This is a genomic window from Corynebacterium sp. HMSC034B08 (genome assembly GCF_001835805.1).
Taxonomy (GTDB): domain Bacteria; phylum Actinomycetota; class Actinomycetes; order Mycobacteriales; family Mycobacteriaceae; genus Corynebacterium; species Corynebacterium coyleae.
Map to the genome: position 1 here is coordinate 85,131 of NZ_KV825964.1, position 54,197 is coordinate 139,327.

Consider the following 54,197-nt stretch of genomic DNA (forward strand, 5'->3'; position numbering starts at 1 on the left):
AAAACCTGACGCGGTTGGTGCGTCCGGGTCGAAGCACGTCACTGCGTAAGTCTTCGTCCCCTCAGGCGCACCTTCCCACGCAAGCTGCGGGCTGGTGGCGTTATCGCCGGCAAGTGTGTCGTTGAGACGCTCGCCGTCAACAATGTCATCCGAGGTCACCGTGAACGAAGGCACGTCCGCCAGGGGCGCATACGGGTCGGGGCCGGGGAAACGGTCTGAAACATAGGAAGCAGTCATAGACCCATTCCTACCTGAAAATCAGTGACCCTCGCCACTCCACGCCTCAAAGAGTTGTGCATATCTCCCACCGGCAGCAAGCAGCTCGGCATGGGTGCCGTCTTCGATAATGCGTCCTGCTTCCATCACCAGGATGCGATCAGCGGTTGCAGCTTGATCGAGGCGATGCGCGACAACCAACGCCGTCGTGCCTTCAGTAATCCTTGCAGCAGCATCTTCGAGCGTGTTTGTGGCATCACTGCCCGCCTCTGCTGTCGCTTCGTCCAGGATGAGGATCTTCGGACCTGCCAACGCCACACGCGCGAGCGCGACCTGTTGCTCCACCTCGGGTGGGAGGTCATCTGCGCCTGCTCCCACAGCGGTGTCGAGCCCATTGGGGAAGAGTCGGGCAAACTGCGTGCTGTTCGGATCCAACCCGACACTGGCGAGCGCCTTGAGCAAAACAGTGTCGTCACTTCCCGGAGCAGCCATAGACAGGTCTTCGCGCAGCGTGCCCGCGAAGATATGCACGTCCTGGGTGAGCAGGGTGACGTTCTTCGCAGTCCAGACGTCGCTGACTTGGGAGGTATCTACCCCACCAACTCGGATGCTCCCCGAAGTCGGCTCCACTAAGCCTGCGATAAGCGCTGCCAGCGTGGATTTGCCCGCGCCAGACGTGCCGACGAGCGCCGTCATCGTGCCCGCTGCGAGCGTCACCGAGAGGTCCTCAAGAACGTTAGCTCCGCCGGGGTAGGCAAAGGACACGTGGTTGATCTCAACGTCTTCAGGCACATCGAGGTCATCAGGTACCACGGTGGCCGCTCGGCCGTCCGCCAGTTTGGCCAAACTCACCGCGCGCCCAACAGACGTGGCGGCGCTTTGGAGCTCTCCGATGAAAAACAGCGCATTAAACACGACAACCTCAGCACGGATCACCATGAACACAGCAGCGCTGGCCTCCCCAGGTGTCACAGCGCCTGTAGACACCAACCAGGCACCCACACCAAGAGTGAGCAGCACCCATGCTGCGAAGGCGAACTGTCCGATGCCCATGAGACGAATGAACCAGGGCACACGATCCATCGTCGCCTCCACCGCACCCCAGGAGGTGCGACGCATGCGCCCAAGCGCCCAACGTTCTAGTCCGAACGCGCGAAGCGTCGGCAGGCCACGCACCGTATCAAGCAGCACTGCGTTTCTACGAGCCTCCGCCACACTCACTGCGTTCGACGCAGCAGGGATTGCACGCACAACGGCACGCGCGAACGGGTACGTGCAGATACCGACTATGACGAGGATGAGGGCAAAGCGGACGTCGATAAGCAAAAGCCCGAGAAAGGTAATCGGAAACACGAAGGCTGTGGTGAGGACCCTGGATCCGATCGCGGTGATCGTCTGCACCACATCATCGATGTCCTTCGTCATGCGCGTAATCACGTTGCCGGTGCCCAACTCCATCACCCGCGGCACAGGCGCGCGCAAGATAGCGTCGAGGCAACGACGGCGCAGATCGATGGACGCACGGGCGACCTTCTGGCCCACCACATAGTTGCCCAGACCACGGAGGGACAGCTCGATCAGCATGCACAACATTGCCAATGCGATGGCCCAAATAAAAGCACTGCTGCCAGAGCCGAGCCCGGGTATCGAGCCACCGATCAACGGGTCAACGCTGCGCCCAAACAGGTTCGACTGTGTCGTGTTCACAGCAACGATCACAGCCTGGATACTCAACAGCATTACCCACCACCGACGATCCAGTGCGTTCGGCAGTTCCGCAAGGTACGCGAAGGTCTCCTTCACCCCAGCGGGGGCAACGGCATCGACGCGCTCGTATTCACGCTTCATTTACTGCACCTCCAATGCGTTACCTGCAGAGCGCCACGCGGCATTTCCAGTGATCACTATGGTTGTTTTGTCCGCGCGTAGCGTCTTAACCGCCGCAACGACGTCAGCTTGGGTGACAGAGTCCAGCCCTGTTGTTGGATCGTCCAAAATGAGCACGTTCGGATCCGCTGCGAGTGCGCGTGCAAGTGCCACACGTTGCCGCTGCCCGCCCGACAAATTCAGCCCCGCCTCCCCCAGCGGCGCATCAGGCAATTCACCGTTCTCTCGGACACCTCCGAGGCGACGCAGAATGTCCTGACAATGCGCCGCAGCGAGCGCCTGCTTGACGACGACTGCCGGCAAATCACCGCGCGGATTCACGTTATCCGCGATCGTGCCCTCAAATACGTTGACGGTGTGCGGTGGGAACAGCACCCCCTCACGCTCCGCCCATGCCTCAACGACCGCAAACGATCGCTCATCCGGAGCGAGGATCCACAGCCCTGGACCGGGGATCGCGTTGGAGGTTGGCTGCGGCTCAGACACCTTTTCGGCTGCATGGTGCAACTCCACGATGCGCTTGCCACTGGCAACCGCCCTGCCCCACCCACTAGCTAGGTCACCGAAGGCAAATCCCGCCATATTCAGCGCAGGCGGCACTAGCATGTCATCTGCCCAGGCGTGATCTCTCCGCGAAGCGTCAACCAGGCAGCAAGTGCCACGATCGCCAGATTGCACAGCCAAGCCACCACAAGACGAACAAAGCCCAGCCCGACTTCAACCTTCAGGTGCTTCAAGATCAATGTCCTGGCGTTGGCCGTCTCAACTGCAAAACGTTGTGCAACAGATGCACCCGCGCCAAGGCCCTTCACAGCACGAATGCCTTGAGAGACATCCGTGGCCAAGCCCGCGACATCCGCTTCCGCAGCGCGACGCTTCAACGAGATCCGCGTCACTGGTCCTGCGGTCCACGCCGCAAAAAGCCCAATGATCATCGCGCTAACCGGAATGGCAAGTGCCACCCACGGGGACACAGACCACATCGCCACCACTGCACCCGCGGCATAACCGATCGCCATAAGCGGAAACGACAGCAGTTCGCGGTACCGTCCGACCGTGCTTGCGTCTGCATCGATCGTGTTAAGCACCGTACCCGGGCTCATCGCGCCTGCACCATCGCGCAGCACTCCGGAGGATAAGTGCAACCGGGCGTTGTGGGTAACCCGGCCAACCGACGCTGCCGCAAGGCCGTCGCCGGTTGCCTCACCGATGAACGACAAAACAAAAATGCCCACCAGTACCGCAAACAGCCACCACGCGTTAAACGTTTCTTCGCCAAGGAGACCGTCCACGATCATGCCGACCACCACCGGCACGAACGCCGCGATACCGGAGCCAAAAAGGTAGCTCAGAATATGCAGCGCGAGCACACCCGGATACGCGGAAACCATGTCCCGAACGACCCGGTTACCTTCCTCCCATCGCGCCGGGTGGAGCCGGGCGGGGTCATGAGCAGGCGGAACTTGTGGGACGAACCAGCGGTACGTCAGCATTCTGCGCGGTGGAGCTATCACCCCGCAAAATTTAGCAGAATCTGCGCGTTATGCTGGCGATTTGGTACCTGCAAGAACCGACCCTATAGTAGTGCAGGTGCCCAGCCGAGAGGCTGAACAAACACCCTAGCCCGGGTGGCGGAATGGCAGACGCGCTAGCTTGAGGTGCTAGTGTCCTATTAACGGACGTGGGGGTTCAAGTCCCCCTCCGGGCACAGATAAGTCCCGCTCAGCAGTCAATAGAACTGCGGAGCGGGACATTTATATTTACAGACATGCTCGAGGAGTGCGTATGCCCAAGATATCGGGTTCCGCCCGCAACAAGCTCGTACTCGCAGCGCTTATCGTCGTGTTCATAGCGGGCTGGGTGTTTCTCGACGTCCCACCACTCTCCACACTTCGCACCTGGGCTGACACACTCGGCCCCTGGTTCCCAGTAGCGTTCTGGCTGCTCTATATCTTGATTACCCAATTCCCTATCCCGCGCACCGTGATGACCGTCTCTGCCGGCATTCTTTTCGGTTCGGTACAAGGGATCTTGATCGCGATTACCGCGACGACAGTCAGCGCAGTTATCTCACTGTTGATCGTGCGCACTCTGCTGCGGGATTGGGTAGAACCGCGGCTGACACATCCTGCTGTTGAGCAGATCAACCGGCGCCTCGAAGAACGCGGCTGGCTCGCGATTTTCAGCCTGCGCCTCATTGCAGCCGTTCCATTTTCCGTCCTCAACTACGCAGCAGCGCTCACGCGCGTTCCGGTGTTGCCGTTTGCCATCGCAACGTTTGCGGGTTCACTTCCAGGAACCGTGTTGGTCACTATCTTTGGCGACACCCTCACGGGTGAGGCAAACCCTGTGGTGATCGCAGTGATGGCTGTATTGGCAGTGATTGGCCTTAGCGGGTTGATTCTCGACGCACGACTTCCGGCGCGTAAGTAAAGGCTCACGGGTAGACCCGCGTAGTATTGGCAGCCATGATTGCCGTGCATGCGAAATACAGGGGCCGCGAAAAAGGGCGTGCTGCCGTCGTCGAGCGTTCCGCGGAGGCGCTTGGCACTCTCCCAGGCATCAGCCCGTTTGAAGTGCTCGGTGTTGAAGATATCCGCACCCTGGTGGATGACGCTGAGGCTTCGTTAAACCTGATCATGGCGCTGCTCTCCGACGGCAACTGGGCCATCGGCCTAGGGGTCGCTGCAAGCAACAGCGATGCATTGAAAGCTGCCTCAAAGGCGGTTGGGGTGAAAGCGGGCCAGGTGCGTGTGGTCGTCGACAAGCAAGGCGCAACTACTGAGGCTGCGGATATCGCTGCCGCATTCGCACTGCTGGCCCACGTGCTGCACAAGCGGACATTCGAGGGACGAGAAGCGACCTCGCTCGTGCGCCGCGGGCTGAATCAGAATGAAGCAGCAGCCGAGCTCGGCATATCCAAGCAGGCAATCAGCCAGAGGCTCCAGGCAGCGGGATGGCCAGCCGAACAAGCCGGCTGGCAACTGGCCCTCAACCTGATTACTCGGGCTGCTGATCTGGCTGATTAAGCGGGTTCGACACCTGGTCATTGAACCCGAAATCGGTCGGCTTGTTCGCAGGGGCACTGATCTCTCGCAACCCCGAGTCGCTGGAAGCCGTGCCAGCGGTAGGTTGGGTCGGATCTGGATCGTCTACGTGTTTGTTCGCCACCGCGCGGGCCTCTGCAAGCGCCTTGGCTAGCTCCGGGTCGGTCGAGGTGTCGAACCAACGCTCCGGATTGCCCTCATCGGCCATCTCAAGATCGCGCTCGTCAACCTGCGCCGCCTCGTAGCGGAACACTCCGTCGTCGTCCTTGTTGGCAAACGCCTTGGCAAACTGCTGCAACGAATCGCCGAACTGGGACGGAATCATCCACATCGTGGCCGCCTCGTTGTTGGCAATCTTCGGCAACTGGTCCAGGTACTGGTATGCCAGGAGTTCCGGCGTCACTCCAGAGGACTTAATCGCGGCGTTCACCTTTTGGATCGCACGCGCCTCACCCTGCGCAGCGAGGTACTTCGCGGCACGCTCACCTTCGGCGCGCAGCATCATTGCTTGACGCTCAGCCTCAGCGGCGAGAATCGCTGCGTGCTTCTCACCCTCGGCAGAAAGAATGCGAGCCTGCTTTTCACCCTCAGCGGTTTTGATGTCGGACTCGCGCTTACCTTCAGCGGTGAGGATCATCGCGCGCTTTTCGCGGTCCGCCTTCATCTGCATCTCCATGGACTGCTGAATCGACGGTGGCGGATCAATCGCCTTGAGCTCCACGCGGCTAATGCGCAGGCCCCACTTTGCGGTCGCAGCATCTAGCTCACCGCGCAGGCGGCGGTTAATGGTTTCGCGAGAGGTCAGCGTCTCCTCAAGCGTCATGCCACCAACGACGTCACGCAGCGTTGCCGTCGAAATCTGCTCCACACCGACGAGGTAGTTGTCCACGCCGTAGATGGCCTTCGCAGGCTCGTTGATCTGGAACGTCACCACCGTGTCAATCGCCACGGTCAGGTTGTCCTGGGTAATTACTGCCTGGGGCGGGAACGACACCACGCGCTCACGCGTGTCTACGCGCGCACGGATGCGGTCGATATACGGCACCAGGAACGTCAACCCACCGGACGCAGTGCGCGTGTAGCGTCCCAGACGCTCAATAACCGCAGCTTCTCCCTGCGGAATCAGTTTGATCGACGCTGTAAGCAGCGCGATAAACAGAATAAGTATGACGGCGAAGGTAACTAACCCACCCATTTAGGACTCCTTCCAAACGACGGCTACGGGTCCGTCGATATCGTAAACGGTCACGTGGGAACCTGCAGGAATAGTTTTTGCCGGATCCAGGGCGCGTGCCGACCACAGGCTGCCGTCGAAACGCACTTGCCCACCCCCGGGGCCGATGTCCTCGACAACCTCTGCACGACTTCCGACGAGCGCGCGTGGCGTCTCATCGAGCACCAGCGGCTTATCCATCCGCTTGCGCAGACGTGGCCTTAGGAAGAACCAGAACAGCAACGAGGAAGCGATAAACACCGCGACTTCAGCTGCAAGTGGAACGTCGAATAAGGCGACCCCCGATGTTGTCAACGCACCCGCAGCGAGCATGAGCAGCGTCAATTCGCCCACGCCAAGCTCGAGTAGCGCGAAACCTGCCGCGACAATAAACCAAATCAATGCTCCCACGGCGCAAATCTTACATGTGTGTGAGATCTTCCTTCGTGAGCTCGGGATTAGTGACGAAGTCCACCAGTCTCTCAACTGCACCGATAAGTGTTGAATCCAAGTCGCGGAAAGTGCGCACGGACGATGAAACGCGGCGCCAGCCTTCCTTTGGATCAGACCAACCCAAGCGACGGCACACGCCCGTCTTCCAGTCTTCGCCGTACGGAACCTCCGGCCAGGCGGCGATGCCGACGCTCTTCGGTTTCACCGCAGCCCAGATATCGATGTAGGGGTGCCCCGTCACCAACACATGAGGTCCTACATTTTCGACGAGCCGAGCCTCCTTAGTCCCCCTAATGAGGTGATCGGCGAGCACACCGACGCGACGGTCCGGTCCAGGCTGGAACTCGTCGAGACGCATCTGCAGGTTGTCTAGACCTTCCAGATACTCGACGACAACCCCCTCAACACGCAGGTCGTGACCCCACACCTGCTCAACGATTGCAGCATCGTGGATGCCCTCCACCCAGATGCGTGACGGCATTGCAACCTTCGCCTGCACGTTAGCAACCTTGCGTGAGCCCGAGTTGGAGCGCTTTGGTTCGTCGTTACGCGGTGCAACATATCGGGTGAGGGTGACACGCTGCCCTTCAACCATGAATGCCCCCGGCAGCATTTTGAACAGCCGCTGGGTTCCATAGCGGTCCTCCAGGCGGACGAAGTCGCCGTCGTAGGTTCGCTCGAATCCAACCACTGCGCCGACAAAGTCGTTGCCGACGATCTCCACGATGATGCCTGGCTCTGCAGGCATCTCTGGATACGTTGGCCTCCTCTTGCGCGCGTGGCCCTGAAAAATATCTCCGCTATACCGGCTATCTCCCATAGTGGCTCCGTATTCTATCCCCCTAGCTAGACTCAACTGGATGCACACGCGCGCTCAGGTCTACTCGCCTCTCCAAAACACTGCAGTCTGGCTTGCCGCCTGGCTGTACAACGTCGAATCCACGGACGACACCCTCGACGCGTTAACAGACCTTGGCGGCACCCACACCTATTGCGACGCGCCGATGGTGCAATTGCTTAGCGACGTCCGCGCCGTCGCCGACCTTGAGTCTCCGGATCCAGTTGTCCGCTTGATTCTGTGGGGGCCAGGACAGGCACCGCGCCTCCGAGCTGGATCCCCCGCAATGGACGCCCTCTCCCAGGCCGGTGCGTTGGTTGTCCGGGGAGATGGGATCAGCCACATCCTTGTCCCCGACTACTCGGGGGCGGAAGTGCGCTGGCGTTGGTTTGAAGAAACTGAGCGGCTGCCGGAACCGGATTGGCTAACTCCAGGTGAGGCAGATCAACTGCTGTCGCGCGCAACCGATGAAGCCGCCGTTTTGATTGAGGCGGCTGGTGGCACCACGAAGGAATTGCCAAATCCCCGGCTTACCGTCGGCACGCTCGCTGATTTCTACGACACCCCTGGGCTGCCGGCTGGGGTGACTGCGCGAGCGGCAAAGCTTTTTGCCAGGGCTGACCGTGTTGCCGCGACGATCGAGACGGTAACGGAGCGCCTCGACGACCACTCCTTCGACCCCCACCTGTTTGCACTGTGGCGGCACGTCCGCACCGCCCGCATGGCGGGGGTCGCAGACGCAGTGATCGATTACCGGCGCGAATATCTAGCGAATTAGTTTGCGCTACCCGGTCGGCCCGGGTGCTTCAACGGCTCGCAGCAATGCGGCTTGCACGGCGCGCCGTTGACGGTACAACCCTGAACAGTAACGTTAGACAAGGTTTCAGGCTTGTCACCATCGGCGATAGCTTGCGCGATATCGACGACCATGCCAGCGAAATCGGGCTCGAGCCCCACCGTCGCAACGCGATCTAGCGTGATGTTGCGTGCCTCGCAGGCCTGTCGCAGCTCGGTGTCGAGGTCCCAGATCACCTCCATGTGGTCGGTGATGAAGCCGAGTGGCACACAGATCAAGTGCGTAAAGGTGCTGTCTTGATCATGGAGCTCCTCGGTGCGATCTACGATGTCCGGCTCCAACCACGGCGTTGCCGGATTGCCGGAGCGAGACTGCCAGACAACCTCGTACTCTTCGACGCCAGCTTCCGCGGCGACCAGCCGGGCCGCCTCATGCACCTGCCGTGAGTACAGGTTGGCATCCTCCGGGCCACCTGAGACATTATCCGCAGCATTCGGAACACTGTGAGCAGTGAACAGTACTTTTGCACCAGCCGGCGCTGCATCGACGGCGCTACGCAACACGTTCGCCATAAGCCGCACGAACGTCGGGTGGGCGTAGAACTGCCAAAGCTTGGTGTACTCAAGCTGCGGTGTCACTTCGCGGATCCTCTGGATGTCTTCGTCGTACTGTCGGCAGGCCGAGTACCCACCCCATGCCGAGGTCGCGAACACCAGCACGCGCTTATGCCCGTCAGCCTCCAGCTGCTTCGCAGTATCTTCCGCAAAGGGGTGCCAGTTCCGGTTGCCGAAGTACACCGGAAGTTCAATCCCCCGAGCCTCCAACTGCTTTTCGATGTTGCTAATCAGCACTCGGTTCTGTTCATTGATCGGGCTAACACCACCGAAGTGGAAGTAGTGTTCCCCTACCTTGGCGAGCCGCTCACGCGGAATCCCGCGGCCACGGGTGACATTCTCTAGAAAAGGAATAACCTCGTCCTTTCCTTCGGGTCCACCGAAGGAAAGGACGAGGAGTGCGTCGTAGTCGTTGAGAGCCATAGCCTTGAGCCTAGACTGTGGCCCCGAAAAATTAGAGCAGGCGGACCGCGTTCGGCGCCATGCCGGACCAACGGACCGGAGAAATCTGCACGTTCATGCCAGACTGCGGTGCCTCGATCATGGTGCCGTCGCCGAGGTAGATGGCAACGTGCTGGTTGCCGCCCGGACCCCAGAACAGCAAGTCGCCGCGCTGCGCTTCGCTCGCCGGCACATGCGTGCCGCGCTGGTACTGGTAGCCCGTGTAGTGGGGCAATGCAATGCCAGCGCCGGCGAATGCGTAAAGCACGAGGCCAGAGCAGTCGAAGCCAGCTTGACCGCCGCCTTCCAAGCCCGTGGTTGGACCGTTTGCATCGCCACCGCCCCAGACATACGGCGTGCCGATCATCGACTGAGCGCGTGCGATAACCGTCTCAACCTGAGAGGCGTCGGATACGGCCGCAGAGGCAGCACGAGCCTTCTCAGTAAGATCTGCCGCAGTCTGCACCTGCGGCAATACGTCAGCCACAGTGCCTGAGGTGCTATCGACATTGCCCAAGGCACCAGTGAGCCCTTCTGCGAACGCAGTCACAAGTTGGCCTGCGTCACCGCTATTCACTGCATCAGAGAAGGAGCCGTGGTTCGCAGCAACGCCGCCAACCAGGGCCACGCCGACGGCGATGGCACCAGCCTTCGCGATAGCGTCGTCGTCAAGCTGTGGCAAGCCTGCTGCCGAAGAAAGCGCAGCAACCTGGGACACGTCGTCGGACGTCGTATCTGAAGAAGAAGTCTGGGCAACAACACGCACGGCATCCACGATGGCCTCACGGCTCGGCTCGCCGGCTTCAGGGGAGGTACCAGAGATGCGCTCCCGAACACGGTCCACGACCTCTTCTGGGACCTCATAGGTGGCATCGCCGCGCGAAATGGTCAGGGTTGAAGCGTACGGGCTGGCCACAGGGCCCTCCGTTGTCTCATCGGATGCTTCCTGCTGCTCAGGCGCGCGCTGCTCCTGGAGATCAGATTGCGCTGCTTCGAGCTCGCGTTGCGCGGCGTCGCGCTCAGCCGTGCTTGCCTCGAGCGCTGCGCGGTTGTCGTCGAGAAGCTGACGCGCTTGCGCCTCCGCAGCCTCGGCTTCTTGAGCAGCCGAGTCGGCAAGCTCACGCGTCTGACGCAGCGTCGACTCTTCGTTCGCCGCCTCTGCACGGGCCTGCTCCGCTTCCTGCAGCTTCGCACGCTTTTCTTCAGAACGCTGGCGCAGGAACAGCGAGCGATCCAGCACGTCGCGCTGCGTGTCCTTATCGCTAATCGACGTGAGCACATCGCTTGTCGACGCCCCGCGATACTGGGAACGGCTTAACTCATCAAGCTCGGTGCGCAGCTTTTCGACGCGAGCCTGAGCCTCGTCCAGGCGACGCTTAGCTTCCTCTTCGCCGAGGCGGGCCTGCTGGGCCTTTGCATGAGCGTCGTGCAAATCGACGAGCGACTGGTTAACCGCCTCTTGCAGTTCGCCGAGGTTCAAGTTTCGGGCGTCCACGTCCGCTTGAGCGCGGGTGACTGCGGAAACGAGTTCGCTGACGGTAGACGTCGAGCTCTGACCAGAGGCAGCCGGGCTGACGAGGCCCACCGCCAACGACACGGTAACGACACACGCGGCAGTACCGAACACATTACGTGCACGTCCAAACCGGGTGCCCCTTAGTGGATTTGCCACGAAGGTGCTCCTTCACGCCACACGCGCATACCGTGGCAGGCCCGCAGGTGATCAAGAAACCTGCAGGCGCGCCAAGGCACACATAAACCCTGACTAGGGGTAGGAACGTGCGGCCTCGATGTTGACTACTAACGCGGCAGCGCGAAGAAGTAGCCACCACAAGAATCCGTGGCGCTTCAACAATGTTTCAGGATCTCGGCGTGCTTCCCCACAAGCCCGATCCATCAGTCGAACGCTTGACTAGAGCGCTCAATGAAGCTTCACGCGAAACGTGTGACAACTATCGACCCGCGAGCCGATAGGAGCACCATACGTCAAGCCAACCGACTTGTATCCCTTTCGTTACATAAAGTTGATCAAGTCAAGTCTTGTCACATGATTCACACGCGCCTCACCTGCATGTATTGACACGCTTATTTGATGTGTGAGTTTGCTCACATCCAAGGTTACCGAACCGTTACTTATACGTTTTGACGTGGGAAAATGGCGAAAAAAGAGCTGTGGAGCAGGTACCCTTTAGCAACCCGAGATACTCCTGACATGAACTCCGTCAAGTCTTGCAACTTGTCTAGCGTGACGGCTTTGGGCGCCGCGCAGCGATCGCGAGGAGGGCAAACGCGACTAGCACCACCCCAACAACTACCGGCCACATTGGAGAGAAGGAACTCGCCTCCCCTGTAAACGCTTTCAGCCCTTCGACATAATCCGCATGCGACATCATCGCGAGCTCCCCTGTCTCTATTTGCGCACGACTCAACTCTTCGCTTACCCCCACTGCGGTGTGGGGTGTGCGGATCAGCACCGTTGAATATTCCGTAGCGTTTGCAATGTCCTGGGCAAGATCTCGGAGCTGGGCAACCTTTTCTGGAGTGCGCTCTAAAACGACTACTGCGGCAGGGTCAATCGAATCCGAATACGGCGAGCTCAGCACGCCTTCAATGCCATTTCGCAGGTCATCGTTTACCGGATTCTCCGTACCAAAAGCCACGGCAGAGGTTTCAAGCTGGCCGATTAGCTCGTCCAATGTCGTCTCCGGCTCCACGATTACTCCTTCATGCCAAACTGCTGGGCCGATTCTAATCTGAGTGATTTTGCTGTAGTCGATAAGCAAAATATGAAAACATAACGAACGTACTGTTATCATCAGTACGGATCTATGGCGGGTCGCTTAGTATGGGACTTGACCATAGGGTCATCATCCCTGTTTTGATTACGACGAGGAATGGAGCTCACCGTGGCAGAAAGCAAGAATTCCTTCGGTGCCAAGAAGACGCTCGAGGTTGGCGGTAAGTCTTACGACTACTTCGCTCTCGATGCTGTTGAAGGCATGGAGAAACTCCCCTACTCCCTTAAGGTGTTGGGCGAGAACCTCCTGCGCACCGAGGACGGCAAGAACGTCACCGAAGACCACATCAAGGCCATTGCAAACTGGGACCCGTCGGCAGAGCCGAGCGTTGAGATCCAGTTCACCCCAGCACGTGTGCTGATGCAGGACTTCACGGGCGTGCCGTGTGTCGTCGACCTTGCCACCATGCGTGAGGCCGTATCGTCGCTCGGCGGCAACCCGGATCAGGTCAACCCCCTGAACCCGGCAGAGATGGTTATTGACCACTCTGTGATCATCGAGGCCTTTGGTTCCACCGACGCCATCGAGAAGAACGTAGAGATTGAGTACCAGCGCAACGAGGAGCGCTACCAGTTCCTGCGCTGGGGTGCAGAGAACTTCTCTAACTTCCGCGTTGTCCCACCGGGAACCGGCATCGTCCACCAGGTCAACATCGAGTACCTCTCCCGCGTTGTCTTTGACAACGACGGCGTTGCATACCCGGACACCTGCATTGGTACCGACTCCCACACCACCATGGAAAACGGCCTGGGCATCCTTGGCTGGGGCGTCGGCGGTATCGAGGCTGAGGCAGCGATGCTTGGCCAGCCGGTCTCCATGCTCATCCCGCGCGTTGTCGGCTTCAAGCTCACCGGCGAGATTCCGACCGGCGTGACCGCAACCGACGTGGTGCTGACCATCACCGAGATGCTGCGTGAGCACGGCGTGGTCCAGAAGTTCGTCGAGTTCTACGGCAACGGTGTCAAGCAGATCCCGCTGGCAAACCGCGCCACCATCGGCAACATGTCCCCAGAGTTCGGCTCCACCTGTGCGATCTTCCCGATCGACGAGGAGACCATCAACTACCTGCACCTGACCGGTCGTAACCAGGAGGACATCGACCGCGTCGAGGCATACGCCAAGGCACAGGGCATGTGGCTTGAGCAGGACGCTGCGGAAGCTGAGTACTCCGAGTACCTCGAGCTCGACCTCTCCACCGTCAAGCCGTCTATCGCTGGCCCGAAGCGCCCGCAGGACCGGATCCTGCTCGCGGAGTCCAAGGAGACCTTCCGCAAGCAGCTGCCGGACTACAACACCGCTGGCGAGGGCACGTCCGAGCCGGTTCGTGCAGCAAAGGTCGACAGCGTCTCCTACAACGAGTCTTGGCCGGCAAACGGCGAGTCCGCTGCTGTGGGTGCTGAGGGCCGCGCTTCCAAGCCGGTCATCGTCGAGTCCCCGCAGGGTGGCGAGTACACCCTCGACCACGGCTTCGTCGCAATTGCTGCAGTCACCTCCTGCACCAACACCTCCAACCCGTCCGTCATGGTTGGCGCTGCCCTGCTCGCACGCAAGGCTGCTGAGAAGGGCCTGAAGGCTAAGCCGTGGGTCAAGACCATCATGGCTCCGGGCTCCCAGGTTGTCGACGGCTACTACGAGCGCGCAGACCTCTGGAAGGACCTCGAGGCTGTTGGCTTCTACCTGTCCGGCTTCGGCTGCGCATCCTGCATCGGCAACTCTGGCCCGCTGCCGGCTGAGGTCTCCGAGGCTGTCAACGAGTTTGACCTCACCGCAACCGCAGTGCTTTCCGGCAACCGCAACTTCGAGGGTCGTATCTCCCCGGACGTGAAGATGAACTACCTCGCGTCCCCGCTCTTGGTCATCGCTTACGCCATCGCCGGCACGATGGACTTCGACTTCGAAACCCAGCCGCTCGGCCAGGACGCAGACGGCAACGACGTCTTCCTCAAGGACGTCTGGCCGTCCACCGAGGAGATCGAAGAGACCATCGCTGGCACCATCTCCCGTGAGATGTACGAGGCTGACTACGCCGACGTCTTCAAGGGCGACGCACAGTGGCAGGGTCTCGACATCCCGACCGGCAAGACCTTCGAGTGGAACGAAGACTCCACCTACATCCGCAAGGCACCGTACTTTGACGGCATGCCGGAGGAGCCGGAGGATGTCAAGGACATCGAGGGTGCTCGCGTTCTGGCGAAGCTGGGCGACTCGGTCACCACGGACCACATCTCCCCTGCTTCCTCCATTAAGCCGGGCACCCCGGCTGCGAACTACCTCGATTCCCACGGTGTTGAGCGCCAGGACTACAACTCCTTCGGCTCCCGTCGTGGCAACCACGAGGTCATGGTTCGCGGTACCTTCGCAAACATCCGTCTGCGCAACCAGCTGGTTGATGAGCAGGGTGGATTCACCCGCGACTTCACCCAGGAGGGTGCACCGCAGGCATACATCTACGATGCTGCGATGAACTACGCCGAGAAGAACATTCCGCTCGTCGTCCTTGCTGGTAAGGAATACGGCACCGGTTCTTCCCGTGACTGGGCTGCTAAGGGCACCAACCTGCTTGGTGTGAAGGCAGTTATCGCCGAGTCCTTTGAGCGCATCCACCGTTCCAACCTGATCGGTATGGGTGTTCTGCCGCTGCAGTTCCCGGAGGGCCAGTCCCACGAGTCCCTCGGCCTCGACGGCACCGAGACCTTCACCCTGTCCGGTATCACCGACTTCAACAAGGGTGACATCCCGGCAACGGTTCACGTCAAGGCTGAGAAGGACGGCGCTGACGCTGTCGAGTTCGACGCTGTTGTCCGCGTGGACACCCCAGGTGAGGCTGAGTACTACCGCCACGGCGGCATTCTGCAGTACGTGCTTCGCCAGATGGTCAAGAGCTAGTCAGCTCTCCTGACGCCATCGCCGCGAAGGGGCCACCGCACTACGCGGGGCCCCTTCCGCATTTTTACCCCCTAATCCTTTGTTTCCGCACTCCGCTAGTCTTCGACCACTTTTGACCTAGAACTACGCCAAGGAGCACTGACATGCCTATCGTGAGCGAGGCCGAGCTCGCACGCCGCCGTAGCGAGATTATCGATACCGCACGCAAATGCTTCGCCCATTACGGCTACGAGGGCGCCACTGTTGCAAGGCTCGAGGAAGCCACCGGTAAAACCCGAGGCGCGATCTTCCATCACTTCGGCGACAAGGAATCACTGTTCCTTGCTATTGCGAAAGCGGACGCGGAGCGCCAGGCACAAGTGGTCAGTGAGCAGGGTTTGGTTGAGGTCATGCGTGGGATGCTCCACGACACTGAAGCAAACGATTGGTTCACCACCCGTGCGGAAATCCTGCGGAGACTGCGAACTGACCCGAAGTTCGAAGCACGCTGGCGGGAACATCAAGAGGTGCTCGACCAGGCGGTGCGCACGCGCTTGGAATCGAACAAGCATATGCGCGACGACGTCCCCGTGGAGGTAGTGCAGACCTACCTGGAGACTGTTCTCGAAGGGTTTATCACCAAACTCGCTGCCGGTGAGCCTGTGGAACGCCTCGAATCGATGCTTGACATCGTGGAGCAAGCCGTTCGGCACCCAATGAATCAGGACTAGACCGAGCGGTATAGAGTAGCCGGCATGGCTAAGCTCCTTTTCCTTTCACTTCGCAACGGCGAGATCGGCCCAGATGTCGCGCACGCCGAGTATCACGACACGCTGCGCGCAACTGGCCTGAGCGAATTGGATATGGAGCTTCGCATCATCAATTCGCCTGACGCTGAATTAGGCCCGCTCGACACGGTCAGCGGGATTATCGTCGGCGGATGCTCGCTGAACGTCACCAATGAAGAACGTGGTGCCTGGCACCTGCATATCGACGACGTGCTATCCACCGTGGTTACATCTGGCAAGCCTGTCTTTTTCGTCTGCTTCGGCATCTCCTGGCTCGTCGACCACCTCGGCGGCACCGTTGGGCGCACCTCGCCTGAGCCTTCTGGACCTACCATCGTTGACGTGACAGCCGAAGGAGAACTTGACCCCGTAGTCAGTGGCTCCGGCACGTTTACCGCGCTGACGGGACATACAGAGAACCCTGTAGAGTTGCCCAATTCGTTGACCGTACTCGCTACAGGTCCCTCCTGCCCAGTGCAGATGGTGCGTTACGACGACCACGTGTGGGCCACACAGTTTCACGCCGAAATGGACGCCGACGCCATGCGTACACGTATGGATTTCTTCCACGACTACGGCTACTTCCCTGCCGAGGAGTACGCCCGCATCGTCGCAGATCTGCCCAATCACGACGTCAGCCGGGCAAACCTGCTTCTTCGCAACTTCGCCCGGCTGTGCCGCGAGGACTACTTTTCCCTCGACATTTAAAGTCCTGCGACTGACCCGCTGCCACCCTCAAAGTCCAGCGGGTTACGTGCAAACGGCTCGCCACGGCCAACCGATTCGACGATCACATCTGCTACGAGCTCTCGAGGGGTTTCGGATTCGGTGCCACGTGGTTCGTCGAGAAGCGCGATGCCCTCTGCTGGGTCATCGGTCAGCAGCGTTGGGCCGACGATCTGGTGTGGCAGGCTCGAATCAAGCAGGCGCCGATCAACGGCCTTCTTCGACTCAACGTAGGCGTACCACGAACCGCCATCATCCTCAGTGGAGGCCTCGGTGGCACCTGCATAGGACACCATGACGAGAAATGGGGCGAACTCGTCTAGCTCTTCGAGCGCGTCGATCATCGTCATCGCAGCGTCGCGATCCACCGCCCAGCTCCGCTCCGCAGAACCCCCACCTGCGCCCGCAGACCAGACAACCACATCGAATGGTGTAAGGAGGCGTGCCCATCCCTCCTGGTCGAGAGTGGTGAGATCGCGAACGATGACGGTGGCGCCATCGTCGACAAGCTGCTTGGCGTGGTCAGGATTCCGGACAAGAGCACTAACGTTATGGCCATTGCCCACTAGTTTGGGCACAGTGAAGCGCGAGACGTTTCCACCCGCACCGAGAACAAGTACATGCTGAGTTTTCATAAATGCGACCTTAACGCACATTTCCCGCCTATACTTTTCGCATGCATGCAATTATTACAACCACAGGTAAGGATCGCCCGGGCGTGATTGCAGCGGTATCGAAAACCGCAGCCGACCAGGGCCTTAACATCGTAGATGTATCGCAAACCATCATGGATGACTTCTTCACCATGATCATGCGCGTCGAGCTCCCCGAAGGAAATGTTGACATGGGTGTCCTCCAGGACGCCTTCGACGCCTGCGGCAAGCCGCTCGGCATGGTAGTCCGGATCCAATCTGAAGCACTCTTCAGCGCTATCAACGACATCTAAGGGACGACCGTGAAACTCGAGTTTTCTGACGCACGATTCCTCGACGTCATCCGGATGATCGAGGACTATCGTCTGGACATCCGCACCGTAACCATGGGTATCTCGCTCATCGGCTGCACCCGCGCCACGATGGAAGCGACCGCGCAGGCGGTATACGACCGCGTCACCGAGCGTGCACGCGACCTCGTACCCGTCTGCGAGGGCATCGAACGCGAGCTTGGCATCCCAATTGTGAACAAGCGCATCTCAGTCTCCCCGGTCGCACTCGTCGCTGCAGGTGTCGAGGGCAACCCTGTTGAGATCGCTCGTGCACTTGATCGCGCAGCGGCCGAACTTGGTGTGAACTTTGTCGGTGGCTACTCGGCGCTCGTAGAAAAGGGCGGCACGCGTGCCGACAAGAACCTGATCTACTCCATCCCGGAAGCTCTGGCGGAGACCAACAACGTCTGCAGCTCCGTCAACATCGCATCCTCGCGCGCCGGCATCAACATGAACGCCGTGGCCAAGATGGGCGAGATTGTGAAGGAAGCGGCGGAACTGACCAAGGACCGCTCCTCCATCGCCTGTGCGAAGCTCGTCGTCTTCGCCAACGCGGTCGGCGACAACCCGTTCATGGCCGGCGCATTCCACGGCATCGAAGAGCCAGACACCGTCATCTCTGTCGGCGTGTCGGGCCCAGGTGTCGTTGACAATGCGATCGCTCCGCTCAAGGGCGCGACGCTCAACGAAGTCGCCGAGGAGATCAAGAAGGCCGCGTTCAAGATCACCCGTGCGGGCCAGCTCGTCGGCACTCTTGCTGCTGAGCGCCTCGGCGTCCCGTTTGGCATCGTCGACCTCTCGCTTGCACCGACCGCCGAAATGGGCGACTCCGTCGCACACGTCCTCGAACGCATGGGGCTCGACCAGGTGGGCACCCACGGCACAACCGCAGCGCTAGCCTTGCTTAACGACGCCGTGAAGAAGGGCGGCATGATGGCATGCTCCCGCGTCGGTGGCCTGTCAGGCTCGTTCATCCCGGTCTCCGAGGACAAAGGCATGATCGACGCCGTAAACTCCGGTGCGATCTCCATGGACAAACTCGAGGCAATGACCTCCATCTGCTCCGTCGGCTTCGACATGATCGCAATCCCAGGCGACACTTCTGCCGAACTCATCGCCGGCATGATTGCCGACGAAGCGGCAATCGGTGTCATGAACCATAAGACCACCGCAGCACGCCTGATCCCCGTGCCGGGCACCAAGCCTGGCGACGAAGTCAACTTCGGCGGCCTCCTCGGCTACGCACCGGTCATTCCGGTAAACAAGGTGGGCAACGACGAATTCATCCACCGTGGCGGATTCATCCCCGCACCGGTGCACGGGTTTAGGAACTAATTAGTTCCTCCGACTTCTTGACCCTGACACAGTGTCAGGGTTGAGAATGGTCGTGTGAAGATTTCAGAAGTCGCTGCAGTCGCAGGCTGCTCCGTGCGGGCCGTGCGTCACCTGCATACGAGTGGCGCAGTTCCCGAACCTGCTCGGACCAGTGGTAACTACCGTAACTATTCCGTATCCGATCTCGCGGCGGTCCTTCGCGCCAGAGCACTTATCGACGCCGGCGTTCCGGTATCTGAAGTCCAGAGCCCGAAGGCCGTAGAGCAATCGCTGGTCCTTCTCGACGAGCGCATTGCACAGCTCCAGCGCCAGAAACGGCGCCTTCTCGCTCTGTCTATATCGCCACATGGGACCCCGGACGACATCCGTTTTTCGCTCGGCTCCTTAATCGATGATTCGTCACTTTTGCGGATCGAACTGGATTCATGGGATCTCATGGCCCTTACCGGCGTTGCTACGCCGGACACTTGGGAGCAGCTCCGGAAGAATCTTCAAGATCCCAGCTGTCTCGCCGCAGCTCGAAAGGCTGCGGACCTCTGGCTAAAACTCGGTGAATTGCGGCCTGGAGACCCTTCCGTCGAAGTAATCGTCGATAGGCTGCGCCCGCTGGCGCAAGCCGGACTGATGCGAGACATTTTCCCCACCCTCAGCCCCGGAGACGTGCCACTTGCGTCGTCGGATGTACCTACGAAGGGCGCACAGGGATTAGTGCTTCAAGTGCTGGCAGGTGATCCCCTTGCGTAGCTTCCTCCGCTTGTTCCGAAAACACCCCGGCTTCCGCCTGGCCAAGTATGAACTCGGTCTATACCGAGATCTCTTGCGTTGGATCCGCCGGGAGACACTCATCCCCGAAGAGGCTACGGCGCTGCCCCATCAACCTGGTCGATTGCAATTGCTTGGGATGGTCACAGCGGTGCTTGCCGTCGAGGCAGTCGTTGTCCACCTTGTACTGCCTGCAGGGGCCCTTCGTATTGCCGCGTTGCTGGTGTCGCTGTGGGCAGTGGTGTACGTGTGGGGCTTGATCGCCGCGGAGCGAATTCGTCCTAGCTATTACGACGAGAACGTCTTCGTTTTCAGGCGCGGCCGGACACTCTTCGCGGAATTCCCAACGGCTTCGGTGCAAAGCATGTCGGACGAACCTTCTTACTCATCGGCGGTCGAGATCGTCGACGGAGTGCTTACTCTGGGCGGTCCTGCTGGAACAGACACACTCATGCGCCTGAGCGAAGAGGTACGGGCCTACCCCGACCGCTATCCCTGGCAGCGGCCCGACCCCCAAAACATCAGCAAGATCCGCTTTTACCGCGGATCCTCTGCCGTGGGACCTAGCGCTTCTTCCCAATGATGAAGTAGCCGACCCAGCCCAACGTGTTCACCGCACCGATAATCGGAGTCCACAGCCACTTCGGGCCACGAATCCTCTTGGAATTGGTCCGAGCGAGGTCGCGAAGCGCAAAGGCTTTGCCTGCTGTATCGATTGTGGCCAGGACGCCAGCGATTGTCTTCTGATCCGAGGACAAGCTGTTCCATGCGTCCTTGATGGTGTCGATGAACTCATTGCTAATTGCCATGGAGGTGAGTGTAGCCGGTCAGGTGGATCGTCGATAAGTGTACTGCCCTTATCCCATCCATTTTGGATATTGCGTTTATTTAGAGGTTAATGCACAATATAATGAGCAAACACTTGTGCGAATTGCTTTTAGTTGATTACGGTCGCTGGTAACACAATTTCCATACCCCAAGGAGCGCAATAATGTTCCCAGAACCGCTGCTACATGTCATAACCGAACGCAATGAATGCGAGCCTGTCGGCGCAACATTTCATCTTCACGGGGATGGATTCGCATTCATACTCGAATCTATTTACGCATATCGGATCGACGCAAAAAATCCGACACGGGGACTCGGCGACATCGCAAATCTTCTCGGCCAACTTCCAGAGCCTTTATCCACACAATATGTGGACACGCCTTACCTCGATGAGCTCTGCGAAAAATACCTAATCCTCGACTACGCCCGGCGCGAAGTGACGCTCAGGATCGACAATTATAAGCCGGACCGTTGCACGTTTGACCATGAGAACGTTAAGCCACTTTACGAATTGGCTCGTGCTCACAACACGGACATGTATATGCAGCCGCCGCCACTTCTTGAACGCAAAGTCATACGCGTTATCTCAAAGCGCAACGGCGAGTACTGCTCTGGCCTGGATATCCTGCTTCCGACCGATGGGAACAGGATCCTGACCAATCTGCTTTCACTCCGGGATGATGGATCCGTTACTGCGGAGATTTTGGCGCAAACCCTATTCCACTGGGAGCCACCACACGTCCAGATTCGCCCATTCCAAGATGCATTGCTTGGCGACGAATACGAGAACGAAGTGAAACCACACTTCCCGAGCGACCATCCCTTCCTCACCATTGATTCGCCGGAAAATTCATTGCGCCTGAGCGATAGCTCCGGCCGGTTGATCATGGTGGTCGATGTCAACGAAGACTCGATGAACCGCATACATGAACGGCTGATACAACCACGCCGAGAATCCATCGCATCTAGCTTTCTTGCCGCTGTGCCCTGGACCGACTCCATCCCTACATCTGTTAAAGGTCCGTTCTAACACTGATTCCGATTGCGAGAAAGGAGAGAAACCATGTCAACGGATCTTTCGCGCCACGTCGACACCATCTCCCATGCCCTTTTCGCAATCAAGGACCTCTTTCACGACCCGGCAACGTTGCACTTCGACGACATCCACGAAGAAATGGAACGCTTTGAGGCAGCCTTCAACGTCAAGGCAAGCCTCGACGCCTTTTTCGCCTTCCTCTGCGAACGCGACGAAGCTGGCCGCACCGTCGGCGCGAAACATCCGACCCAGTATTTGCAGAAGAAGCTTGGTCTTGACCCCAAGGAAGCCTACGACCGCCTCGCCCGTGGCCGCGACTACTACGGCGAGCCCGACTGCGAGCAGACCACACAGGACACTGCTGATGGAGACCTCTTCGACTCCGATGCTGAATCCATAGTCGACGATGCCGCACACGCGGCGGCGAAAGCAGCTGCACAGCAAGCGGCACGCGAACAGGCGCGCCGCGAGCAGGAAACGGCACGCCGAAACGCCGAGCGCGTTAACGCCGAGAAACAGCGCGTGATCCGCCTCGAACTGGATCGCCTCGTTGAGGCTGCTAAAGGTGCTCGTGCTCGCCTCCAGGCTAAGGCGCTCGAGGAGGCTCCGCGCCGTACCGTCAAAGACCTCCGCGCAACCGTACGACGCTGGGTCGAAGAAGCCAACCGCGAACACCTCGACCCGGCGAATCCGAACGCAGGGATGGAAAAGCGCGGACTCCATATCGGGCCGCAGCGTGCCGACGGCACCCACAAGATCACCATCGACGCGACCACCAGCGACACCGCATTGTTCAAGGCACTCACCGACAAGGGGCTAGCGCCAAACTCAAACATGCCGAAGGATGTCGACGACTACCGATCCCCAGCACAACGGGCCTACGACCAGTTCGCAAAAATGCTGAAGCACTACGACACGTGCCAGAAGCCAACGGGTGGCGGCTGCGCATCTGTCGTCGTCTCCGTGACGCTCGACGAGATCGCCGATGCCTCCCCAACCACAAGGTTTCAAACCAATACCGGCATCGACCTCACCGCGTTCGACCTCGTCCGCCTCGGCATGGACGGTACCGCTGACTTCATCCTGACCGTTGATGGCGCCACCGCACTGCCGTTGAACCTCTACCGCACAAACCGCCTTGCATCACTGGCGCAGAGGATCACACTGCTCGCGGTGCAGGGCGTATGTGCCTGGACGGGGTGCACCGCCCCGCTGACCCAGGCCGAGATCCACCACATCACCTCGTGGCTTCAGGGCGGCGACACCAACATCGACAACCTCGCGGCCCTCTGTAGAACCCATCACCGGTGCAACAACGACTTCAAAGACCACAGAAATAACACGAGTCACATCGAACGGGACCACGCAGCTGGTCGTGCCGGCGTGAAGCAACCCGGGTCCACCGAAATCAGGTTCAATCATGCCGATGCTGCGGAAAACTCAGCCGTCAATCGGATCCGTAAACGAAACCACCGACTGAACACAGCCACAGCGAAACCACCACCGCGCGAGCCTGCCGAGCCGCCATCATGGGCTAAACACCAATCCCCTTACCCGCCGTTTTAGGCTGCCACCGGAAACTCGCCTGCCTCGAACGTTGGTGGGCGCTAGCCTGCCCAAGCCCCAATGGCGAATTGCTAAGCCAGCTCGACGATCTCCATGTACTCGTCGCTCCACATATCTTCATCGCCCTCCGGCATGATGATGACCCGCTCTGGCTCGAGCGCCCGCACCGCACCCGGATCGTGGGTGACCAGCACCACCGCTCCCGTGTACGTCTTCAGCGCATCGAGGACCTGTTCGCGGGATTGTGGGTCGAGGTTGTTGGTGGGCTCGTCGAGAAGCAACACGTTCGCACGCGAGGAAACCAGCGTCGCCAGCGCTAGGCGAGTCTTCTCGCCACCAGAAAGGGTGCCCGCCGGCTGATCGAGCTTGTCGCCGGAGAACATGAAGGCACCAAGCAGCCCACGCAGGTCCTGTTGGCCAGCGTCGGGGCAAGCCTCGATCGTGTTTTCCCACACCGACTTGGAGCCGTCGATCGTGTCGTGCTCCTGGGCAAAGTAGCCAATCTTGAGGCCATGGCCGGAGACGACGCCACCCTCCCCGTCGGTGCGCTCCACCCCGGCGAGCAGCTTGAGCAAAGTAGTCTTGCCCGCACCATTCGTGCCGAGAACGACCACCCGGGATCCCTTGTCCACCGCAAGATCGACGCCCGCGAAGACTTCGAGCGAGCCGTACATCTTTGTCAACCCCTTGCCGAAGAGCGGGGTCTTGCCGCACGGCGCCGGCTCAGGGAACGAGATGGAGGCGACCTTGTCGGCGACGCGGACCTCGTCGAGCTCCCCCATCATGCGCTCGGCACGCGCCAGCATCTGCTTCGCCGCGGCCGCCTTAGTGGCTTTCGCGCCGAGCTTGGCGGCCTGCTTCTGCAGGGCCGAGGCCTTCTTCTCCGCGTTGGCGCGCTCGCGGCGCCGCCGGGCCTCGTCGAGGGCGCGTGCGTCCTTGTACTTGGAAAAGCCCATGTTGTACACGTCGGCCTCCGCGCGGACGGCGTCGAGGAACCAGACCTTGTTGCAGACGGCGTCGAGAAGCTCAACGTCGTGCGAGATCATGATCAACCCGCCCTCGTGCTTGGACAGGAAGTTACGCAGCCAGGTGATGGAGTCGGCGTCGAGGTGGTTGGTGGGCTCGTCGAGGAGCAGCGTCGTCTTCGACTTACCCGATCCCTGCCGGGAGGCAAACAAGATTTGGGCCAGTTCGACGCGGCGACGCTGGCCACCCGAAAGCGTCTTGAGCTTCTGATCAAGCACCCGCGCCGGCAGCCCCAAATTGTCACAGATCTGCGCCGCCTCAGCGTTGGCCTCGTAACCGCCAAGGGCCTGGTAGCGCTCCTCCAGGCGAGAGAACTTCGCAATCGCCTTGTCACGCTCCGCCCCGTCGGTCTCCTCCATGATCTTCTGCTGCTTCGCCATGGAGCGTTGAATCTGATCAAGCCCACGGGCGGAGAGCACACGGTCGCGGGCGGTCTGCTCGATGTCGCCTTCCTTGGAATCCTGCGGGAGGTAGCCGATCTCGCCAGCCCGAGTCACCGAGCCACCGTAGGGTTCGGTCTCCCCCGCCAGGATGCGCATCGTCGTCGTTTTGCCGGCGCCGTTGCGGCCGACTAGGCCGATGCGATCGCCGGGTTGGACGCGAAGGTGCTGGCCTGGTGCGTCGAGAAGCGTGCGTGCCCCGACGCGGACCTCGAGATCATTCGTAACAATCACGGGGCACCACTCTATCAACCACCCCTAAACGAAAATTCCCCGCCACAGTCAATCCGTGACGGGGAAAGATCAAGATAGATGTCTAGACAGCGAAGCCAAGCGCACGCAGCTGCTCGCGGCCCTCTTCCGTGATGAACTGCGGGCCCCACGGCGGCATCCATACCCAGTTGAGTTCGAGCTCGTCGACCGCGGTGTTCGACACCACCGCATTGGTGGCCTGCTCCTCGATCACGTCGGTGAGCGGGCACGCCGGCGAGGTGAGCGTCATGTTGAGCACCGCGACGGTTGTGCCCTCGCGCTCCTCGATCCACAGGTCGTAGACCAGGCCGAGGTCAACAACGTTGATACCCAGCTCCGGGTCGATGACGTCGTGGAGGTACTCCTCTACTTCACCGACCAACTTGAGTTGCTCTTCGGTTTGCTGTGGTCGCTCGGACTGCTTGTTCGATTCGGTCACAGTTACTCCTTTTCTTCCAATGCATCCGACGTTGCCGCCTGGAATGCCTTCCAGCCGAGCAGCGCGCACTTGACGCGAGCCGGAAACTTCGACACACCCGAGAAGGCGACGCCGTCGCCGATCATTTCCGCGTCGCCTTCGAGGGTGCCGCGGGAGGTGATCATCTCGTCGAAAGCTTCGAGCTTCTTCATTGCTTCAGCAACCGGCAGCCCGATGACCTCCTCAGCCATCACGGAGGTCGAAGCCTGCGAGATGGAACACCCAACTGCTTCATAGGAAACGTCCTCGACGGTGGAGCCGTCTTCGGACAGGTGAACACGCAGCGTCAGTTCGTCGCCACAGGACGGGTTGACGTGGTGCACCTCCGCCTCATAAGGCTCGCGGAGCCCGGCGTGCTGCGGGTTTTTGTAGTGGTCCAGGATGACTTCCTGGTACATGGATTCGAGGTTCATCGTGCGAAAAACTCCTTCGCCTTGGCAATAGAGGCCACCAGGGTGTCTACCTCGTCGAGAGTGTTGTACAGGTAGAAGCTGGCCCGCGAGGTCGACTGCAGGTCGAGGCCCCGGTGGGCCGGCCACGCACAGTGGTGGCCGGTGCGGATCGCAACACCTTCAGCATCGAGCACCTGGCCCAAGTCATGCGGGTGGACGCCGTCGACAGTGAACGAGATCGCGCCACCGCGATTCTCCGCCGTCAGCGGGCCAGCGATGCGCAGCCCGTCGATCGCCTGCATCTGCTCCAGGGCGTACGCGGTGAGCTCATGCTCGTGGGCTTGGATCTCGTCCATTCCGATCTCGGTGAGGAAACGCACTGCCTCGCCGAGCCCGACGACCTGCGAGGTCATTTGGGTCCCCGCCTCGAAGCGCTGCGGGGCGGGCGCAAAGGTGGATTCTTCCATGCGCACGACCTCGATCATGGAGCCACCGGTCAAGAAGGGCGGCAGTTCGTTGAGGTGCTTGGAGTACACCGCACCCACACCACTGGGGCCGCACATCTTGTGCCCGGAGAAGGCAGCAAAGTCTACGTCAAGGGCATGGAAATCCACGGGCATGTGGGGCACCGATTGGCAGGCGTCGAGCACAGTCAGTGCCCCGACAGCCTTGGCGCGGCGCACCATCTCATCGACGTCTGCAACCGCACCGGTGACGTTCGACTGGTGGGTAAAGGCGATGACCTTGACGGAGTCGTCGAGCTCGAGCGAGTCAAGGTCGATGCGTCCGTCCGGGGTCATCTTGTACCACTTCAACGTCGCGCCTGTGCGACGGGCGAGCTCCTGCCATGGCACCAAGTTTGCGTGGTGTTCGAGCTCGGTGATCACGATCGTGTCCTCGGGCCCGACCGCGAGCGAGCCCGCCCGCGAGTCGCCTAAGACGTACGCAACCAAATTCAGGGCTTCGGTGGCGTTTTTGGTGAACGCGATCTCGTCGTTACGCGCGCCTACGAACGCCGCGATCGCCTCTCGCGCCGATTCGTATGCATCGGTCGCCTCCTCTGCGAGAAGGTATGAACCGCGGTGCACGGGGGCGTTGCAGCCGAGTACGAAATCACGCTCGGCGTCCCATACCCGCTGCGGGCGTTGCGACGTCGCCCCCGAATCCAGGTACACCAACGGCTTTCCGCTGCGCACGGTGCGCCCCAGGATCGGGAACTCTTGCCGGATTGCAGTTACGTCGAGCGTCATTAGATGAACTTCTCGTAGCCTTCGGCCTCGAGCTGATCAGCGAGGGAAGCATCGCCGGTCTTGACGATCTTGCCGTCCGCGAAGACGTGGATGAAGTCCGGCTTGACGTAGTTCAGGATGCGCTTGTAGTGCGTAATCATGAGCACTCCACCACCGGTTTCGTCCTGGTAGCGGTTGATGCCCTCGGAGACGATGCGAAGCGCGTCGACGTCGAGGCCGGAGTCGGTCTCATCCATGACGGCGAACTTCGGCTTCATCAGGGAAAGCTGCATGACCTCGTGGCGCTTCTTCTCGCCACCGGAGAAGCCTTCGTTGACGGAACGCTCGGAGAAGGAAGCATCCATCTGGAGTGCCTCGCGGGCGGCGTTGAGCTCGGAAACCCACTCGCGCAGCTTCGGAGCCTCACCGCGCACTGCGGTGACAGCGGAGCGCATGAAGTTCGAGGAGGACACGCCTGGTACCTCGACCGGGTACTGCATGGCAAGGAAGAGGCCTGCGCGTGCGCGCTCGTCGATATCCATCTCCAGGATGTTCTCGCCGTCGAGGAGAACCTCGCCTTCGGTTACCTCGTACTTCGGGTGGCCGGCCAAGGTGTAGGCAAGGGTGGACTTGCCAGAGCCGTTGGGGCCCATGATGGCGTGGGTTTCGCCGCCCTTAATGGTCAGGTTGACGCCCTTGAGGATCGGCGTCGGCTCCTGGCCTTCCTCGGACGGAAGGACGTTGGCGTGCAGGTTCTTAATTTCGAGGGTGGACATAGAAGCTCCTTTTAGTTTTCGTTGCGCTCGAGTTCGCCGGCGACGCGGGCGATGAGGTCTTCACGGACCGACTCGATTGGGATCTGGTTGAGGACCTCGTTAAAGAAGCCACGGATGATCAGACGGGTGGCGTCTTCCTCGCGGATACCGCGGGAGCGCAGGTAGAACAGCTGGTCGTCGTCGAAGCGGCCGACGGTTGCTGCGTGGCCTGCACCAGCGATTTCGCCGGTTTCGATTTCCAGGTTCGGGATCGCGTCGGCGCGTGCACCGTCAGTAAGCACCAGGTTGCGGTTGGTTTCGTAGGTGTCAGTGCCTTGCGCCTCCGCGCGGATGAGCACGTCGCCGACCCAGCAGGTGCGTGCCTCGGGCAAGCCGGAGGCCTTGTCGCCTTGGAGGGCGCCCTTGTAGAGCACATTGGAGCGGCAGTTCGGTACACCGTGATCGACGAGCAGGCGGTTTTCGATGTACTGGCCAGCGTCGGCGAAGTACACGCCGGTCAGTTCGGCGTCGCCGCCCGGTGCTTCGAAGGACACGCGTGGGGAGATTCGCACGACCTCGCCGCCGAAGGTGGCGACATGGTGGCGCAGGGTTGCATCTCGCTTGACGACGATCGCCTGCTGGCCAACGTGCACCGCATCAAGATCCCAATTGGCGTCGATGACGGCGTTCACACGGGAGCCCTCGCCGATGACCCAGTTGACGTTGTCGGCGTGAGTACCGGATCCCTCGTAGCGCACCAGCACGGTTGCGCCGGAGTTTGCGCCGGTCTCGACAACGATGGTGCCAAACGTCGTGACGTCTGCGCCTGCACCGGTCACAGTGATGGTGATTGTGTCGTTGAGCTCGACGTTTGCTGGCACCGATACCAGGGTGGCGTTTTCGGAGGAGGTCCACGCCTGGGCGGCGATGCGGTCGACGGGGGCTCCGGCGGCGGTCACGCGGTCGTCGTCAAGCGCAACTTGCTCAACGGTGACCTCAGACGGAGCGTCAACTGTGATCTGGGCGGGAGCCTGCGGCGCGAACTGGCCGTTGTGCAGGCCGCGCAGGCGACGTAGGGAGACGAAGCGCCAGACTTCGTCGCGGCCGCCGGGGATGTCGAAATCCTCAACGTTGAAGGAGGAGTACAGGTCGCCCTTGTTGTTGTGTGTGGTGGCGTTCTTGACGGTTTCAGCCATTTAGCCCACCGATCCTTCCATTTGCAGCTCGATGAGACGGTTCAGCTCGAGGGCGTACTCCATTGGCAGCTCCTTGGCGATCGGCTCGACGAAGCCGCGCACGATCATTGCCATTGCCTCTTCCTCGGCGATGCCGCGGGACATGAGGTAGAACAGCTGGTCCTCGGAAACCTTGGACACCTTCGCCTCGTGGCCGAGCGTGACACGATCGTTACGAATGTCGTTGTATGGGTACGTGTCCGAGCGGGAAATGTTGTCGACCAGAAGCGCGTCGCATTCAACGTTGGATGCGGAGTCGTTCGCATTGGCATTGACCTGGACCAAGCCACGGTATGCGGCACGGCCACCGCCGCGGGCGACGGACTTGGACACGATCGACGACGACGTGTGCGGAGCCATGTGCGTCATCTTCGCACCGGTGTCCTGGAACTGGCCCTCACCTGCGAAGGCGACGGAGAGCACCTCGCCACGGGCGTGCTCACCGGTCATCCAGACGGCCGGGTACTTCATGGTCACCTTGGAGCCAATGTTGCCATCGACCCACTCCATGGTCGCGCCCTCTTCAGCCTTGGCACGCTTGGTGACCAGGTTGTAGACGTTGTTCGACCAGTTCTGAATGGTGGTGTAGCGGCAGCGGCCGCCCTTCTTCACGATGATTTCCACCACCGCGGAGTGCAGGGAGTCCGACTTGTAGATCGGGGCGGTGCAGCCCTCGACGTAGTGCACGTACGCGTCCTCGTCGACAATGATCAACGTGCGCTCGAACTGGCCCATGTTCTCGGTGTTGATGCGGAAGTAGGCCTGCAGCGGGATGTCCACGTGGACCCCCGGCGGGACGTAGATGAAGGAGCCACCAGACCACACTGCGGTGTTCAGCGCGGAGAACTTGTTGTCGCCGGCTGGAATGACGGAGCCGAAGTACTCCTTGAACAGGTCCTCGTGCTCACGCAGCGCGGTGTCAGTATCGACGAAGATGACACCCTTTTCCTCCAGATCCTCGCGGATCTGGTGATAGACAACCTCAGACTCGTACTGTGCTGCAACGCCTGCAACGAGGCGCTGCTTCTCTGCCTCGGGGATGCCCAGCTTGTCGTAGGTGTTCTTGATGTCCTCCGGCAGATCTTCCCAGGAGGTCGCCTGCTTCTCGGTGGAGCGGACGTAGTACTTGATGTTGTCAAAGTCGATGCCGGAGAGGTCTGCGCCCCAGGTCGGCATCGGCTTCTTTTCAAAGATCTCGAGCGCCTTGAGACGCTGGTTCAGCATCCATTCCGGCTCTTCCTTGATGCCGGAAATGTCGCGGACAACGTCCTCGTTGAGGCCGCGTCGCGCGGATGCGCCGGCAACATCGGAGTCGTGCCAGCCGTAGTTGTAAGCGCCGATGGACTCGATGATCTCGTCGTCGTTCATCGGCTTTTCAAGACCTGGCGTTGGCTTCGCTTCAGTCATTGTCAGCCGCTCCTTTCGTTTCGTTTCCCGCCTTTGGGGCGAGAGGGATGTTAGTCGTGCAGATGCCGTGTCCGTCCACAATAAGGGCGAGCGGTTGCACATGCGTATCGACGATGCGCGCAATGGCCTCGTGTTCCGCCTCGCACAATTCTGGATGCTCAGCCGCTACCGCGGAGACTGGACAGTGGTGTTGGCACAGTTGGATACCTGCTGGCGTACGCCTGACGGTGGGCTCGTATCCGTGGGCTTCGAGCGCGGCAGCAACAGCTTGCACTGCTGCTTCCGGGTCGTCACTGTCAGCACCAGTCTGGACATCTGCGAAGATGCGTTCGGCCCTCCTGCGAGCGAATTCACGCACTGCTTCCTCGCCGCCGATAGATTCGATCACATCAACGGCCTCAAGTGCGATGGTGTCGTAGCTCGTACCGAACTCTTCCCTGCCCTTGACGGTGAGCTGGAAGTGCTTTGCCGGACGGCCGCGGGATGCCTGATCCCCTGCTACCGCACGCGGCGGGCAGGTTTCTGCCATCCCTTCTTCAACGAGTTTGTCCAGATGGCGTCGTACGCCGGCGGGCGAAAGTCCAAGCTCGGTGCCGATTTCGGCCGCCGCAACGGGCCCTTGTTTGAGCAGGATAGACATCACCTGCGAACGGGTTGTTCCGTTCACGCGGTATGCAGTGTCTTTCTCTGCCACCATGCAACCCCTTTCCTTGGCTCTCTGCTCGCCTTTACACAACACTAGTGTGTCGTAATTATTCCCGCCGAAGCGGGTCTCCTTGGCGTGGCGCGCACCAAGTAAGCTCTAGCGACGTGACTGCCCAGCCTCCCCGCTCGCCGAGATTGCCGCGTCTGCGGCGTCCTGGCCGTGCGGTCCTTGCGGAGTTTCCCCACATGGGGCGGCCGGGTTCGCGTTCCTCGGAACTGCACAATCCGTCGCCCGGGTTTGATGGCGTTTCGTCCATTCCACAACCGTCCTATCGGGAGCGGGACCGGTTTTTCCTTTTGCGCTGGCTCGGAGCCCTGGGCGCGTGTCTCATCGCGCTCGGTGGTTTAGGTGGCGGGGCGCTCCCAGTCGTCGATAATCCGTGGTTCGCCTTCCCCTTTGGGGCGACCATGAGCCGAATGATGCTGGCTTCTAACGCCATCGTGCTCATCGGCGTGGGCATGCTTGTCGCGTCATGGCTGATTATGGCGCCGTTTGTCGGCGCAGGTGGGCACGCACCACGCATCGGAGCACCGGCGCTGCAGCGCACGTTCGTCGCATGGGTGCTGCCATTAATGTTGACCGCGCCCCTGTTCACTCAGGACATTTATTCTTATTTGGCTAACGGCGCGATTGTGCGCATGGGCCTTGACCCGTACGCCGCCGGGCCAGTAGAGATCCTCGGCGTCGACCACCCACTGGCCAGATCTGTGCCGTTCATTTGGGCGCACTCTCCAAGCCCGTACGGGCCGGTCGCACTCGGCATCGCGGCGTTAATTTCCATTGCTACCGCCGATGCAGTGTTTTGGGGGGTCTTCCTGCACCGTGTGCTTTCTGTCGCGGGATTGCTCGCAGCATCGTGGGGGCTGCGCGCCCTTGCGCAACGGTGTGGCGTCAACGCCTCGGCTGCGCTGTGGCTCGGCCTGCTCAACCCACTGACCATCCTGCACCTGGTCGGAGGTATTCACAACGAGGCGTTACTGGTCGGCTTCGTCCTCGTCGGCCTCGAGCTCGGGCTCAGAGCAGTCGATCCGATCCGAACTGGCGACGCAACGTTCCGTACCTGGATCACCCTGATAGCATCGGGCGCCCTCCTCTCCTGTGCGGGGTTGGTGAAGGTGACCGGGTTCATCCCGCTGGGGTTTATTGGCATGGCGCTCGCGCGCAGTTTTCACCTCAAGGGAGTCTCTACGGTGCGCTCCATTGCGCGGGCAGTCGCCGTGCAAACGCTTATTTTCTTAGCGACGATCACACTCGTCTCCCTCGGTACCGGCATCGGGTTCGGGTGGGTGACGGGACAGGGCGGTGCTGCGTCGATACGCAGTTGGCTCTCGCTGACCACCGACATCGGCGTCATCAGTGGATTCATTGGGATGCTGCTGGGACTTGGCGATCAGACCGAGGCGATACTCGTCATTACGCGTGGCGCAGGGCTCGCCGTCGCGGCGGCGTTCGCGGTGCGAATGTTGTGGGCAACGTTTAAAGGCACGATCCACCCCGTTGGCGGGCTCGGCGTATCCATGCTGGTGCTCGTGATCCTGTTCCCGGTGGTGCACCCCTGGTATCCGCTCTGGGCGATCTTGCCGCTAGCGGCCTGGGCGAACCGGTTCTTTTTCCGGGTGATTGTGGCGTCTTATAGCGCGGTTTTTAGCTTCCTCGTGCTCCCGCGCGGGCTGGCACTGCCGCCGTTTGCTGTGGTGACAATCTACGGGTCAGCTGCTGTTGCGTTCGCTGCGTTAGTGCTTGTTGCCTGGTTGGGTTTCCGGTACTGGCGGGGCCGCGGGCTAGACTGATCGGCCATGAGTGATCTTGCTCTTGAAGTCGACAATGTCGTCAAGGAGTACGGCGAAAAGCGGGCTGTCGACGGGCTGACGTTTACCGCGCGACGTGGTGAACTTTTGGCACTGCTCGGCCCGAATGGTGCCGGCAAAACGACGACGATTGAGATGTGCGAGGGGTTTACCACACCAACCTCCGGGTCTATCCGGGTGCTTGGCATCGACCCTGTTACGCAACCGCAGAAGGTCCGTGACCGCATCGGCATCATGCTGCAAGGGGGCGGATCCTATGCGTCGTTGAAGGTTCGCGAGATCCTGCAGCTCGCTGCGCGGTACAACACCAATCCTCACGACCCGGACTGGCTTATAGAGCTGCTCGGGCTTGAAGGCGTAGCGAAGACCACGTACCGCCGCCTGTCGGGCGGCCAACAGCAGCGACTGTCGCTCGCGCTCGCGATGATTGGTCGCCCAGAACTAATCTTCCTCGACGAACCCACTGCAGGCATGGATGCCCAGTCGCGCCTCGCAGTATGGGACATCATCCAGGCGATGAAGCGTGACGGCACCACTGTGCTCCTTACCACCCACTTGATGGACGAAGCGGAAACGCTCGCCGACGACGTTGCGATCATTGACCATGGCAAACTCGTCGCCCAAGGCTCCCCAGCGGAGTTGACCAGTCATGAGGAGTACCCGGTTGTTGCTGTCCGCACGGACCGTAAGCTCGATGTGCACCTGCTTAACGACGAACTCCGAGCGCTCGACATTACCGCCGAGGCAGTCAGCCCTCAGCGCTACCGAATTCTTGGCGCCGGTTCCCCGGCCGTCATCGAAGCGCTTGCGCGAAGTGCTGCCCAGCAAAACGTGCTGATCCGGGATTTGTCGATGTCGCACCGCGACCTTGAGGACGTCTTTTTGGATATCACCGGACGAGAGTTGAGGAGCTAACGCAATGACTACGCAAGCCCAGACCACCGACCGAGCTCTTACCCCTGGTATTTTCACGCCGAACCCGCAACGTGCATCACTTGCACAGATGGCACTGGCACAAGGCCGCGTTGAAGCAAGGCTGATGCTGCGCCACGGCGAACAGCTCCTCGTCAACCTCATCATCCCTGCTGCGGTGCTCATCGCAGCCACGCACATGCCGATGTTTGGCGACGACACCGACTTCAACGCACTCGTTCCGATGGTGTTTGCTGTTGCTGCTACCTCGGCTGGCTTCACGGGCCAGGCGATTGCCCTTGCGTTTGATCGTCGATACGGAGCGCTCAAGCGCGTGGGCGCCTCGGGCGTGCCACCATGGACCATCGTCGCCGGGAAAATCTTCGGTGTTCTCGCCACCGTTTTGGTACAGATCGTCGTCCTCGGCGCGATTGCCCTGTACCTGGGCTGGCGAGTTTCGGTCGCAGGCGCTGGATTCGGCCTGATTACCCTGCTGTTCGGCGTGGCGGCGTTTACCGCCATGGGACTACTGATGGGCGGCACGTTGAGCTCCGAGCTAGTCCTTGCGCTGGCAAACCTGATCTGGATTGCGTTCATGGGCATCGTTGGATGGGTGGTCTATTCCGGAGACCTTTCTAGTGCCGGTGTTTGGAATGCTGTGCCCACGGTCGCGCTAGCCGGCGCTTTGGCAGATGCTGTTGACCTGCGTTTTAACGTGTCGGCTTGGGTCTCGCTCGCAGTATGGACTGTCCTAGCGATCATCGGGGCGGTGCGCCTGTTCCGCTTTGACGACTAACCGCGATACACTCAAGCCGTTATTCATCCGAAAGTTGGAGAAGTTTTGTCGACCACCACTGCCCAACCAAAGTCCCAAAGCCGTTTCAAAGAGGCCTGGGAAGATCCCTCACTCCACCTGCAGCGCGTTCTCGGCATGGTGCTGCTCATCTGCCAAGGTGGCATTACGGTCACCGGCTCGCTTGTCCGCGTGACCGGTTCCGGTCTCGGTTGCGACACCTGGCCGCTGTGCCACGAGGGCTCACTCGTGCCGGTTGCGGGCGCTGCACCTTGGATTCACCAGACAATCGAGTTTGGTAACCGCCTGCTCGCCTTCGTCGTCGCCGCTGCCGCAGTCCTTGTCCTAATTGCGGTATACAAAGCGAAGCGCAGCGACGCAATCAAGACGATGGCTTGGGTTTCCTTCCTCGGCGTTGTTGTCCAGGCCGTCATCGGCGGCATTTCAGTACGCCTCGACCTGCAATGGTGGTCCGTCGCGGTGCACTTCCTGCCGTCGATGCTGCTCGTGTGGGTTGCGGCAGTGCTCTACATGCGCATCGCAGAAACCGATGCGGCCGATCCGACGCGCCGCTTTCCCGCGCATGCTCAGACCTGGACCGTCATCGCCGCCGTCGCGCTCTGCTTTGTCCTCGTTACCGGCACTATGGTTACCGGCTCGGGTCCACACTCGGGTGATTCCGGTGTTGGCATGGAAGGTCGTCTCGACCTCGACACCCGGATGCTCGCCTATGTCCACGCCATCTGCATGTACGTCTACCTCATCGCAACCTTCGTCGTCGCTTTCATCTTGCGTCGCTCTGATGCCCCTGCAGACGCAAAACGAACCGTCTGGGTGCTCATTGCATTGATTTTTGTGCAGTGGGCCATCGGCGTCATCCAGTTCAGGATGGGTGTTCCACGCTGGACAATCCCAGTCCACATCGGCATGTCATCAACGGTCGTGGCATTTAGTGCATTCCTTTTCGCACACGGAAAGCGTCGTTTGCCTACGCTAGTGTGACATGAAGGCAATTCTTGTTACCAAACATGGCGGCCCGGAGGTACTCGAATACACCGAGATCGCCGATCCCGTTCCAGGCGAGGGGCAATTGCTTATCGACGTCGACTATGCCGGCGTCAACTACATAGACACGTACTTCCGCTCCGGAACGTACGCCTCTGAGCCTCCCTACGTCCCCGGCACCGAAGGTTGCGGCCGAGTGGTCGACGACCCATTGGGGGAAATCGCGCCGGGTACGCTCGTCGCTTGGCACGACGCTCCAGGGTCCTACGCAGAGAAGGTTGCCGTCGACCGCAACCGTCTCGTCGCAGTGCCGGAAGGCGTGCAGCCCGAGGTTGCGGCATCCATGCTTCTACAGGGGATGACCTCGCACTACCTTCTCCACGGTGTTCGAGATACCAGGCCGGGAGACACCATGGTCATCACTGCTGGCGCCGGTGGCGTCGGCCTTATCCTGACCCAGATGGCTGCGGCGCTCGAAACCACGGTTTATTCGATTGTTTCTAGTGACGAGAAAGAGGATCTCGCGTACAAAGCCGGAGCGACCAAGGTGTTCCGATACGGAGACAAGGGCTCCGCTCTCGCAGAGGAAATCAAGGAAGCCAACGGTGGCAAGGGCGTCAACGTGGTCTACGACGGCGTTGGCAGGGACACTTTCCAGTTTGCCCTTGAGGTCACAGGTCCGCGCGGCCTCGTGTGCTCCTTCGGTTCCGCGTCGGGCGACGTGGAGCCGTTCAAGATTCAAGAGTTGAACCAGCACGGAGCGCTGTTCCTCACCCGCCCCTCGCTGAAGCACTACGTTGCCACAGACGAGGAGTTCCTCATGCGCGCACAGGCAGTTGTCCGTGCTATCGAGGACGGTACCGTCCGGATGCGCGTCCACCCGCCGTATGAGCTCAAGAACGCCCGCAAAGCCCATGAGGATCTGCAGGCGCGTAAGACCACAGGTTCTGTGGTGCTCAAGATCGAGCGGGATTAAAAGAGCAGTTCTCCGATAGTCTCCCAGCCAAGCACGGCGTCAAAGGACAGACCGAGGAACAGGGCCGCGAGGTAGTTGTTCGACAAGATGAACAGCTTCAGCGGTTTGACCTTCTCGCCACGGACGATGCCGTTGTGCAGCTTGGTCGCCATGACGAGGAATGCGACACCGGATACCACGGCAATCACGAGGTAAATCCACGACGCAGCCGGCACGAGGCCAAACGAGACAATGACGGTCAGCCAGGAGTACAGCACGATCTGACGGCTGGTTTCTTCTGGCGAGGCCACCACCGGCAGCATCGGCACATTCGCACGCGCGTAGTCTTCCCTGTACTTCATTGCTAGCGCCCAGGTGTGCGGTGGTGTCCAGAAGAAGATGATCAGGAACATCACGATGGCCTGCCACCAGTGGTCTGGCGTTCCGTCGGTGACGTTGTCGCGGATCACGGCCCAACCGACGAGCACCGGCATGCAGCCAGCCGCGCCGCCCCAAATCACGTTTTGCCACGTGCGGCGCTTGAGCCACTTCGTGTAGACGAAGATGTAGAACGCGTTGGTCAAGATGATGAAGAACGCCGCCAACCAGGACTTACAGAGCAAACCAAGCCACAGCACACTGATGATCAGCAGTGCCCATGCAAAGATGGCGGCCTTTTGCTTGGTGATCTTGTGACGGACCAGCGGGCGGGCGCGCGTACGCCCCATCTTCTGGTCGATGTCGTAGTCGGCCACCATATTGAACGTGTTTGCGGCGCCGGCACCCATCCAGCCTCCGAGGAGAGTTGCGAAGACGAGCCAAACGTGAACTTCGCCGCGGTCAGCCTGGAGCATCGCCGGGATTGCGGCGACCAGGAGTAGTTCAATGACCCTCGGCTTCGTCAACGCGAAATATGCCTTAATGGTCTCCAACAACTCTCTCCTTTTTATTCTTCAGGTGGCGCAGGGCACTCATACCTTTGGACGATGGTAGCCGTTCCCCCACTGTAGGCACGAATCGAACACGCCATAAGGGTCACGCAGTATGCTCTTGGGAGACCTCATCAGACTCAACTTAAGCGAGGAATGAAGTGACGCTGCCACCCGAGCTGCAAGCCATGACTGTCCGCAACTACCCGTCGGATTGGACCGATACTGACACCCGCGCGGTTGATACCGCCCGCGTGCTGGCGGCCGACGCGGTGGAGAACTGCGGGTCCGGACACCCGGGTACGGCGATGTCCCTGGCGCCGCTCGCCTACACCCTGTTCCAGCGTGTGATGAATGTTGACCCGTCCGACAAGGATTGGGTTGGCCGCGACCGCTTCGTGTTGTCCAACGGCCACTCGTCGTTGACCCAGTACGTGCAGCTCTACCTCGGTGGTTTCGGCCTCGAGCTGCAGGACTTGAAGGATCTGCGCACCTGGGGTGCAAAGACGCCGGGGCACCCGGAGTACAACCACACTGACCATGTGGAGATCACTACGGGTCCACTCGGCCAGGGCCTTGCCTCCGCTGTGGGCATGGCAATGGCTTCTCGACGAGAGCGCGGCCTCTTCGACCCTGAGACGCCTGCTGGCGAGTCCCCGTTCGATCACTACATCTATGTCATCGCTGGCGACGGCTGCCTCCAAGAAGGCGTTACCGCAGAGGCATCTTCGCTTGCAGGTACCCAGCAGCTGGGCAACCTCATCTTGTTCTGGGACGACAACCGGATCTCCATTGAGGACGACACCCAAATCGCATTTACCGAAGACGTGATGAAGCGATACGAGGCCTACGGTTGGCAGACGCTGACCGTCGAGTCCGGCGAGGATGTCGTGGCAATCGAAGCAGCCGTCGCAGAGGCGAAGGCCGACACCACGAAGCCGACCATTATCCGTGTGAAGACCGTCATCGGCTACCCGGCCCCGAACCTGATGAACACTGGTGCTATCCACGGCGCAGCTCTCGGCGCGGACGAGGTAGCTGCGGTGAAGGCTGAACTCGGCTTCGATACCGACGTTCACTTCCCTGAGGAAGCCGAAGTGATCAACCACACCCGCAAGCTGCGTGAGCGCGCAGCCGAAAAGCGTGCCCAGTGGGATGAGAAGTTCAACGCCTGGGCTGCGGCAAACCCGGAACGCAAGGCGCTGCTGAATCGCCTCACTGCCCGTGAGCTGCCTGCGGATTGGAAGAAGGACTTCCCCACTTGGGAACCGGATGCCAAGGGCCTAGCTACCCGAAAGGCTTCTGAAGCTGCGATCCAGGCTGCGGCCGCTATGCTGCCTGAGCTCTGGGGCGGTTCTGCGGATCTTGCTGGTTCCAACAACACCCTCATTAAGGGCGAGCCGTCGTTCGGTCCTGAGTCGATCTCTACGGAGATGTTCACGGCGAACCCGTACGGCCGCAACCTCCACTTCGGTATTCGTGAGCACGCGATGGGCGCTGTCATGAACGGCATTGCCTTGCACGGTGGCACTCGCGTATACGGTGGCACCTTCCTCATCTTCTCTGAATACCTCTACCCCGCCATCCGCGTTGCCGCACTGTCCGGCATCGATGGTTACTACGTGTTTACGCACGACTCGATCGGCCTCGGCGAGGACGGCCCAACTCACCAGCCGGTGGAGACTCTGGCTGCGCTGCGCGCCATCCCGGACGTTGCCGTGATTCGTCCGGCAGATGCGAACGAGACTTCTGCTGCGTGGATCGCCGCACTCGAGGCGAAGGAACAGCCGAAGGCCCTGGCCTTGTCGCGCCAGAACCTGCCGGTGCTCGAGGGCACCAAGGAGAAGGCGTTCGACGGTGTCGCCCGCGGTGCTTACGTCCTGGTTGAGGGTTCGAAGGAGACTCCGGACCTGATCATCATGGCGACCGGCTCCGAGGTGCAGTACGCGGTTGAGGCCGCCAAGGTGCTCGAGGAAGATGGCACCGCAACGCGTGTGGTTTCCGTGCCGTCCATTGATTGGTTCATGGAACAGGACGACGACTACATCGACGCTGTTTTGCCTCGCGAGGTCAAGGCCCGTGTGTCTGTCGAGGCAGCAACCTCCATGCCGTGGTTCCGCTTCCTCGGCGAGTTCGGCCGCGCTGTGTCGCTGGAGCACTTCGGTGCTTCTGCCCCGGGCGCGGAGCTCTTCGAACGCTTTGGTTTCACCACCGACAACGTTGTCCGCGTCGCCCGCGAGACTCTTGCATGCGTGCGAGATAGCCGCAGCGTGCCAACGAGCCAGCGTGTTGGCGACACCGAGTCCGAACCAACCCGCGGCGACGGAAAGTAGGAGTGCATGACTGCTATCGACGATCTGTACAACGTAGGCACGTCAACGTGGCTGGATGACCTGTCGCGTGAACGCATTGCTACCGGCAACCTCGCTGAAGTGAAGGCATCGAAATCGATTGTCGGCGTAACCACTAACCCGGCGATCTTCGCTGCGGCGATGAGCTCGGGCACACACTACGACGAGCAACTCGCCGAGTTGAAGGCTGCTGGATCTGCTGCTGATGCAGCGGTTTACGCAATGAGCGTCAAGGACGTTCAAGATGCGTGCGACCTGTTCCGCGATACGTTCGAGGCAACGGGTGGCAAGGACGGTCGCGTGTCCATTGAAGTAGATCCTCGCTACGCGGCTGACGAAGCAAAGACCATCGCGCAGGCGAAGGAGCTCTGGAATCAGGTCGACCGGGAGAACTTGATGATCAAGATTCCCGCAACCGACGAGTCGCTTCCGGCCGTCACCGCCGCCCTCGCCGAAGGCATTTCGGTCAACGTGACGCTGATCTTCTCGGTAGAGCGCTACCAGCAGGTCATCGACGCGTACAAGGAAGGCATCCGTCAGGCTGCTGCGAACGGCCACGATGTCAGTACTATCCATTCGGTGGCATCGTTCTTCGTATCCCGTATGGATAGCGAGGTGGACAAGCGCCTCGAGGTCATCGGCACCGACGAGGCTCTCGGGCTTCGTGGCAAGGCAGGCATTGCGAACGCCCGCTTGGCGTATGCGCTGTTCCAAAAGGAGTTCGAGGCGGAGCTCATCGACGAACTGCCTAACGGCGCGAACAAGCAGCGCCCGCTTTGGGCGTCAACGGGTGTGAAGAACCCTGAGTACCCTGCGACGATGTACGTCACGGAGCTGGCCGGACCGGATACTGTAAACACGATGCCGGAGAAGACTCTTGACGCGGTGCTCGCGGATGGCGGTGTGCACGGCGACACGCTCACCGGCACCGAGGCTGTCTCCCGCGAGGTGTTTGCGGCGCTGCGTGAGGTTGGCATTGACGTTGAGGATGTCGTCGCCACGCTAGAGCGCGAAGGCGTAGAGAAGTTTGTGGACGCGTGGCAGGAGCTGCTCGATTCGATGAAAGCTAAACTCGCCTAATGTGACTAACCCACTCCGTTCCGCTGAGGACAAGCGGCTGCCCAAGATCGCCGGACCTTCCGGCATGGTTATCTTCGGTGTGACCGGCGATCTGGCCCGCAAAAAGCTTCTTCCCGCGATCTATGATCTAGCGAATCGCGGTCTGCTCCCCGGCGGGTTCACGCTCGTCGGCTACGGGCGGAGGGACTGGACACAGGCTGATTTTCAGGCCTATGTCCGTGAAGCAATCGATGCGGGCGCGCGCACTAGCTTTCATGAGAATGTGTGGCAGCGCCTCGCTGAAGGTCTTCAGTTTGTCAAGGGCAACTTTGATGACGACGACGCCTTCGACGCCCTTGCGGCCACGTTGAAACGCAGTGACGCCGAACGCGGCACTGCTGGCAACTGGGCGTACTACCTGTCGGTACCTCCCGATTTTTTCGCGGATGTGATCCACCAACTTGATCGCAGCGGTATGGCCCACGCAGGTGAAGGCGAGTGGCGGCGCGTGATCATCGAGAAGCCATTTGGGCACAACGCGCAGTCAGCACACCAGCTCAACGAGGTGGTAGGCGCCGTGTTCGACGAGCGCTCCGTGTTCCGCATCGACCATTATCTGGGCAAAGAAACCGTCCAAAATATTTTGGCCCTGCGCTTTTCTAACCAGCTCTTCGAGCCCGTGTGGAACTCGCACTACATCGACCATGTGCAGATCACCATGGCCGAGGACATCGGCCTCGGTGGTCGGGCGAGCTACTACGACGGCATCGGCGCAGCGCGCGATGTTATCCAGAACCACCTGATTCAACTGCTCGCGTTGGTTGCCATGGAGGAGCCGACATCGTTCTCGCCACGGCAGCTGCGCGCGGAGAAGCTTAAGGTGCTTCGTGCCACCACCGCTGTCGGCCCGTTCTCTGAGACGACGGCACGCGGCCAGTACACCGCGGGTTGGCAGGGCTCTGAACGCGTCGTAGGGCTGCGGGAGGAAGACGGATTCGATCCGAATTCGACAACTGAGACGTACGCAGCATGCACGCTAGAAATCGCGTCGCGACGTTGGGCTGGTGTGCCGTTTTATCTGCGCACCGGCAAGCGCCTAGGCCGACGGGTGACCGAAATCGCGCTTGTCTTCAAACAACCCCCGTACCAGCCGTTTACAGAAGGCCAGACGGATTTGCTGACCAACAACGCAGTGGTCATCCGCGTCCAGCCCGACGAAGGTGTTCTCATGCGCTTCGGTTCGAAGGTCCCCGGCCCGGGTATGGAGCTTCGGGACGTGAACATGGATTTCCACTACTCGGAGGCGTTCACGGAACAGTCCCCAGAGGCGTACGAGCGTCTCATCCTTGATGCGCTGCTTGACGAGTCCAGCCTGTTCCCCACTAACGCCGAGGTGGAGCGCAGTTGGCAGATTCTGGATCCGGTGTTGGACTACTGGGCGGAACATGGCGCCCCTGACGACTATGAGGCAGGCACCTGGGGTCCTGCGTCCGCTGATGAGATGCTTGCCCGCGAGGGCCGGGCGTGGCGTCGTCCGTAACGGAGCAGAAAGGGTTCGACGTATGATCATCGATCTTCCTAACACCACCACGAAACTGATTGAGACGTCACTCGCACGCGTGCGCGAGAGCCATTCGCTAGCTACCGGTCGCGTCCTGACGCTTTTGGTTGCGGTAGATGAAGACAGCGAGCTTCTCGACGACACCTTGTCCACCCTCCGGGACGCCTCTTTCGAGCACCCAGCACGTGTACTCGTGCTGGTCTCCGGCGACCCGGCTAAGGAATCGCGTCTCGACGCCCAAGTGATGGTTGCGTCTAACGCAGGCGCCTCCGAGGTCGTCGTCATGCATCTGCGCGGGGAATTGACGCAGCACCTCGGTGCGGTGGTGACACCCCTTCTGCTTCCCGACACCCCCGTTGTCTCATATTGGCCAGGCGCTGCTCCAAAACGGCCCGCCGAAGAGCAGTTGGGACGCATTGCGCAACGTCGCATTACCAACATTCGTGGTGCGAGCCGCGATGGATCGCTCGCGGAGTTGGCGGCAGGCTATACGCCCGGCGATTCCGATATGTTGTGGTCTCAAATCACTCCCTGGAGGGGAATTCTCGCTTCGGCGCTTGACCGGTTCCCTGAGCACACAATCACGGGTGCAGAGGTCGCCGGTGCTCCTGGAGACCCCAGCGTGGATCTTGCGGCCGGCTGGCTCGCTGACAGCCTCGATGTGGAGGTAACACGTTGCGATGAGCATATCTCCGGCTTCCCCATCGCCCACACCATCATCCACACTGACGGCGGCGATGTTGAAGTCGTTGCTGAGGGTGAGTACACGGTACGCATTTCGGTACCAGACATGGCTGACTCGCGCGTCGCAATGGGTGAGCGCACTGACGCCGAATGTCTTGCCGAAGAACTTCGCCACCTCGGTCCCGATGCCATCTACGGCAACGCTTTGAACGGCTTAGGAAAGGTACGACACGCATGATTTATCCGAATCTCGAGGCTCTTATCGACGACACCGCCGCCGACGTTGCGGCCGTCATCCGCGACGCTCAGCGCTCAGGCGACGGCCGCGCTCGAGTGGTACTGACCGGCGGAACCGCGGGCATCGCTCTCCTGCGACGTCTGCGCACCGAAGCGATCGACTGGGCAAACGTAGACATATTTTTCGGCGATGAACGCAACGTACCGGTAGACCACCCCGAGTCCAACGAGGGCCAGGCCCGGGAGGCGTTGCTTGACCATGTCGACATACCCGAAGCGAACATCCACGGCTACGGGTTGGACGGTGGGCCCATGGATGCCGCGGTAGCGCGTTATGAAGCAGCCTTAGCGGAGTTTGCGCCGGATGGCTTCGACCTCCACTTGCTCGGTATGGGCGGCGAGGGTCACATCAACTCGCTGTTCCCTCACACCAGCGCCGTGCGCGAACATGATGCCATGGTCGTCACGGTTACTGACTCCCCCAAGCCACCAGCCGAGCGGGCGACCCTGACCCTGCCTGCGGTCCAGTCAGCCGACCGTGTGTGGTTGCTCGTTTCCGGCGCAGAGAAAGCCGAGGCTGCCTCCCACGCAGGTGACGGTGTTACGGCAGCTCAGGATTGGCCGGTCGCCGGCGCAGTTGGGCGTAAAGAAACGGTCCTGCGCATCACCGAGGATGCAGCAGGACCGTTGAACTAATTCGCTGTTAGGACGCGAACGTCTGGATCAGATTCAGACCGATGATGCAGGCGATCCAGATGATCGCCATCAGCACGGTCACGCGGTCCAGGTTGCGCTCCACGGTGGTGGAGCCGGACAGGTTCGCCTGAACGCCGCCACCGAAGAGGCTGGACAGACCGCCGCCCTTGCCTTTGTGCAGCAAGACGAACACGGTCATGAGGATCGCGGAAATCACCAGCACGATCTCGAGAGCAAGAGCCATCTGCGATACCTTTCCAAATCACATTGGTGCAAACTCTGTTGAGCCTACACCACTTTCTGGTGGGACCTTACATCGACGCGTTCGCGGCAGCGGCGGCAAGCTTCGCAAACTCCTGGCCATCCAAGGAGGCACCGCCGACGAGTCCACCGTCGACGTCGGGCTGGCCCACGATCTCTGCGACGGTGTCCGTTTTCACCGAACCGCCGTAGAGGATGCGGACCTGCTCGGCTGCGTCGTCGCCCGCAAGCTCACGGACAAGTTCACGGATGCCGTGGCAGACCTCTTGGGCGTCCGCGGCGGAGGCTACCTTGCCAGTACCGATTGCCCACACGGGCTCGTAGGCGATGACGACCTTGGACGCATCCACACCAGCTAACGACTCACGCGTTTGCTTGACCACGAAGTCGAGGTGGTCGCCCGCCTCGCGGACCTCGAGTGGCTCGCCGACGCAGACGATTGGCGTGATGCCGTGTTCAAGGGCCTTCTTCGCCTTGGCAGCGACCTGCTCATTGGTTTCGCCGTGGTACTCGCGACGCTCCGAGTGGCCGACGACCACCCAGGTGCAGCCGAGCTTCTCCAGCATCGCGGCAGAAATGTCGCCGGTGTACGCGCCGTTGTCGTGCTCAGACACGTCCTGCGCGCCGTAGGTGATCTGGAGCTTGTCGCCTTCCACCAACGTCTGGATTGAACGAAGGTCTGTGAACGGGACAGTCAGGGCGATATCGACTACCTCGTAACCATCCTTCGGGAACGCGAAGACAAGCTTCTGCGCGCTCTGGATCGCTTCAAGGTGATCGTGGTTCATCTTCCAGTTGCCCGCGATGAGTGGTGTACGTGCCATGGATAGACCTCCTTACTGCAGAACAGAAACGCCAGGCAGGTCCTTACCCTCAATCAATTCGAGGGAAGCGCCACCGCCGGTCGAAATGTGGGAGAAGCCCTCTTCGTCGAGGCCCAGAGTGCGCACGGATGCCGCCGAGTCGCCGCCGCCGACAACCGTGAAGGAACCGTTGTCCTTCGTCGCTGCGATCATTGCCTCAGCCACTGCCTTGGTGCCGTCGGCGAAGTTCGGGAACTCAAACACACCCATGGGGCCGTTCCAGAACACCGTCTTGGAGCCCTTAATTGCCTCGGCGTAGTTCTTTGTGGTCTCCGGTCCGATATCCAGGCCCATCCAGCCCTCCGGAATCTCATCCAGACCGACGACCTTCTTCTCGGTGTCCTTGTCAAAGCCAGCACCCGCAGCGACATCAACCGGCAGAAGCAGCTTCTCGCCGAAACGTGCGATGAGCTCCTTGCAGGTATCGATCATGTCGTCCTGCAGCAGCGACTTCTGCACGTTGTGGCCCTGGGCCGCAAGGAAGGTGAAGCACATGCCACCACCGATGATGATCTTGTCTGCCTTCTCTGCAAGCGCCTCGATCACACCGAGCTTGTCGGACACCTTCGAGCCACCGAGCACCACAATGTAGGGGTTCTCTGGCTTGTCCTTGACCGCAGACAGGATCTCTACTTCCTTATCGACGAGGAAGCCTGCGTACGCCGGCAGCTTCTTCGCAACGTCGTACACGGACGCCTGGGCACGGTGCACAACGCCGAAACCGTCAGAGACGAACGCGCCGTTGTCAGCCGCCAACGCAGCGAGCTCGGCTGCGAACTCCGCGCGCTCCGCCTCGTCCTTTGAAGTCTCGCGCGGATCGAAACGGACGTTCTCCAGGAGCAGAATCTCGCCCTCGGTCAGGCCGTTGGCACGCTCGTGGGCGTCCTCGCCACTGACGTCGCCTGCCAGCGGGACAAACTGCCCGAGACGTTCCGACAGTGCCTCTGCAACCGGTGCGAGAGAAAACTTCGGGTTCACCTCGCCCTTCGGGCGGCCGAGGTGTGCCATAACGATGACCTTCGCGCCGCCGTCGAGAAGCGCCTTCAGCGTAGGCAGCGACGCGTCAATGCGACCGGCATCGGTGATGTTGCCGTTCTCGTCGAGCGGAACGTTGAAGTCGGAACGAACGAGGACGTGGCGGCCGTCGACGCCTTCGTCGAGAAGCTGCTGCAAGTTCTTAGTCAAGGGGTCTCTCCTTTTAGTTCGGTGAACGCATCCCATCGTATGAAAAACGGGTCCGCCGCGCTGGAAGCGCCACGGACCCGGGGGTGCCATAACTTAGAGCTTGTCCGCGACCAGCTTGGTCAGACGGATGTACTGGGCGGTGTAAGACCACTCGTTGTCGTACCACGAGATGATCTTGACTAGGTTGCCGTCGATGACGCGAGTCATGCCAGCGTCGAAGATAGCGCCGTGCGGGTCACCGATGATGTCGGAAGAGACGATCGGGTCCTCGGTGTACTTCAGCGCCTGGCCGAACTCGCTGTCCTCCACAGCCTTCTTCACTGCCGCATTGACCTCCTCGACAGTGACATCCTTGCCCAGGGTCACGGTGAGGTCGGTGGCGGAACCGGTGATGGTCGGCACACGCATTGCGAAGCCATCGAGCTTGCCCTCAAGGCTCGGGAGCACGAGCGCCACAGCCTTAGCTGCACCGGTGGTCGTCGGAACGATGTTCTGCGCTGCCGCGCGGGCGCGACGCAGGTCCTTGTGCGGAGCATCCTGGATCCGCTGGTCACCTGTGTAAGCGTGGATGGTCGTCATCAGGCCACGCTCGATGCCAAAGGCCTCATCGAGGACCTTCGCAACCGGCGCCATAGAGTTCGTGGTGCACGATGCCGCGGAGATGATGTTCTCCTCGCCGGTGTAGTCGGCATGGTTCACACCCCACACGTAGGTGCCGTCAACTTCCTTGCCCGGTGCGGAGATGATGACCTTCTTCGCGCCGGCGTCGATGTGCGCCTGAGCCTCCGGCCCCTTGCGGAATACGCCGGTGCACTCCAAGACAATGTCAACATCGAGGTCACCCCAGGCGAGGTGTGCCGGGTCCTTCTCAGCAGAGACCTCAATGCGGCGGCCATCGATAGAGATCGAGTGGTCGTCGTACTCGATGCCGTGCTTGAACTGGCCGTAGGCCGTGTCGTACTTCAGCAAGTGCGCGAGAGTCTCATTGTTCGTCAAGTCATTGATCTTGACGACCTCGAGCTCGCCCTTGTACTCGTCCTCGATGATGCGGAGCGCGGAACGTCCGATACGACCGAAACCGTTAATGCCAATGCGCGTAGTCACTGTATTTTCTCCTCGATGGTTGTAGAAAACCTCGTACGCAAGCCAGTGTATCTGCGCCTCTCACAGCCTGCAGGGCGCAAATTCGCCCCAAGGCCCCCTCCCCACAACCAGGGGGAGCATTCCCCCGTCGTGCCGATTCTGAATGTGGTTTCCCACACCACGACACCTCAGCGCCCCCACTCCCCTTGGGGAAATACCGCCCGCTCAGGGCATGTCATGTATCCCACAGGCAACTGTGATTCCGGACACGTTCTGGGCGTTAATCTGAATTCACAGGATTCGGAGCCGTTTCCACTCCGTGTGTGTCCGGGATCCCCATCTCGGCTGCTCGACGGTCAGCGAGCGACAGCAGTCGTCGAATACGTCCTGCAACGGCGTCCTTGGTCATCTGCGGGTCAGCCAAACGACCAAGTTCCTCGAGTGAAGCATGACGGTGTTCCACGCGGAGGTAGCCCGCTTCTGCAAGGTGCTCAGGAACGTCGTCGCCAAGAATGTCCATCGCACGCTCCACCCGAGCTGCAGCAGCTGCTGCAGCCTGCGCCGAACGGCGCGTATTGGCGTCATCGAAGGTAGCCAAGCGGTTGTTTACCTTCGCTGTCACAGCCTTCGCCGCGCGCTTGCGGTCCCACTCCAGGCGGGTCAGTGGTGCCCCCATACGACTCAGCAGGATTCCGATGGTCTCGCCGTCGCGGATAGTCACTCGCTCCACACCTCGGGTTTCACGGGTCTTCGCGGTCACCGACAGACGACGGGCCAACCCAACGAGTGCGAGCGCAGCTTCCTGGCCCGGGCACGCCACTTCAAGGGTCGCGGTACGGCCAGGCTCCATCAGCTTTCCTCGCGCGAGAAACGCGCCACGCCAAGCTGCCTCAACGCCGGCCATTGATCCTGAAATCACCTGTCGCGGCATACCAACCACCGGGTGACCAGACGCTGTCACAAGCCTCAGCCGGCGGATGACATCAGCCACGTCACGTTCCACCCGAACGACATACGTGGTGTCTTTACTGCCTTGGACAGGGGGTACGGTCTCGATGGCAGGCTGGACTGCGCAGAGTTCTTGAATGGATTCCGCGAGCCTCACCGCCACCGGCTTCTCGCCGAATTCTGCGACGATGGCCAGACCGTTATCGGAAGGCTGGATCGAGCCGGCGAAACGAATAAGCGCGGTGGCTTCCGCCGCCCGAGCCTCGGTGGTACCACAAGATACGGCGAGTAGCTCTTCTTTCACCTTGCCCGTAAGCGCCAATGTTTCCGTCCTTTCATCGCCCCCTTCAACCCGGAGCAGTCTAGCTTGCAGCTGTTAGCTGCTCGTCGAGAGGTCCTTGAGCGCAGCAGCAAGCTTCAACGGATCATGAAGATTGCGCTTCACACCATCGTCGCCTTCGACGCGTAAGGAGCGGTACTCGACGTCCGCGCCGAGCCGTTCCGCCGCACGGCGGACGTTTTCACGTTCACCGTGCGTAGTCACCATGTCACTGTCCGCCAGGAAGCAATCAACCCGCAGGTTGGGGGCGTGTTGCGCAAAGACATGGATATGACGCTCGGTGGTAAACCCATGGGTCTCCCCTGCTTCTGGGGAGAGGTTGAGTACCACAACCACCTTCGCTTCGGTCTCGTTCAGCGCATCACACACTTGAGGCACCAACAGGTGCGGGATCACAGAGGAAAACCACGAACCAGGCCCAATGGTGACCAGATCCGCGTCCATAATCGCCTGGATGGCGTCCCGGCTCGCTGGCGGTTCGGACGGAGTCAGCCGCACACGGCGCACAGTGCCCGGTGTCGTCGCAACGGCGACTTGGCCGTGTACAGAGCGCAGCACCCGTGGGTCGTCGTCAAGCCCTGCAACATCAGCTTCAATGTCGAGGGGTTGTGGGCTCACTGGAATGACTCGTCCCTGGGAGCCGGTCCATTTGCCAACCTGGTCCAGCGCCGCTTGTGTGTCACCAAGGCGCTCCGCAAGTCCGGCGATGATCAAGTTTCCCAAGGCGTGTCCAGCCATTGCGCCATGCCCACCGAAGCGGTGCTGGAGCGTGTCGCGCCACATCGCGCCGTCCCCGCTGTCGTCGGTAAGCGCTGCCAGCGCCATGCGGAGATCTCCCGGAGGAACAATCTCCATCTCGCGACGCAGGCGGCCCGACGAGCCGCCGTCATCGGCAACTGTCACCACAGCGTTAATACGAGCTGCGCCGGCAACGCGCGCGGCCGTGAGCGTCTGGTAGAGCCCATGCCCTCCCCCGAGGCATGTGTACGTCATCGCCGCGGGATCAGTCGCGCGCATTAGTGCTTCTCCAAATCACGGTGGATGACATTGACATCAACTTGGCCCTGCTGTCGCAGTCGCTTCCCGATCGCTTCTGCGACCGCAACCGAGCGGTGGTGCCCACCTGTGCAGCCAACGCCCACAGTGATGAAGTCCTTACCTTCGTGGCGGTAGCCCTTCAACGTGCTCGACAACAGATCAACGAAATGGTCCACGTATTCCTTCGCACCATCCTGCGACAGGACATAGTCTGCTACAGGTGCGTCGATACCGCGGAAGTCGCGCAGCTCCTCAACCCAGTATGGGTTGGGTAGGAATCGCACATCAATGATCAGATCAGCGTCACGTGGCGAACCATGCTTGAATCCGAAAGACTCAATAGTGACGTGTTGACGCTCCACCGGCAGCTCGCCGACCGATGCCTCAACAGCGCGGCGTAGGTCGTGCACAGACAAATTGGACGTGTCGATGATGACATCTGCGGCCGAACGGATGCCTTCCATTTCCTCGCGTTCGCGATCGATGCCGTCCTGCAAGGTACCATCGCCCTGCAGCGGGTGCGTGCGCCGCACGGAGTCGAATCGGCGGATCAGCACATCGTCACGCGCCTCAAGAAACAGCACGAACGGTGAGTAACCACGTCGACGGAGCCCCTCAAGGGTGTCGGCCAATGAACCGTTGAACCGGTCTGCGCGCACGTCCGACACGACCGCCAGCCGTTCCACTGGGGAATCGTCCGCTGCTGCAAGGTCCACAAGCTCCAGAATTAACTGGGGTGGCAGATTCTGAGAAACGAAGAAACCTTTGTCCTCGAATACTTTCGCTGCGGTGGACAATCCGCCACCGGACAAACCGGTGATGATCACCGGACGCCAACTGGCGGAACGCAAATCGTGTGGCAATGCTTGAGCAGAAGCTGTGGACATGGCGCTCATCCTAACGAAGCGCAGCGAGCCGCGTCGCGGTTCCGCAAAAGCTGCCGCAAAACCAGCCTCACAACCAGCTACGTATGAAGGTGCTCGTAGATCGTCGCGGCGAGTTTCGGACCGACGCCTTTAACCTCCTGGATCTCCTCGATAGAAGCCTCTTTGATCTTCTTCACCGAGCCAAAGTGCTTCACCAAATCGGTTCTCCGCGCGGGGCCTAGTCCCGGGACTGCGTCGAGGGCGGACGCTCGCATGCGCTTCGAGCGTTGCTGGCGGTGGTAGGTGATGGCGAACCGGTGGGCCTCATCACGCACCTGCTGGAGCAGATACATGCCTTCGGAGTTTCGCGGCAGGATCACCGGCTCGTCGTCGTCTGGCACCCACACTTCCTCGAGGCGTTTGGCCAATCCGATGAGTTGTACATCGACGATGCCGAGGTCGTCGAACACAGCCTGTGCGGCATTAACCTGGGGTTTGCCACCGTCGACGATGAACAACTGAGGAGGGTAAGCGAAGCGTTTCGCACCGGTCGATTCGTCGGCCTCGTCCTCGAAGGTCTGCGCCTCAGCGACCTCATCAGGGTTGGCGAGTTTGTCCTCGTTGTAGCGCTTGAAGCGCCGGCGTGTGACCTCGGCGATGGACCCGACGTCGTCGGATCGACCATCGCCGGCTGCTTCCTTGATGCGGTATCGACGGTAGTCGTTCTTTTTGGGCAAACCGTCCTCGAACACCACGAGGGAGGCTACAACGTCGGTGCCTTGGATGTGGGAAATATCGGTGCATTCAATACGCAGCGGCGCTTCGTCCATCCCGAGCGCGTCCTGGATATCTTGCAGGGCCTGCGATCGTGCGGTCAGGTCACCGACCCGCTTCAACTTGTGCTGGTGGAGCGCTTCGGCGGCGTTTTTGTGCACTGTTTCCATCAGTGCACGTTTATCACCGCGCTGCGGCACGCGAAGGTCCACAGGCCCGCCACGTAGTTCTTCGAGAAGTTGGGTCACTTCCGGCAGTTCCGCGGGCAGCGTCTCGACGAGAATCTCACGCGGCACCGGCATCGGTGCCGCCGCCTGTGCACGTGACTCCTGATCTACGCCTCGGCGACGAACCTTCTGCGCTTCGATCTTGCGGTCCTCTTCACGCTCTTGCTTCACTCGCTCGACCGCATCCGAGTAGTACTGGACCAGGAAGTTCTGCATCAACGTTGGCAACGTTGGGTCGGTCTGGCCTTCCTCCAGACGTTCTGCTGCTCCGGGCTCATCGCCCGTTTTTTCGACAACCCAGCCCCGCTGTGCGCGGATGCGCCCATCGCGGACGTTGAAAATCTGCACCGCCGCTTCAAGCTCGTCGGTGTCAAAGGCGATGATGTCCGCGTCGGTGTCCTGGCTGAGGACGACCGTCTGGCGCTCCATTACCTTTTCGACGGCACCGAGGTCGTCGCGAAGCCGCGCCGCCTTTTCAAACTCGAGGTTTTCCGCGGCCTCCTCCATCTGTGCGGTGATGCCACGGACAAGCTTCTCGGAGCGACCTGCCATGAAGCCAAGGAAGCCTTGGACGATCTCGTCGTACTCGGCTTCGTCGACACGACCGACGCAGGGTGCCGCACACTTGTCGATGTACCCAAGCAAGCAAGGGCGTCCAAGGGATTCGTGACGGTTAAACACACCGTTGGAACACGTCCGAATCGGGAACACGCGCGTGAGCAGATCGAGGGTCTCGCGCACCGCCCACGCGTGCGAGTACGGGCCGAAATAGCGCACGCCCTTACGTTTGGGGCCACGGTAGAAGAACGCGCGCGGGTAGCGTTCGCGCACGCTGACGGCAAGCATTGGGTACGTCTTGTCGTCGCGGTACATGACGTTAAACCATGGGTCGAAGCGCTTGATCCATGTGTATTCGAGCTGGAGCGCCTCTACCTCGGATGCGACAACGGTCCATTCGACTGAAGCGCCGGTGTAGACCATCTGCCGGGTCCGCGGGTGCAGAGTCTCCGGTGGCTGAAAGTAGTTGCTCAGGCGCGCACGAAGATTTTTGGCTTTGCCAACGTAGATGACACGCCCGTCGCGGTCCCGGAACTTATACACGCCCGGATCGGTTGGGATCGTTCTGGGCGCTGGGCGGTAAGACTGGGGGTCAGCCAAGGGTTAATCCTTAGGCATGTATTTGGCTTCGAGCTTGCGGAATTGCTCGACAGCCTGAATCGCGCGCTCTTTATCGCCTGATTGGATCGCCCACAGGGTGACGTACTCGAATTCCGGAAGTTCGAGTCGCGCCATGCGGGAGCCCTTGGGAAAGCTCAAACCGTAAATGACGGTCCAGGGGTAGAAACGGGTGCCGATGATGTTGGCTACCTGGACACCGTCTTCGTTGACGCGCACCCGAGGGCGAGTCAGTGCGATCCAGGACAGGACGGAAATAATCAGGCCAACGCCAACGAACGCAAACTTATCCACGCTGGTAATCGCGATGCCCGAGAATTGCGCGTCCACGGCCCACGCCATGAAGAAATGCACGGCCATGACAAGGATGATCCAGCCGATCGCCACGGTTCGCAGGTACCTCGACGAAATCTCAAGCTCCCACGGCTTCGTCGAGGTGTTGGCGTGCGGATCAAGCGCAGTCAGATAAGCAGCTTCCTGCTCGTTCGTTATGTGTGTGCCTGCTGGTTGATCAGTCACTTCCGCACTCCTTGTCAACTTGAAAACGCTCTTGCTTCTCGACGACTCCGTGCCGCGCTCGCTCCGGCTACTTTAACCCTTTAGCGGCAAAGCGCGAACTTTCTGCAGTTCAACTAAGGCCCCAGCGGCCGCACGCATCGCTTCGGCACCTTTGTCTTCTTTCGCGTCTTCCCCACCGGCACGCTCGTAAGCCTGGTCTTCTTCTTCAACCGTGAGCACGCCGTTGCCTACCGGCGTTTCCTCATCCAATGCAATACGGGTGAGGCCAGCGGTGACAGAGTCGCAAACGTAATCAAAGTGGGCAGTTTCGCCACGGATGACGCAGCCGAGGGCCACTACCGCGTCGTAGCGCTTTGCGCATGCCTGCACCACAACTGGCAACTCCAACGCGCCTGCTACCGCATATTCATCGACTTTAACGCCCAGTTCTCGGGCCTCATCTCGTGCGCCAGCGCGCAGCATCTCGACGATCTTTTCATTCCAGCGGGTGTAAACGACGGCGACGGTAAGCCCCTCCGCTTGCAGGGAATAGTCCTCGGGTGCTCCAGTAGCTGCCACTGGTGGGTCTCCTTGATACCTAGTTGGTGTGGTGTTGTGGGTGTTGTGTGTTGTGTTCTTCAGCCCAACCGAGAATGCCGGGCAGGTCGTGTCCCATCCTGTCGCGCTTCGTCCGCAAATAGGCGATGTTGTCGTGGTTAGGAACCACTTCGATCCTACTGCGGTGAGCAACCTTGGGGATCAGACCGGCAAAGGCATCGACTTTTTGGGGATTGTTGGTCATCAGATCGACCGAACCGATACCCAGGTCTGCAA

53 protein-coding genes, 1 tRNA gene and 1 pseudogene are annotated in these 54,197 nt (G+C 60.5%); 23 read left to right on the plus strand and 32 right to left on the minus strand.

Annotation, left to right across the window (positions count from 1 at the left end):
* The 4 genes from HMPREF2656_RS06800 to HMPREF2656_RS13620 form a co-directional block, all read right to left on the minus strand.
* On the minus strand, positions 1–237 hold a 237-nt coding region (locus HMPREF2656_RS06800), incomplete at its 3' end, for a YbhB/YbcL family Raf kinase inhibitor-like protein (protein WP_371440652.1).
* Positions 238–258: 21 nt separating this feature from the next.
* On the minus strand, positions 259–2,064 hold the full coding sequence (locus HMPREF2656_RS06805; RefSeq protein ID WP_070816196.1) for an ABC transporter ATP-binding protein: 1,806 nt from the start codon (positions 2,062–2,064) through the stop codon (positions 259–261).
* Positions 2,065–2,685, minus strand: a complete 621-nt coding sequence (locus tag HMPREF2656_RS13615) for an ATP-binding cassette domain-containing protein (RefSeq protein ID WP_371440653.1) — start codon at positions 2,683–2,685, stop codon at positions 2,065–2,067.
* A 17-nt stretch (positions 2,686–2,702) separates the two neighbouring features.
* The gene (locus HMPREF2656_RS13620) at positions 2,703–3,494 is read right to left on the minus strand and encodes an ABC transporter transmembrane domain-containing protein (protein WP_371440654.1); all 792 of its coding nucleotides are present in this window, start codon (positions 3,492–3,494) and stop codon (positions 2,703–2,705) included.
* Between the two features lie 231 nt (positions 3,495–3,725).
* On the opposite strand from HMPREF2656_RS13620, the gene HMPREF2656_RS06815 reads away from it, so the two are divergent.
* The 3 genes from HMPREF2656_RS06815 to HMPREF2656_RS06825 all read left to right on the plus strand — a co-directional run bounded on the left by HMPREF2656_RS06815 (position 3,726) and on the right by HMPREF2656_RS06825 (position 5,132).
* Positions 3,726–3,811: transfer RNA gene (locus HMPREF2656_RS06815), tRNA-Leu, on the plus strand.
* 77 nt (positions 3,812–3,888) lie between these two features.
* A complete protein-coding gene (locus HMPREF2656_RS06820) occupies positions 3,889–4,536 on the plus strand; it encodes a TVP38/TMEM64 family protein (RefSeq protein WP_070423157.1) in 648 nt (215 codons plus the stop codon).
* Positions 4,537–4,571: 35 nt separating this feature from the next.
* A complete protein-coding gene (locus HMPREF2656_RS06825) occupies positions 4,572–5,132 on the plus strand; it encodes a MarR family transcriptional regulator (protein ID WP_070423156.1) in 561 nt (186 codons plus the stop codon).
* Here HMPREF2656_RS06825 and HMPREF2656_RS06830 read toward each other — a convergent pair.
* From HMPREF2656_RS06830 to HMPREF2656_RS06840, 3 genes are read right to left on the minus strand one after another with little or no spacing between them, the layout of a single operon-like run.
* On the minus strand, positions 5,104–6,345 hold the full coding sequence (locus HMPREF2656_RS06830) for an SPFH domain-containing protein (RefSeq protein ID WP_083279524.1): 1,242 nt from the start codon (positions 6,343–6,345) through the stop codon (positions 5,104–5,106). The two genes, HMPREF2656_RS06825 and HMPREF2656_RS06830, sit on opposite strands and share 29 nt — an antisense overlap.
* A complete protein-coding gene (locus tag HMPREF2656_RS06835; RefSeq protein WP_070423155.1) occupies positions 6,346–6,774 on the minus strand; it encodes an NfeD family protein in 429 nt (142 codons plus the stop codon).
* A gap of 10 nt (positions 6,775–6,784) precedes the next feature.
* The gene (locus HMPREF2656_RS06840; protein ID WP_070423154.1) at positions 6,785–7,636 is read right to left on the minus strand and encodes a DUF3097 domain-containing protein; all 852 of its coding nucleotides are present in this window, start codon (positions 7,634–7,636) and stop codon (positions 6,785–6,787) included.
* 40 nt (positions 7,637–7,676) lie between these two features.
* Here HMPREF2656_RS06840 and HMPREF2656_RS06845 point away from each other — a divergent pair, with 40 nt between their 5' ends.
* On the plus strand, positions 7,677–8,432 hold the full coding sequence (locus HMPREF2656_RS06845; RefSeq protein WP_070816197.1) for a hypothetical protein: 756 nt from the start codon (positions 7,677–7,679) through the stop codon (positions 8,430–8,432).
* Here the strand turns inward: HMPREF2656_RS06845 and HMPREF2656_RS06850 are convergent.
* From HMPREF2656_RS06850 to HMPREF2656_RS06860, 3 genes are all read right to left on the minus strand, one after another.
* A complete protein-coding gene (locus HMPREF2656_RS06850; protein WP_070484805.1) occupies positions 8,429–9,487 on the minus strand; it encodes a ferrochelatase in 1,059 nt (352 codons plus the stop codon). The genes HMPREF2656_RS06845 and HMPREF2656_RS06850 overlap by 4 nt on opposite strands.
* Before the next feature lie 31 nt (positions 9,488–9,518).
* Positions 9,519–11,177, minus strand: coding sequence for a DIP1281 family NlpC/P60 protein (locus HMPREF2656_RS06855; protein WP_070816198.1), 1,659 nt, complete (start codon positions 11,175–11,177; stop codon positions 9,519–9,521).
* 568 nt (positions 11,178–11,745) lie between these two features.
* Positions 11,746–12,219 (minus strand): Rv1476 family membrane protein, encoded by a 474-nt coding sequence (locus tag HMPREF2656_RS06860; protein WP_070816199.1) that lies wholly within the window; start codon positions 12,217–12,219, stop codon positions 11,746–11,748.
* A 192-nt stretch (positions 12,220–12,411) separates the two neighbouring features.
* On the opposite strand from HMPREF2656_RS06860, the gene acnA reads away from it, so the two are divergent.
* From acnA to HMPREF2656_RS06875, 3 genes are all read left to right on the plus strand, one after another.
* Complete coding sequence (acnA, locus tag HMPREF2656_RS06865) at positions 12,412–15,189, plus strand: aconitate hydratase AcnA (RefSeq protein ID WP_208856595.1); 2,778 nt, start codon at positions 12,412–12,414, stop codon at positions 15,187–15,189.
* Positions 15,190–15,332: 143 nt separating this feature from the next.
* Entirely contained in the window at positions 15,333–15,899 is a 567-nt protein-coding gene (locus tag HMPREF2656_RS06870; protein WP_070423150.1) for a TetR/AcrR family transcriptional regulator, read from the plus strand.
* A 24-nt stretch (positions 15,900–15,923) separates the two neighbouring features.
* The gene (locus tag HMPREF2656_RS06875) at positions 15,924–16,664 is read left to right on the plus strand and encodes a glutamine amidotransferase-related protein (RefSeq protein WP_070816200.1); all 741 of its coding nucleotides are present in this window, start codon (positions 15,924–15,926) and stop codon (positions 16,662–16,664) included.
* Here HMPREF2656_RS06875 and HMPREF2656_RS06880 read toward each other — a convergent pair.
* Entirely contained in the window at positions 16,661–17,317 is a 657-nt protein-coding gene (locus tag HMPREF2656_RS06880) for an NAD(P)H-binding protein (protein ID WP_070615040.1), read from the minus strand. The two genes, HMPREF2656_RS06875 and HMPREF2656_RS06880, sit on opposite strands and share 4 nt — an antisense overlap.
* Before the next feature lie 41 nt (positions 17,318–17,358).
* Here HMPREF2656_RS06880 and HMPREF2656_RS06885 point away from each other — a divergent pair, with 41 nt between their 5' ends.
* The 4 genes from HMPREF2656_RS06885 to HMPREF2656_RS06900 are packed head-to-tail and all read left to right on the plus strand — an operon-like array spanning position 17,359 to position 20,347.
* Positions 17,359–17,628 (plus strand): ACT domain-containing protein, encoded by a 270-nt coding sequence (locus HMPREF2656_RS06885; RefSeq protein WP_070423148.1) that lies wholly within the window; start codon positions 17,359–17,361, stop codon positions 17,626–17,628.
* 9 nt (positions 17,629–17,637) lie between these two features.
* Positions 17,638–19,002 carry a PFL family protein gene (locus tag HMPREF2656_RS06890; protein ID WP_083319475.1) on the plus strand — a complete coding sequence of 455 codons (1,365 nt, stop codon included), beginning with the start codon at positions 17,638–17,640 and terminating at the stop codon, positions 19,000–19,002.
* A 54-nt stretch (positions 19,003–19,056) separates the two neighbouring features.
* A complete protein-coding gene (locus HMPREF2656_RS06895) occupies positions 19,057–19,746 on the plus strand; it encodes a MerR family transcriptional regulator (RefSeq protein WP_070816201.1) in 690 nt (229 codons plus the stop codon).
* Entirely contained in the window at positions 19,739–20,347 is a 609-nt protein-coding gene (locus HMPREF2656_RS06900; RefSeq protein ID WP_070816377.1) for a hypothetical protein, read from the plus strand. Before HMPREF2656_RS06895 ends, HMPREF2656_RS06900 begins: the two co-directional genes overlap by 8 nt.
* On the opposite strand, the gene HMPREF2656_RS06905 is transcribed toward HMPREF2656_RS06900, so the two are convergent.
* Positions 20,328–20,573, minus strand: a complete 246-nt coding sequence (locus HMPREF2656_RS06905) for a PLDc N-terminal domain-containing protein (RefSeq protein WP_083284808.1) — start codon at positions 20,571–20,573, stop codon at positions 20,328–20,330. The two genes, HMPREF2656_RS06900 and HMPREF2656_RS06905, sit on opposite strands and share 20 nt — an antisense overlap.
* 182 nt (positions 20,574–20,755) lie before the next feature.
* Here HMPREF2656_RS06905 and HMPREF2656_RS06910 point away from each other — a divergent pair, with 182 nt between their 5' ends.
* Positions 20,756–21,622 carry a hypothetical protein gene (locus HMPREF2656_RS06910; RefSeq protein ID WP_070615036.1) on the plus strand — a complete coding sequence of 289 codons (867 nt, stop codon included), beginning with the start codon at positions 20,756–20,758 and terminating at the stop codon, positions 21,620–21,622.
* Between the two features lie 33 nt (positions 21,623–21,655).
* A complete protein-coding gene (locus HMPREF2656_RS06915; RefSeq protein ID WP_070816202.1) occupies positions 21,656–23,194 on the plus strand; it encodes an HNH endonuclease signature motif containing protein in 1,539 nt (512 codons plus the stop codon).
* Positions 23,195–23,265: 71 nt separating this feature from the next.
* Here HMPREF2656_RS06915 and HMPREF2656_RS06920 read toward each other — a convergent pair whose 3' ends face one another.
* The 8 genes from HMPREF2656_RS06920 to HMPREF2656_RS06955 form a co-directional block, all read right to left on the minus strand.
* Positions 23,266–24,894 carry an ABC-F family ATP-binding cassette domain-containing protein gene (locus HMPREF2656_RS06920; RefSeq protein WP_070484812.1) on the minus strand — a complete coding sequence of 543 codons (1,629 nt, stop codon included), beginning with the start codon at positions 24,892–24,894 and terminating at the stop codon, positions 23,266–23,268.
* An 82-nt stretch (positions 24,895–24,976) separates the two neighbouring features.
* Complete coding sequence (locus HMPREF2656_RS06925) at positions 24,977–25,351, minus strand: metal-sulfur cluster assembly factor (protein WP_083292061.1); 375 nt, start codon at positions 25,349–25,351, stop codon at positions 24,977–24,979.
* Between the two features lie 2 nt (positions 25,352–25,353).
* Complete coding sequence (sufU, locus tag HMPREF2656_RS06930; protein ID WP_070484813.1) at positions 25,354–25,803, minus strand: Fe-S cluster assembly sulfur transfer protein SufU; 450 nt, start codon at positions 25,801–25,803, stop codon at positions 25,354–25,356.
* The gene (locus HMPREF2656_RS06935) at positions 25,800–27,032 is read right to left on the minus strand and encodes a cysteine desulfurase (RefSeq protein WP_070816203.1); all 1,233 of its coding nucleotides are present in this window, start codon (positions 27,030–27,032) and stop codon (positions 25,800–25,802) included. Before HMPREF2656_RS06935 ends, sufU begins: the two co-directional genes overlap by 4 nt.
* On the minus strand, positions 27,032–27,787 hold the full coding sequence (sufC, locus tag HMPREF2656_RS06940; RefSeq protein WP_070451435.1) for a Fe-S cluster assembly ATPase SufC: 756 nt from the start codon (positions 27,785–27,787) through the stop codon (positions 27,032–27,034). Before sufC ends, HMPREF2656_RS06935 begins: the two co-directional genes overlap by 1 nt.
* An 11-nt stretch (positions 27,788–27,798) precedes the next feature.
* The gene (gene sufD, locus HMPREF2656_RS06945) at positions 27,799–28,962 is read right to left on the minus strand and encodes a Fe-S cluster assembly protein SufD (protein ID WP_070423139.1); all 1,164 of its coding nucleotides are present in this window, start codon (positions 28,960–28,962) and stop codon (positions 27,799–27,801) included.
* Entirely contained in the window at positions 28,963–30,510 is a 1,548-nt protein-coding gene (gene sufB / locus HMPREF2656_RS06950; RefSeq protein WP_371440655.1) for a Fe-S cluster assembly protein SufB, read from the minus strand.
* Positions 30,401–31,105, minus strand: a complete 705-nt coding sequence (locus tag HMPREF2656_RS06955) for a helix-turn-helix transcriptional regulator (RefSeq protein ID WP_070770989.1) — start codon at positions 31,103–31,105, stop codon at positions 30,401–30,403. The genes sufB and HMPREF2656_RS06955 overlap by 110 nt, the downstream gene beginning before the upstream one ends.
* A 194-nt stretch (positions 31,106–31,299) precedes the next feature.
* Here HMPREF2656_RS06955 and mptB point away from each other — a divergent pair, with 194 nt between their 5' ends.
* Genes mptB through HMPREF2656_RS06980 form a run of 5 tightly spaced genes read left to right on the plus strand, consistent with a single transcriptional unit; the run spans position 31,300 to position 36,608 of the window.
* A complete protein-coding gene (gene mptB / locus HMPREF2656_RS06960) occupies positions 31,300–32,904 on the plus strand; it encodes a polyprenol phosphomannose-dependent alpha 1,6 mannosyltransferase MptB (protein ID WP_141761050.1) in 1,605 nt (534 codons plus the stop codon).
* A gap of 6 nt (positions 32,905–32,910) precedes the next feature.
* Positions 32,911–33,837, plus strand: coding sequence for an ABC transporter ATP-binding protein (locus HMPREF2656_RS06965; RefSeq protein ID WP_070615017.1), 927 nt, complete (start codon positions 32,911–32,913; stop codon positions 33,835–33,837).
* 4 nt (positions 33,838–33,841) lie between these two features.
* Entirely contained in the window at positions 33,842–34,630 is a 789-nt protein-coding gene (locus HMPREF2656_RS06970; protein ID WP_070423134.1) for an ABC transporter permease, read from the plus strand.
* Between the two features lie 45 nt (positions 34,631–34,675).
* Complete coding sequence (locus HMPREF2656_RS06975) at positions 34,676–35,629, plus strand: COX15/CtaA family protein (protein ID WP_070615015.1); 954 nt, start codon at positions 34,676–34,678, stop codon at positions 35,627–35,629.
* Position 35,630: 1 nt separating this feature from the next.
* Positions 35,631–36,608: a quinone oxidoreductase family protein gene (locus HMPREF2656_RS06980; protein ID WP_070816205.1), complete on the plus strand. Its 978-nt coding sequence runs from the start codon at positions 35,631–35,633 to the stop codon at positions 36,606–36,608.
* On the opposite strand, the gene HMPREF2656_RS06985 is transcribed toward HMPREF2656_RS06980, so the two are convergent.
* The gene (locus HMPREF2656_RS06985) at positions 36,605–37,522 is read right to left on the minus strand and encodes a heme o synthase (RefSeq protein WP_288870091.1); all 918 of its coding nucleotides are present in this window, start codon (positions 37,520–37,522) and stop codon (positions 36,605–36,607) included. The two genes, HMPREF2656_RS06980 and HMPREF2656_RS06985, sit on opposite strands and share 4 nt — an antisense overlap.
* A gap of 155 nt (positions 37,523–37,677) precedes the next feature.
* On the opposite strand from HMPREF2656_RS06985, the gene tkt reads away from it, so the two are divergent.
* Genes tkt through pgl form a run of 5 tightly spaced genes read left to right on the plus strand, consistent with a single transcriptional unit; the run spans position 37,678 to position 44,104 of the window.
* Complete coding sequence (tkt, locus tag HMPREF2656_RS06990; protein ID WP_371440656.1) at positions 37,678–39,849, plus strand: transketolase; 2,172 nt, start codon at positions 37,678–37,680, stop codon at positions 39,847–39,849.
* A gap of 6 nt (positions 39,850–39,855) precedes the next feature.
* The gene (gene tal, locus HMPREF2656_RS06995) at positions 39,856–40,947 is read left to right on the plus strand and encodes a transaldolase (RefSeq protein ID WP_070816206.1); all 1,092 of its coding nucleotides are present in this window, start codon (positions 39,856–39,858) and stop codon (positions 40,945–40,947) included.
* Between the two features lies 1 nt (position 40,948).
* Complete coding sequence (gene zwf / locus HMPREF2656_RS07000; RefSeq protein ID WP_070816207.1) at positions 40,949–42,466, plus strand: glucose-6-phosphate dehydrogenase; 1,518 nt, start codon at positions 40,949–40,951, stop codon at positions 42,464–42,466.
* Between the two features lie 22 nt (positions 42,467–42,488).
* On the plus strand, positions 42,489–43,409 hold the full coding sequence (locus HMPREF2656_RS07005; protein ID WP_070816208.1) for a glucose-6-phosphate dehydrogenase assembly protein OpcA: 921 nt from the start codon (positions 42,489–42,491) through the stop codon (positions 43,407–43,409).
* The gene (gene pgl, locus HMPREF2656_RS07010; protein WP_070816209.1) at positions 43,406–44,104 is read left to right on the plus strand and encodes a 6-phosphogluconolactonase; all 699 of its coding nucleotides are present in this window, start codon (positions 43,406–43,408) and stop codon (positions 44,102–44,104) included. The genes HMPREF2656_RS07005 and pgl overlap by 4 nt, the downstream gene beginning before the upstream one ends.
* A gap of 7 nt (positions 44,105–44,111) precedes the next feature.
* Here the strand turns inward: pgl and secG are convergent, their stop codons facing one another.
* From secG to HMPREF2656_RS07065, 11 genes and pseudogenes are all read right to left on the minus strand, one after another.
* Entirely contained in the window at positions 44,112–44,348 is a 237-nt protein-coding gene (gene secG / locus HMPREF2656_RS07015) for a preprotein translocase subunit SecG (RefSeq protein ID WP_070423126.1), read from the minus strand.
* 67 nt (positions 44,349–44,415) lie between these two features.
* A complete protein-coding gene (gene tpiA / locus HMPREF2656_RS13460) occupies positions 44,416–45,189 on the minus strand; it encodes a triose-phosphate isomerase (RefSeq protein WP_070615009.1) in 774 nt (257 codons plus the stop codon).
* Positions 45,190–45,201: 12 nt separating this feature from the next.
* A complete protein-coding gene (pgk, locus tag HMPREF2656_RS13465; RefSeq protein WP_371440657.1) occupies positions 45,202–46,413 on the minus strand; it encodes a phosphoglycerate kinase in 1,212 nt (403 codons plus the stop codon).
* A gap of 93 nt (positions 46,414–46,506) precedes the next feature.
* Positions 46,507–47,517, minus strand: coding sequence for a type I glyceraldehyde-3-phosphate dehydrogenase (gene gap, locus HMPREF2656_RS07030; RefSeq protein WP_070816211.1), 1,011 nt, complete (start codon positions 47,515–47,517; stop codon positions 46,507–46,509).
* A gap of 259 nt (positions 47,518–47,776) precedes the next feature.
* Complete coding sequence (whiA, locus tag HMPREF2656_RS07035) at positions 47,777–48,766, minus strand: DNA-binding protein WhiA (protein WP_070570378.1); 990 nt, start codon at positions 48,764–48,766, stop codon at positions 47,777–47,779.
* Positions 48,767–48,820: 54 nt separating this feature from the next.
* On the minus strand, positions 48,821–49,801 hold the full coding sequence (gene yvcK / locus HMPREF2656_RS07040; protein WP_070423121.1) for a gluconeogenesis factor YvcK family protein: 981 nt from the start codon (positions 49,799–49,801) through the stop codon (positions 48,821–48,823).
* Positions 49,801–50,709 (minus strand): RNase adapter RapZ, encoded by a 909-nt coding sequence (gene rapZ, locus HMPREF2656_RS07045; protein WP_070615004.1) that lies wholly within the window; start codon positions 50,707–50,709, stop codon positions 49,801–49,803. Before rapZ ends, yvcK begins: the two co-directional genes overlap by 1 nt.
* Before the next feature lie 77 nt (positions 50,710–50,786).
* Positions 50,787–52,847, minus strand: a complete 2,061-nt coding sequence (gene uvrC / locus HMPREF2656_RS07050) for an excinuclease ABC subunit UvrC (RefSeq protein ID WP_070816212.1) — start codon at positions 52,845–52,847, stop codon at positions 50,787–50,789.
* 3 nt (positions 52,848–52,850) lie between these two features.
* Positions 52,851–53,384 (minus strand): PH domain-containing protein, encoded by a 534-nt coding sequence (locus HMPREF2656_RS07055; RefSeq protein ID WP_224212675.1) that lies wholly within the window; start codon positions 53,382–53,384, stop codon positions 52,851–52,853.
* A 72-nt stretch (positions 53,385–53,456) separates the two neighbouring features.
* Positions 53,457–53,942, minus strand: a complete 486-nt coding sequence (ribH, locus tag HMPREF2656_RS07060; RefSeq protein ID WP_070423117.1) for a 6,7-dimethyl-8-ribityllumazine synthase — start codon at positions 53,940–53,942, stop codon at positions 53,457–53,459.
* 19 nt (positions 53,943–53,961) lie between these two features.
* Positions 53,962–54,197 (minus strand): annotated as a pseudogene (locus HMPREF2656_RS07065) (bifunctional 3,4-dihydroxy-2-butanone-4-phosphate synthase/GTP cyclohydrolase II); the annotation flags it as partial.

What these genes read in the sequence shown, in the direction of transcription:
- HMPREF2656_RS06965 (WP_070615017.1), top strand. Translation starts at nt 32,911, where the DNA reads ATGAGTGATCTTGCTCTTGAAGTCGACAATGTCGTCAAGGAGTACGGC.
- HMPREF2656_RS06820 (WP_070423157.1), top strand. Translation starts at nt 3,889, where the DNA reads ATGCCCAAGATATCGGGTTCCGCCCGCAACAAGCTCGTACTCGCAGCG.
- sufB (WP_371440655.1), bottom strand. Translation starts at nt 30,510, where the DNA reads ATGTGCAACCGCTCGCCCTTATTGTGGACGGACACGGCATCTGCACGA.
- HMPREF2656_RS06880 (WP_070615040.1), bottom strand. Translation starts at nt 17,317, where the DNA reads ATGAAAACTCAGCATGTACTTGTTCTCGGTGCGGGTGGAAACGTCTCG.
- yvcK (WP_070423121.1), bottom strand. Translation starts at nt 49,801, where the DNA reads ATGCGCGCGACTGATCCCGCGGCGATGACGTACACATGCCTCGGGGGA.
- HMPREF2656_RS07005 (WP_070816208.1), top strand. Translation starts at nt 42,489, where the DNA reads ATGATCATCGATCTTCCTAACACCACCACGAAACTGATTGAGACGTCA.
- mptB (WP_141761050.1), top strand. Translation starts at nt 31,300, where the DNA reads ATGGGGCGGCCGGGTTCGCGTTCCTCGGAACTGCACAATCCGTCGCCC.
- pgl (WP_070816209.1), top strand. Translation starts at nt 43,406, where the DNA reads ATGATTTATCCGAATCTCGAGGCTCTTATCGACGACACCGCCGCCGAC.
- HMPREF2656_RS06840 (WP_070423154.1), bottom strand. Translation starts at nt 7,636, where the DNA reads ATGGGAGATAGCCGGTATAGCGGAGATATTTTTCAGGGCCACGCGCGC.
- HMPREF2656_RS06805 (WP_070816196.1), bottom strand. Translation starts at nt 2,064, where the DNA reads ATGAAGCGTGAATACGAGCGCGTCGATGCCGTTGCCCCCGCTGGGGTG.
- rapZ (WP_070615004.1), bottom strand. Translation starts at nt 50,709, where the DNA reads ATGTCCACAGCTTCTGCTCAAGCATTGCCACACGATTTGCGTTCCGCC.
- HMPREF2656_RS06955 (WP_070770989.1), bottom strand. Translation starts at nt 31,105, where the DNA reads ATGGTGGCAGAGAAAGACACTGCATACCGCGTGAACGGAACAACCCGT.
- HMPREF2656_RS06850 (WP_070484805.1), bottom strand. Translation starts at nt 9,487, where the DNA reads ATGGCTCTCAACGACTACGACGCACTCCTCGTCCTTTCCTTCGGTGGA.
- HMPREF2656_RS06870 (WP_070423150.1), top strand. Translation starts at nt 15,333, where the DNA reads ATGCCTATCGTGAGCGAGGCCGAGCTCGCACGCCGCCGTAGCGAGATT.
- HMPREF2656_RS06825 (WP_070423156.1), top strand. Translation starts at nt 4,572, where the DNA reads ATGATTGCCGTGCATGCGAAATACAGGGGCCGCGAAAAAGGGCGTGCT.
- HMPREF2656_RS06980 (WP_070816205.1), top strand. Translation starts at nt 35,631, where the DNA reads ATGAAGGCAATTCTTGTTACCAAACATGGCGGCCCGGAGGTACTCGAA.
- HMPREF2656_RS06875 (WP_070816200.1), top strand. Translation starts at nt 15,924, where the DNA reads ATGGCTAAGCTCCTTTTCCTTTCACTTCGCAACGGCGAGATCGGCCCA.
- HMPREF2656_RS13615 (WP_371440653.1), bottom strand. Translation starts at nt 2,685, where the DNA reads ATGGCGGGATTTGCCTTCGGTGACCTAGCTAGTGGGTGGGGCAGGGCG.
- tal (WP_070816206.1), top strand. Translation starts at nt 39,856, where the DNA reads ATGACTGCTATCGACGATCTGTACAACGTAGGCACGTCAACGTGGCTG.
- HMPREF2656_RS06935 (WP_070816203.1), bottom strand. Translation starts at nt 27,032, where the DNA reads ATGACGCTCGACGTAACTGCAATCCGGCAAGAGTTCCCGATCCTGGGG.
- HMPREF2656_RS06830 (WP_083279524.1), bottom strand. Translation starts at nt 6,345, where the DNA reads ATGGGTGGGTTAGTTACCTTCGCCGTCATACTTATTCTGTTTATCGCG.
- HMPREF2656_RS06915 (WP_070816202.1), top strand. Translation starts at nt 21,656, where the DNA reads ATGTCAACGGATCTTTCGCGCCACGTCGACACCATCTCCCATGCCCTT.
- sufD (WP_070423139.1), bottom strand. Translation starts at nt 28,962, where the DNA reads ATGGCTGAAACCGTCAAGAACGCCACCACACACAACAACAAGGGCGAC.
- HMPREF2656_RS06885 (WP_070423148.1), top strand. Translation starts at nt 17,359, where the DNA reads ATGCATGCAATTATTACAACCACAGGTAAGGATCGCCCGGGCGTGATT.
- sufC (WP_070451435.1), bottom strand. Translation starts at nt 27,787, where the DNA reads ATGTCCACCCTCGAAATTAAGAACCTGCACGCCAACGTCCTTCCGTCC.
- HMPREF2656_RS06970 (WP_070423134.1), top strand. Translation starts at nt 33,842, where the DNA reads ATGACTACGCAAGCCCAGACCACCGACCGAGCTCTTACCCCTGGTATT.
- HMPREF2656_RS06905 (WP_083284808.1), bottom strand. Translation starts at nt 20,573, where the DNA reads ATGGCAATTAGCAATGAGTTCATCGACACCATCAAGGACGCATGGAAC.
- tpiA (WP_070615009.1), bottom strand. Translation starts at nt 45,189, where the DNA reads ATGGCACGTACACCACTCATCGCGGGCAACTGGAAGATGAACCACGAT.
- secG (WP_070423126.1), bottom strand. Translation starts at nt 44,348, where the DNA reads ATGGCTCTTGCTCTCGAGATCGTGCTGGTGATTTCCGCGATCCTCATG.
- HMPREF2656_RS13620 (WP_371440654.1), bottom strand. Translation starts at nt 3,494, where the DNA reads ATGGTTTCCGCGTATCCGGGTGTGCTCGCGCTGCATATTCTGAGCTAC.
- sufU (WP_070484813.1), bottom strand. Translation starts at nt 25,803, where the DNA reads ATGAACCTCGAATCCATGTACCAGGAAGTCATCCTGGACCACTACAAA.
- HMPREF2656_RS06910 (WP_070615036.1), top strand. Translation starts at nt 20,756, where the DNA reads ATGTTCCCAGAACCGCTGCTACATGTCATAACCGAACGCAATGAATGC.
- HMPREF2656_RS06845 (WP_070816197.1), top strand. Translation starts at nt 7,677, where the DNA reads ATGCACACGCGCGCTCAGGTCTACTCGCCTCTCCAAAACACTGCAGTC.